We start from the raw sequence: 57,054 nt of genomic DNA, 5'->3' as shown, positions 1-57,054 counted from the left end.
GGCTGGCTGATCATGTTGCCTTTGGGGATCGGCGCATAGTAACCGGAGTTACGCAGGTCGTCGCTGACGATCTGGGCCATGTCGTCCGGCAGCACGCTGCCGCCCTGCCAACCGAAGGGTACGACTGCAATCGGAGTAGCCCGATCGCTGCCGCTGGTTACCAGGATGTTCTTTTCATCCGCCGCCGCTATCCCTGCCATACAGCAAATAACGACAAGCATTCCTCGAAGAAGGTTTCTCACAAGGCTAGATCCTCAGGTGTGAATGTCATCTTGAATGAACGATAGGGAGCGAAGTCACTTGGTTTCATTCCCTGCATCTCGGTCAACCGGCCAATATTCTTGACTGCGGCAACCGCTGAACTGTCGAACGTACCGTCACCACTGGACTTGGCCACGCTGACCGAAGTCACCGTACCGTCCGGCAACATGCCGATCTGCAGCACTACTGTCATGCCTTTGCGTGCCGAAGGTGGACGTGTCCAGCCTTCCGCTGCCCGCGCTCGAATCAGATCGTCGAAACTGCCCGCGACTTCATCACCACGTTCATCGGCCAGGGCTTGCTGACGCTGCGGCGTGTCGGAAAGCAAATCTGCCAGGGCCTGGGCCTTTTTCTCTTCGGCGGATTTGCGTGCTGCTTCCTGGGCCTTTTTCTTGGAGGCGTCGGCGGCAGCTTTCTTCTTCGCTTCGTCGGCGACTTTCTTCTTCGCCTCGTCTGCTTCAGCTTTTTTCTTGGCGTCTTCGGCGGCTTTCTTCTTCGCGTCTTCGACTATCTTTTTCTTGGCTTCTTCAGCGGCCTTTTTCTTGGCCTCTTCCTCGGCAGCCTTCTTGGCTTCTTCTTCAGATTTCTTCTTGGCTATATCAGCCAATTGTTTCTCTTCAGCCTTTTTGGCTTCGGCAGCTTTCTCGGCTTTCTTGGCTTCATCAGCCTTTTTCGCCTCGTCGGCTTTCTTGGCTTCGTCGGCCTTTTTCGATTCCTCGGCCTTTTGAGCCGCCTCTTCTTTCTTTTGTTCCGCAGCAGCCTTCACCGCTTCCTGCTCGACCTTCTTCTGTTCCATCTGCTCGACTTCAGTCTGGCGCGCAGCCGACTTCTGGGCCTCACCTGCAATCTTCTGATTGGTCTGGGTGGTGGCCTGGCTTTTCGATTTCAGCTGATACAGGGTCGCCTGCACGATCGGCTTGGCTGGCGGCAGGTCCGGGGTCATGGCAAAGCTGACAAACAGCATGCCGAACACCAGGACGTGCAGGGCTATCGCCCACACGCCAGGCCAGAAGTAGCTTTCCGAGGCGGACGGCTCTCGCTGTTGCTGCATCAGGGCGCCTCGGTAATCAAGCCAACGTTACCGACGCCGGCTTTCTGCAGCCCGCCCATGGCACCCATGACGGAGCCGTAGTCGACCGATTTGTCGCCGCGGATAAATACCTGAGTGTGCTTGCCGCCTTCGTTGCCGGAGCGAATGATCTTGGTCACCGCATCGGTCATCGCCGGCAAAGTCAGGGCCTTGTCCTGCTGCTTCTGGGTGTCGACTTCGCTGCCAAGGTTCCAGTAATAGGTCTTGTCAGCCTTGATCGAAATGGTCAGGACCTGCGTGTTGTTGTCCTGCGGCAAGGCTTCACTGGAAACCTTGGGCAGATCAACCTTCACGCCCTGGTTGAGCATCGGCGCGGTCACCATGAAGATCACCAGCAGCACCAGCATCACGTCGATGTAGGGCACTACGTTCATCTCGGCGACCGGCTTGCGCTTTTTGCGAGCTCGAGCGATTAAAGCCATTGGGAATTACCTGCTTATTCTTCGCTGGTGTGCACTTTACGGTGCAGGATCGCCTGGAATTCATCGGCGAAGGTGTAGTAACGGCCGATCAAGGTTTCGCTGGTTGCGGCAAAACGGTTGTAGGCGATTACTGCGGGGATAGCGGCAAACAGGCCGATCGCGGTGGCGATCAGGGCTTCGGCAATACCCGGGGCCACGGTGGCCAGCGTGGCTTGCTGGGCCTGGGCCAGGCCGCGGAAGGAGTTCATGATCCCCCATACGGTACCGAACAGGCCGATGTACGGGCTGACGGAACCGACGGTGGCGAGGAACGGCAGGCCCTGCTCGAGTTTCTCTTCTTCGCGGGAGATGGCCACGCGCATGGCACGGGCCACGCCTTCCATCACCGCTTCAGGGTCGACACCCGGCTGCTGGCGCAGGCGCGAGAATTCCTTGAAACCGGCACGGAAGATCTGCTCGACGCCCGAATCCGGGTCCGGGTTGCTGCCGGCCTGGCGGTACAGTTTGGACAGGTCGATACCCGACCAGAAGCGCTCTTCGAAGCTCTCCAGGGCACGTCGACCGGCGCGCAGCATGTTGCTGCGCTGAAAAATCATGACCCAAGAGGTAACCGATGCGGCTACCAGGGTCAGCATGACCAGTTGAACCACGACACTGGCATTGCTGACCAGGCTCCACATGGAGGAATGGTCGACGACGGTAGGTTCCACGCTAAATCTCCTGCTTTGATTGTTTACCCGCGCCGCTCACGGCGGCAAAGGCCGCGCGTAGAGTTTCGGGAATGGCCCGAGGTTTCAAACTGTTGGTGCGTACACATGCCACCAGGAACTGCCCCTCACAGAGCAGCGTTGCATCCGTTGCCCGCCTGACCTGCTGTTTGAATCGCAGGCTGGCACGGTTCAATTCGATGACCTCAGCGCTGACCAGCAATTCATCGTCCAGTCGCGCCGGTGCGTGATAACGCGCCTCGCTGGAATGCACGACGAATAACAGGTCCTCCCCTGCCAGCGTGGATTGGGCAAAGCCCAGCTCCCGTAGCCGCTCGGTTCGAGCCCGCTCCATGAATTTCAGGTAGTTGACGTAATACACGATGCCGCCGGCATCGGTGTCCTCGTAATAAACGCGACAGCGATGTGCGAACGACTGATCCCCGTTTTGCGCGCGCATACTCTAGTGCTTACTCCTCAGGTTGCCAATCCGGCTGGACAACTGTTTTTTCATTCCTGAACGCTTTTGCAGTGACTCAAATGACGACGCCAGACACTGGGACAGCACAAAGCTCAGATAAATCGTCCGGCGTTAGCTTTTTAATCGTCCACTGCATCAAGGAATTCGTCTACCGCAGGCATCTCGCCCAATCGTGACGGAATGTTTAGCCCAAAGTGCAAATAGGCATGGCGCGTCACCACCCGGCCCCTCGGTGTACGCATGATATAGCCTTGCTGGATCAGGTACGGCTCCAGCACATCCTCAATGGTATGGCGCTCTTCACTGATAGCCGCCGCCAGGCTGTCCACGCCGACCGGGCCACCGTCGAACTTCTCGATCATGGTCAAGAGTAGACGTCGATCCTGGTGATCGAAGCCGTGCTCGTCCACGTCCAGCAGGTTCAAGGCCAGGTCCGCGACCGCCTTGGTGATGTGCCCTTTGGCACGCACTTCGGCAAAATCGCGCACGCGGCGCAGCAAACGGTTGGCGATACGTGGCGTGCCGCGGGCGCGCCGGGCGATTTCAAAGGCGCCTTCCGGGTCCAGGGGCAAGCCAAGGATGCTCGCCGAACGGCTGACGATGGTCGCCAGATCAGCGGTGCTATAGAACTCCAGACGTTGAACAATGCCGAAACGGTCTCGCAACGGGTTGGTCAGCATACCCGCACGCGTGGTCGCACCCACCAGGGTGAAAGGTGGCAGGTCGAGCTTGATCGAACGGGCTGCCGGGCCTTCGCCGATCATGATGTCGAGCTGGAAGTCTTCCATCGCCGGGTACAGCACTTCTTCGACAATCGGTGATAACCGATGGATCTCGTCGATAAACAGTACGTCATGAGGTTCAAGATTGGTCAGCAGCGCTGCCAGGTCACCGGGACGCTCCAGCACCGGGCCGGAGGTGGACTTGATCGACACGCCCATTTCCTGGGCGATGATATTGGCCAGGGTAGTCTTGCCCAAACCCGGCGGGCCGAAGATCAGGGTGTGGTCCAGGGACTCACTGCGCCCGCGCGCGGCCTGGATAAACAGCTCCATCTGCTCGCGCACGGTAGGCTGGCCGATGTATTCGGCCAGGCTCAGGGGGCGGATGGCCCGGTCCTGGACTTCTTCACGGTCACGCGGGCCGGTGGCCGCGATCAGACGATCAGCTTCAATCACTTAAATCATTCCCTTCAGGGCTCGGCGGATCATGTCTTCGCTGCTCAGGTTCTTGTCCTTGATGGCCGATACCGCCTTGCTGGCTTCCTGAGGCTTGTAGCCCAGGGAGATCAACGCACTGACGGCATCGCTTTCGGCACTGGCGATCTGGCCTGCCGGCATATCCGGCTGGTTCGGTACCAGGGCGAACATGCTCGGCACCACTTCCCAGGCCTTGAAGCGGTCCTTGAGCTCCACCAACAGGCGCTCGGCGGTTTTCTTGCCCACTCCCGGCACCTTGGTCAGGGCCGAGGTATCCTGGGCGGATACAGCACGCACCAATTCATCCACTTCCAGGCTCGACATCAACGCCAGGGCCAACTTGGGCCCCACGCCATTGAGACGAATCAGCTCGCGGAAGAAATCGCGGTCGCGCTTGCCGATGAAACCATAGAGCAGTTGCGCGTCTTCACGCACCACCAAATGCGTGTGCAAGGTTATCGGCTCGCCGACCGACGGCAAGCGGTACAACGTGGTCATGGGCACTTCCAGCTCATAACCCAACCCATTCACATCCAGAATCAGGTGCGGCGGCTGTTTTTCGGCCAGGGTGCCGCGCAAGCGTCCAATCACGGTTCAGATCCTTAAAGCTTGGGGGTCAGATCAGGGCCTGACCGCAAATAACCAATGCGCTGATGCTATCAGAGACGCAGCCGCCCGCCACGACTACGTGCCGTTCCCAAGCCGTGAGGCAGCAGGCTGGAACGGGTATGTGCATGGCAAATGGCGATGGCCAGGGCGTCGGAGGCGTCGATCTGCGGTTTTGAAGTGAGCTTGAGCATGTGCATGACCATCATCTGCACCTGTTCCTTGTTGGCTGCACCGGTGCCGACCACGGCCTGTTTGACCTGGGTCGCGGTGTATTCGGCGATTTCCATGCCCTCTTCGGCGCCTGCCACGATAGCTGCACCCCGGGCCTGGCCAAGCTTGAGCGCCGAATCGGCGTTCTTGGCCATGAAGACCTTTTCGATGCCCATGGTGATCGGGCCGTAGGTCTGGATGACTTCACGTACGCCGCGATAGACGATCTGCAGCCGCTCGGCCAATTCCCCTGCGCCGGTGCGGATGCAGCCCGAGGCAACATAGATGCAGCCGCGCGGGGTCTGCTGCACCACGCCAAAACCGGTGATGCGCGAACCGGGGTCGATACCTAGGATTAAAGTCATAACGCCTGCGGGTTGGATAAACACATTTTTTGATACACAGAGACTCTAATGTGGGAGGGGGCTTGTGTGGGAGGGGGCTTGCTCCCGATGGCGGTGGGCCAGTCACAAATGTGCTTACTGACACTCCCTCATCGGGAGCAAGCCCCCTCCCACCCAAGCCCCTCCCACATTGGGATCTATATCGTTCTTCAGCCTAGCTGTTCGGCCACCGATTCCGGGATGTCGGCATTCGAATACACATTCTGCACATCATCCAGGTCTTCAAGCATATCCAGCATCTTCAACACCTTCTGCGCCCCCTCCAGGTCCAGCTCGGCACTGGTGGTCGGCAGCATCACGATTTCCGCGTCGGTGCCGCTGAAACCAGCAGCTTGCAGGGCATTACGCACGGCGTAGAAGCTGGCGAACGAGGTAAACACATCGATAGAGCCGTCTTCGTTGGTGACCACATCGTCGGCGTCCGCTTCCATCGCGGCTTCCATCAGCGCGTCTTCATCGGTGCCAGGTGCGAAGGTGATCTGCCCCTTGCGTTCGAACAGGTAAGCCACCGAACCATCCGTGCCGAGGTTGCCACCGCACTTGCTGAACGCGTGGCGCACCGCGGCGGCGGTGCGGTTGCGGTTATCGGTCATGCATTCGACCATCACCGCCACGCCGCCCGGGCCGTAGCCTTCATAGGTCAGTTCGACCATATCGTCGGTGTCGGCCGCACCGGCACCACGAGCCACGGCGCGGTCAATGATGTCGCGGCTCATGTTGGCACCCAGCGCCTTGTCCAGCGCCAGGCGCAGACGCGGGTTAGAGCCCGGGTCACCGCCGCCCTGACGGGCTGCGACGGTCAGTTCGCGAATCCACTTGGTGAAGATCTTGCCCTTCTTGGCATCCTGACGCTCTTTGCGGTGCTTGATGTTCGCCCACTTGGAATGGCCAGCCATAACACAACTCCGAAATTCTCTAGAAACCTTATCAATCCCGCCCTCGGCGGGATTTCCCTCTTTTAAACGCAAAGGCGCATCCGAAGATGCGCCTTTTTGACTGCGTACAACCTTATCGCGCTTTCACGCTGCAGCCTTACTCAGCCTTCGGCGTCTCGCGCAGACGGATGTGCAGTTCGCGCAACGCCTTGGCATCCACCACACCCGGGGCCTGGGTCATGACGTCCGCAGCGCTCTGGGTTTTCGGGAAGGCGATCACTTCACGGATCGACTGGGCGCCGGTCATCAGCATCACCAGACGGTCCAGGCCGAACGCCAAACCACCGTGCGGTGGCGCGCCGTATTTCAGGGCGTCGAGCAGGAAGCCGAACTTCTCTTCCTGTTCCGCTTCGTTGATGCCCAGCAGGCGGAACACCGCTTGTTGCATCTCTTTGCGGTGGATACGGATCGAACCGCCACCCAGCTCAGTACCGTTGAGCACCATGTCGTAGGCACGGGACAGTGCGCCTGCCGGGTTGGCTTCCAACTCCTGCGGGGAGCACTTCGGCGCGGTGAACGGGTGGTGCAACGCGCTGAAGCTGCCGTCGTCGTTCTCTTCGAACATCGGGAAGTCGACGACCCACATCGGTGCCCATTCGCAGGTCAGCAGGTTCAGGTCGTGACCGAGCTTGATACGCAGCGCGCCCAGGGCTTCGCTGACGATCTTGGCCTTGTCGGCGCCGAAGAACACGATGTCGCCGTCAACGGCACCGACGCGATCGAGGATCGTGTTCAGGTTGGCTTCAGGGATGTTTTTCACGATCGGCGATTGCAGGCCGTCAACGCCGTTAGCGCGCTCGTTGACCTTGATGTACGCCAGGCCCTTGGCACCATAGATGCCGACAAACTTGGTGTAGTCGTCGATCTGCTTGCGCGGCATGCTCGCGCCGCCAGGTACGCGCAGGGCAGCAATGCGGCATTTAGGGTCGTTGGCCGGGCCGCTGAACACCTTGAAGTCGACATCCTTGAGCTGGTCGGCCACGTCCACCAGTTCCAGCGGGTTACGCAGGTCTGGCTTGTCGGAACCGTAGCGGCGCATGGCTTCTTCGAAGGTCATGTGCGGGAATTCGCCGAACTCCAGGTCCAGCACTTCCTTGAACAGGTTGCGGATCATCTGCTCGGTCAGGCCCATGATCTCTTTTTCATCGAGGAAGCTGGTCTCGATGTCGATCTGGGTGAATTCCGGCTGGCGGTCAGCGCGCAGGTCTTCGTCACGGAAGCACTTGGCGATCTGGTAGTAACGGTCGAAGCCGGCCACCATCAGCAGTTGCTTGAACAGCTGCGGCGATTGCGGCAAGGCGAAGAAGCTGCCGGCGTGGGTACGGCTAGGCACCAGGTAGTCGCGCGCGCCTTCCGGGGTAGCCCGGGTGAGGATCGGCGTTTCGACGTCGAGGAAGCCGTTTTCGTCGAGGAAACGACGGATGCTGGTGGTCATGCGCGAACGCAGGCGCAGCTTCTCGGCCATTTCCGGACGACGCAGGTCCAGGAAGCGGTAGCGCAGGCGGGTTTCTTCGCCAACGTCGGAGTATTCGTTGAGTGGGAACGGCGGGGTTTCCGACTCGTTCAGCACTTCCAGCTCATAGCCCAGCACTTCAATGCCGCCGGACGCCATGTTCTTGTTCACGGCACCGGCAGGACGCAGGCGAACCTTGCCGGTGATCTTGACGACGTATTCGCTGCGCACGCGGTCGGCGGCGGCGAAGCTCTCGGCGCGGTCCGGGTCGAACACTACCTGGGCCAGACCATCGCGATCACGGATATCGAGGAAGATCACCCCGCCGTGGTCGCGGCGACGGTGAACCCATCCGCAAAGGGTGATTTCCTGACCTTCCAGGGTCTCGTTCAGTTGGCCGCAATAGTGGCTGCGCATCATGGTCGTGGTTTCACTTCTCGTAATTCGAAATTCGGTGGCAGGCCCGCCTCGTCACCGTACATTAAAGCAGGGGACGGATAATGCAGGAGCCTGCGCGTAGAGTTCAACTCAGTCTGCTTTGTCGCCGCCGGCCAGGTTCTTCTTGGCACCGGTCTTGAAATCAGTCTCGTACCAGCCGCTGCCGCTCAGGCGGAAGCCCGGCATGGACAACATCTTCTTCAACTCAGGTGCCTGGCAGGCAGGGCAATCGACCAGCGGCGCTGCGCTGATCTTCTGAATGGCTTCCAACTGGTGACCACAGGAAGCGCATTGATAGTCGTACATGGGCATGGAGATGTCTCGGCGATCAGATCGTTACAGCGCCACGCCCTGCCCTGTGCATAAAGCCCCGGCATGCGCAGCAAAGCGCGGGATTATATCTGGTAAATCGACACAGCGCAGCCGGCTTTCTGCCCCGGGGCCGGCCCACAAGGATGAAGGCCGGGCCCAGGGCCGCCGGGCTACGACGCGAAGGTGCCCTCAGCGGCGGGAGCAACCCGGCCCTTGAGCACGTGAACCACGCACACCACCCTCACCAGCCCACTGAAGTTCTTCACGCCTCCGTAACGCAAATGCACTTCCCGATCGACATAGGACAACAAGGCACTGACCGAACAGGCATTGATCCTGGCGATCTCCGTCAGGATGTTCCAGTAGATCTGCTCAAGCCGCAGGCAGGTCGAAAACCCATTGAGCCTGACCGACCGCGACAACGGCTTGGCCAGTCCCATATCGAACCCTTTTGCAAAAGGGTCGACCTTTATCTTGTGAAAACCACAGGTTTCCATCACTCCTTTACCCATTCCACGTGACATACACCCGACACTCCATTGCCAAACAGCAGCCAATGGGCTTCTCCCATTGAACGATGGGCCTATAAAACAGCACCCAGCGTGCAGCAGCCAGAAGACGGGGAGTCGTTAGTCGTAGGACAACGCCAGGAAGCGCAGGGAAACAAGCAGGCAGCGCTGAAACAGCGCCGCCCGGGTTTGACGGTTACTGGTTTTCGAGCAGCGAACGCAGCATCCACGCGGTTTTCTCGTGTACCTGCATACGCTGGGTCAACAGGTCGGCCGTCGGCTCATCGCTGACCTTGTCCAGCAGCGGGAAGATGCCTCGGGCGGTACGCGTAACCGCTTCCTGACCGGCCACCAGTTGCTTGATCATCTCTTCGGCGCTCGGCACACCCTCCTCTTCCTTGATCGAAGACAGGCGGGCGTAGATCGAATAGGCGCCCGGTGCCGGGAAGCCCAGGGCACGGATGCGCTCGGCAATGGAGTCCACCGCCAGCGCCAATTCGTTGTACTGCTCCTCGAACATCAAGTGCAGCGTACGAAACATGGGGCCTGTGACGTTCCAATGGAAGTTGTGGGTCTTCAGATACAGAACATAGGTATCGGACAGCAGTCGTGAAAGTCCGTCGACGATGGACTTACGGTCTTCTTCACTGATACCAATATCGATTGCCATGTTTTTCCCCTTCAATTGACGAGTATTCATTGATCAGGTGCAGGACCACTCTAGCAAGAGAGCGAGCCGCATGCAGCCCGTCACACCCAGGCGACCTGCGGCAAATCGCCCCGCATCGCTTGCAACTCGCGAATTGGCAAGCCTTTTTAGCCGTAGGAACGGTCTCGCAACGCCCGCCAAAAAATCCTGCACCTGTCTAGGACAAGCGTTTGCTGCACAAATGCCGTTGCCGTCGCAACACCCCGAAATGCTTGATTTGAGTAGGCACAGCCTTTGCTGTTAAATAGACGCCGTGTGGCTGCCGTTTATTCCTGCGGCACTTCACATAGGCTGATACCCGCGCACGTGCTCAACGCCTCCCATTGTTCAGAAGCGAACCGTGCCAGTCAGCTCTTCCTTGTGATCCGTCTTAACGTGAGTTAATCAAAATGTTGAAAATCGTCCACCTGCTAACGGGCGTTGCAGCTTTGCTGCTGTCCTTTATCCCGAGCCTGCAGCCTGAAAGCCTGCCCTACCTGCAACAACATGACGCTCTGTACCTGGCCTTGTTCGGCCTTCTTAACCTGACGCTCGCACCGGTAATCCCTTACTGGAACAAAGGCACGCGTCATCAACTGCAAAACCTGGTCAGTGCGCTGCTGGTGCTGACTGTTGTTGTTCAAACCCTCACCCTTTTGGCGCCTATGCCTGAAGTGGGTGGCCATCCGGCTATCCTGCTCAGCCTGGTGATTGCTGTGGTTGCCATTGTTCTTCACCTGGCCATCAGCTTCTACCGTTCGTCTCCGGCGGCCGCGTCGCAAAACTACGACATGACCAACCGGGATACCGGTACCGTCAAGTGGTTCAACACCTCCAAAGGCTTCGGCTTCATTTCCCGCGATTCGGGCGACGATATCTTCGTCCACTTCCGGGCTATCCGTGGCGAAGGCCACCGCGTCCTGGTCGAAGGCCAGCGCGTGGAGTTCTCGGTGATGAACCGCGACAAGGGCCTGCAAGCCGAAGATGTAATCGCTGCCCTGCCGCGTCGCTGACCCTAGCCTTCGCAGCAAAAAAAACCGCGATCCAGCGTTGGCTGGATCGCGGTTTTTTATTGCCTGCACATTCAATAGTGCGGCGGCGGCGCTTCTTCTTCGGATGACTCGAACTGGCCGCCCATTTCTTCCTGGCGCTTGAGCAAGGCCGTCATTTGCAATTGCAGGCGTTCAACCGCCCGCTGCTGTGTGACCAGGATGTCGTTGAGGGTCTCGATGGTGTCGTCCTGGAAAGCCAGGCGGCTTTCCAGGTCGGTAACGCGCTCTTGCAGGTCCATGATTCAGTCCTGGGTAAAGATGAAGTCGGCAGGCAACAGCGCACGCAATCGAGCGCGAATCGCCGCCACTTGCTCTTGGGTATAGGGCCGGGCCGGGTGCTTGCCCCACACCGGTGCCGGCCAGGCGGCGTCATCGCGTTTGCGCACAATCACATGCACATGCAATTGGCTGACGACGTTACCCAGCGCACCGATGTTCATCTTGTCAGCGGCCAGCCCCTCGTTAAGCAGTTGCGCCAGGGCCGTCGTTTCTTGCCACAAGGTTTGTTGATCTGCGACATCCAGTTGAAACACTTCGCTGATACCGTCGATGCGTGGCACCAGAATGAACCAGGGGTAATTGGCGTCATTGGACAGCAGCAGGCGACAGAGCGGGAAGTCCCCAATGGCCAAGGTGTCTTGTTGCAGGCGTTGATCTAAGGCGAACACGTGGGCACTCCGTTCGGCAGGTCGGGACAGGCGCCCAGCATACCTTTGAACGTCTGAGGCTTCACGGCCAATCCTGGCACTGTTGAGGCAGGCGGGTAAAAATGCACCTTTTGGAGGCAGAAAAACAGTTGATCTACGCTAGACCGGGCCTCAACAGCACGCACCAAAATGACCCACTGGTGCGTCAAAGGGATCCGCCAATTACCCACTGAGAGGGGTGAACCGGTAACGTTTTACCCAAGCGCAGGTTTTGCGTAGCACCAAAGAGTGGTAGCACCCTGGGCGCCGAGCCCAAACCAAACGGCGTAAAAGGCCCGTGCTTATGCGGTTTTTACATTCCCATCACGCTTTTCACGAAAAAATGACATTCGGTCGCCGGTTTGAGCACGCTTGTTGCATTCACCCCCGTATCGTCGGCAACGGCACCCGTCTGGAAGCAGGTGTTTCGCGATAAAAGTAGTGGCGTTTCAGTGTGTATCAAGGAAGTGTTCAAACTTTGAAAGAAGTCTGAAAACAGCATTGAAGTTGTCAGCCTGGATACATTTCTGGCTGTGAATTTGCGACATGGATCTAGCGATTTACGACAGCCTCGTAAAGAAGCTGAAAGGATAATTGAGTAAGTATCGTCAATAGAGCCTGCGTGAGATAACTTTGCGCCGGCAAAAAAAGAAAGAGCCGCCCAGATAAAAATACAGGTGGGACGGCAGTACTCTTCCTAAAACCAAAGGAGCAAATCACGATGCGCGTGATGAAGTGGAGCATGATCGCCCTGGCTGTTTCAGCAGGCACCTCGCAGTTCGCAATGGCGTCCGCCCAGGACGATTCCAAGGGCTTTGTTGAAGACAGTACTTTCAGCATCAATACTCGCGCTCTGTACTTCAGCCGCGACTTCCGTAATGAGCCAGGGGGCGGTTACAGCACCGTCAACGGCAAGCGTAAAAGCCGCGCCGAAGAAACCGGCCTGGGCTTCAATGCCCTGTACGAATCGGGCTTCACCCAGGGCACCATTGGCGTCGGTGTGGACGTTATCGGCCTGATGGGCCTCAAGCTCGACAGCGGCAAGGGTCGCGCCGGCACAGGTCTGTTCCCTACCGGTTCCGACGGTCGCTCCCAGGACGACTACTCCAAAGGCGGCGGCGCAGTTAAGTTCCGCATCTCCAATACCGTGTTGAAAGTGGGTGACCAATACACCACCGCACCGGTGTTCGCCTCTGATGACAGCCGTCTGTTGCCGGAGCTGCCACAAGGTATCTCGATCACCAGCAACGAGATCAAGGGCCTGAAGCTTGAGGGCGGCCACTTCACCTCAAGCGTCGCGCAAAACCAGACCTACCATGACAGCCTGGGCCTGACCAAAACCGACTTTGTCGGCGGCGTCTATGCCTTCACTCCAGAAGTCACCGGTAGCCTGTACTACGCGAAAACCGAAGATTACTTCCGCAAGTACTACAGCAACCTGAACTGGACCCACGCCCTGAGCGATGACCAGTCGTTCGCGCTGGACTTCAACATCTACGATACCAAGAGCGATGGCGCCGGCCTGCAACGTGCAGAGAAGGATGGCGTGACCAAGCTCGACAACCGCGCGTTCAGCTTGCAGGGTGCCTATACCATCGGCGCGCACACCTTCACCCTGGCAGCCCAGAAGGTTACCGGTGACGGCGACTACGGCTACGGCGTAGACGGCGGCGGCACGGTGTTCCTGGCCAACTCCATCGCCCGTTCCGACTTCAACGCCGAAGGCGAGAAGTCCTACCAGGCGCGCTATGACATCAACATGGCAACCTTCGGCATTCCTGGCCTGAGCTTCATGACGCGTTACGTTACCGGTAGCGGCGCCAACACCGGCACTACCAGCAACGGCAAAGAATGGGAACGCGACATCGAAGCCAAGTACGTGATCCAGAGCGGCCCGGCAAAAAACCTGAGCCTGCGCCTGCGTCAAGCGACTTATCGTTCCGGGGATGGCGTTTACTACGGTTCGCCTTCGATCGACGAACTGCGCCTGATCGCGAACTACCCGCTGAACATCTTGTAATTGCCGGTTTAATTACAACGATGGCTTGAGGCTTCGGCCTTAAACAAAAAGCCGCTCCTGCGTTTAACAGGGAGCGGCTTTTTTATTGCAGTTTTGTTTCAAACAACAAAACAACTAGCAAGCTAAGTAACTAGTTTATCAAAGCTGACCTTTCGGCCAACTTCGACAGCAGTACGCCAAGTTATTTCGGCGCACTTTCCTGCATCACTCGAATAACCCGTTGTGGAAACGGAATATCAATCCCTGCCGCTTTCAAACGGTCACGTGCCAGTTCATTAAACATAAACACCACGTCCCAATAATCCGGGGTGTTGGTCCAGCAGCGCAGCGAAACGGTGATGGAGCTGTCGCCCAGGGTCGATACCACCGCTACAGGCGCAGGATCAGCCAGCACGCGGGGATCTTTGGCCAGCTCCAGCAACACTTCACGGGCTTTTTGCAGGTCGGCCTCGTAGTCCACGCCCACATCAAAAACCACCTTGCGGGTCGGCTGGCGGTTGGTATTGGTGATGATGCCGTTGGACAGGATGCCGTTCGGCACGATCACTGTCTTGTTGTCACCGGTACGGATCACGGTGTGGAAGATCTGGATGCTATCGACGGTACCCGAGGTGCCCTGCGCTTCGATCCAGTCACCGATGCGGAACGGACGAAACAGCAGAATCAGCACACCACCAGCGAAGTTCGCCAGGCTGCCCTGCAATGCCAGGCCGATCGCCAGGGTTGCCGCACCGATGGCAGCGACGAACGAGGTGGTTGCCACACCGATCATCGAGGCCACGCTGACGATCAGCATGACTTTCAGCGCGATGTTCGCCAGGCTGGTGACGAAGTGCTGCAGCGCCAGGTCGGCGTTGCGCACGGCCAGCAAACGGCCTACACGATGGGTAAAGACATTGATCAGCCACCAGCCAATGGCGAGGGTGATCACTGCCAGTAATACCCGGCTGCCATATTCCATGATCATGGGGATCCAAGACTGAGAGGTCTTGATCAGGTGATCCATTTCAGCGTTCAAATCCATCTACTTTCTCCTGTGGTGCGGCGATAGGGCTCTATTGACTGCCTGAAAACGCAATTGAGCCCCGAAGGGCTCAATTGTAGGCACTGATTCTGGGGCGTGGGACGTCAAAAACACCCACAGGTTCCCCAAAGTGCCATCAGTCGCGGAAGTTATTGAACTGCAGCGGCATATCGAAAGTCTTGGCACGCAGGGCCGCAATAGCCTCTTGCAGATCATCGCGCTTCTTGCCGGTGACGCGAACCTGCTCGCCCTGAATGGCGGCCTGGACCTTGAGCTTGGCGTCCTTGATGTGGGCGACGATCTTCTTCGCCAGCTCCTTATCGATGCCTTCCTTGAGCACGGCTTCCTGCTTCATCAGCTTGCCGGAAGCATAGGCGTCCTTGACTTCAAGGCACTGCACGTCGATCTTGCGCTTGACCAGGGCCAGCTTGAGGATCTCGATCATCGCTTCCAGCTGGAAATCGGCTTCAGCGGTCAGGTTGACGGTCAGTTCCTTTTCCTTGAATTCGAAGCTGCCCTTGCCTTTCAGGTCATAGCGACGGTCCAGTTCCTTGACGGCGTTCTCGACGGCGTTGGTGACTTCGTGTTTGTCCAGTTCAGATACCACGTCGAACGAAGGCATGTGATTTCTCCAATATAAGGGGCGGGCTCAGTAGAGATGGAGCGCGCCCGAGCTAAAATGCCGAGGCATTATAGCGGTTCTTTCACGCCGTTCACCGCTGGCGACCTTATGGAGTACACACTGATGTCGACCCCCTGGCATATTCTTGGCGCCGGCAGCCTGGGCACCCTGTGGGCCACGCGGCTGGCGCGCGCGGGGGTGCCCGTCAGGCTGATCCTGCGCAATGAGGCACGCCTTGCCGACTATCGAGCTGGCCAAGGGCTGACCCTGGTCGAGCACGGTGTGGAACAGACTTACCCGGTAGTCGGCGAAGCGCCTGACAGCCTGGAGCCGATTCATCGCCTGCTGGTCGCATGCAAAGCCTACGACGCCCAAAGCGCTATCGCCCAGTTGCAACATCGACTGGCGCCCGACGCCGAACTGATCCTGCTGCAAAATGGCCTCGGCAGCCAGGACGCAGTGGCTGCACAAGTGCCGTCGGCCCGCTGTATCTTTGCCTCGAGTACTGAAGGTGCGTTTCGCGAAGGCGACTGGCGGGTGGTGTTTGCCGGGCATGGCTACACCTGGCTGGGGGATGCGAGCCACCCCACGCCACCGCTGTGGCTGGACGACCTGCAAGCAGCCGGCATTCCCCACGATTGGGCCAGCGATATCCTCACGCGCCTGTGGCGCAAGCTGGCGCTCAATTGCGCCATCAACCCACTGACCGTGCTGTATCACTGCCGCAACGGCGGTTTGAGCGCCCACCACTGCGAGGTCGCCACGCTCTGCGCCGAGCTGGCCGAACTGCTGGAGCGCTGCGGCCAGCCTGCGGCTGCACAGGACTTGCACAGCGAAGTCGAGCGAGTGATCCAGGCCACCGCCGCCAACTATTCCTCCATGTACCAGGACGTCGCCAACGCCCGACGTACCGAGATCAGCTACCTGCTGGGCTACGCTTGCCAGGCCGCGGCCCGCCATCAGTTGGCAGTGCCGCATCTGCAACAGGTGCACACGCGCCTGGTGACGCATTTGCTCGCACGCGGATTGGCCAGCGACTGAGGCACGCGCTACCCTGCCTACCTGTCTATCACCTGGGAAAACCCTGATGCCATTGCGCCAGCGTCTTGAAAATCTACCGGTAGGACAGAAACTGCTGGCGGCCCTGCTAGTACTGTTGACCACCGTATTGCTGGTGGCCAACCTGACGTTTATCAGCGCTGCTTACTGGATCTCCCAGGAAAGCATGGCCCCCCAGGCCTTGCAGGCCATCGGTCGGCTGGTGTCCAACCCGTCGCTTGCCGCACAGGCGCTTGAATCCCCGGCCAAGGCCGAGGCACTGCTCAACGAACTGACCAGCTATTCACCGTTGCGCGCCGCCGCCCTGTATGACGGCGAAGGCAACCGCCTGGCGCAGATGCAACACGGCGACCGCCTGCACCTGCCGGACCACTACCGGCATATTGAAGCGTGGCGTGTTACCGAGTTTCGCAGCAACCAGGTCATCACCCTGCCCCGTGGCAACCAGCCTTCCGGGCATTTGTTGCTGGTGGCCACAAGTGAGCTGCCGATGGCCTTCTATACCGGCACGCTGACCGCGAGCCTGGGCATCCTGATCTTCAGTGTGTTGCTGTGGCTGGTCATCGCCCGGCAGATCAAACGCCTGATTACCCGCCCCATCCATGAACTGGAAGAGCTTTCGCGCCAGGTCACCCGCGAAGAGAACTACGCCCTGCGCGCAGGGCCCGGCAACCATGATGAAATCGGCAGCCTGGCCGAAGCCTTCAACACCATGCTGTCGCGTATCGAAGCCCGCGAGCAGCAACTCAAGCGCGCCCGCGACGACTCCCAGGCCGCCTACGACCAGGCCCAGGGTTTGGCCGAAGAAACCCGGCATACCAACCGCAAGCTCGAACTGGAAGTTCAGGTGCGCAGCAAGATCGAGAAAAAACTCACCGGTTTCCAGAACTACCTCAACAGCATCATCGACTCGATGCCCTCGGCGCTGATCGCCCTGGATGAACAGCTCTACGTCACTCAGTGGAACCAGGAAGCCACTGCTCTCTCCGGCACGCGCCTGGACGAAGCCCTGAACCAGCCGATCTTTCTGGCCTTCCAGCCCCTCAAGCCGTACCTGCCACAAATCAAGGCAACGGTGGAGCAACACTCGGTGGAGCGGATAGAACGGGTCACCTGGATCAAGGACGACGAGCCCAAGCATTACGCCCTGACGTTCTATCCATTGATGGGCGGTGCCGGGCGCGGCGTGGTGATCCGGATCGACGACATCACCCAGCGCCTGTCCCTGGAAGAAATGATGGTGCAATCTGAGAAGATGCTCTCGGTCGGCGGCCTCGCAGCCGGTATGGCCCATGAGATCAACAACCCTCTGGGCGCCATCCTGCATAACGTGCAGAACATTCGCCGCCGCCTGTCCCCCGACCTGCCCAAGAACCTGGAGCTCGCCGAACAAGTGGGGATTGAACTGGACACGGTCAATCGCTACCTGCAAGGCCGCGAAGTCCCGCAGTTGCTCGACGGCATCCAGCAAGCTGGCGCCCGCGCCGCGAAAATCGTCACCCACATGCTCAGCTTCAGCCGGCGCAGTAATCGCCAGATGGCCCCCTGCGACTTGCCGGCCTTGATCGACCAGGCCGTGGAAATTGCCGGCAACGATTTCGACCTCACCATCGGCTTCGACTTCAAGGGCCAAGCGATCATCCGCCAGTTCGACCCGCAACTGGGCCCCGTGCCCGGCACCGCCAACGAGCTGGAACAAGTGCTGCTCAATTTGCTGAAGAACGCCGCCCAGGCCATTCACCTGCGTGAAGACGACAGCGAACCGGGGCGCATTATCCTGCGCACCCGCCTCAACCCGCCGTGGGCAGAAATCCAGGTGGAAGACAACGGCATCGGCATGAGCGAAAACGTGCGCAAACGCACGTTCGAGCCGTTCTTCACCACCAAGGAAATCGGCCAGGGCACCGGGCTTGGGCTGTCGGTGTCGTATTTCATCATTACCAACAACCACAAGGGCCAGATGGAAGTGCATTCCACCCTGGGCCAGGGCACGTGCTTTACCTTGCGCCTGCCGCTTGCCGGCAGCCAATTGCCCCCCACTGAACTTACCCAACTGGAGCACTGACCATGGGCTTTCGCCTGTCGAAGATCTACACCCGTACCGGCGACAAGGGCGAGACCGGCCTCGGCGACGGCCGCCGCGTGCCCAAGGACCACCCACGCGTGGAGGCGATTGGCGAGGTGGATACGCTGAACAGCCAGTTGGGCTTGCTGCTGGCCAACCTTGAAGAGCAAAGCGGCAAGCATCCGGCGCTAATGGATGTGATTGAGGTGCTCACACCTTGCCAACATCGCCTTTTCGACCTGGGCGGCGAGCTGGCGATGCCGGTGTACAAGGCATTGAATGCGGCGGAAGTGGATCGGCTGGAAGCGGCGATTGATCGCTGGAATGAGGAGGTTGGGCCGCTGGAGAACTTCATCCTGCCTGGCGGCTCGGCGTTGATCGCCCAAGCCCATGTGTGTCGTAGCCTGGCGCGCAGTGCGGAGCGGCGGTGTCAGCACCTGAATGCGCTGGAGCCGCTGGAGGGGGTGGGATTGGCGTATGTCAATCGGTTGTCGGACTTGCTGTTTGTGGCGGCCAGGGTGATTGCCCGGCGCCAAGGTGTTGCTGAAGTGTTGTGGCAGGCGGCTGCCAAGCCACACTGAGACTTATCGGTTGATTGGCAAGACCTCATCGGGAGCAAGCCCCCTCCCACATTTTGAATTGTGAATACATTCAAGTGTGGGAGGGGGCTTGCTCCCGATAGGGCCCGTCAGCGCAACATCAAACCTGCGGCCAGAACGCCCGAATCCCAGCCACGCCTTGCGCCCCGGCTTCCCAGGCCTGCTCCCGCTGCGCAGGCCCAACCCCGCCCAGCAGAAACACCGGCTTACTGAACCCGGCGATCAACTGCGCCGCCTGCTCCCAACCTAAAGGCTGCGCATCCGGATGCGTCTGGGTCGGCTGTACCGGCGACAGCGTGACAAAGTCCACGTCCATCATCTCTGCCAGTGCCAGCTCTTCGGCGTTGTGGCAAGAAGCCGCCAACCAGCGATCCTTCGGCAGCGGTCGGCCTTTGCTCGCATACTTACGCAGTTGCGCCGAGGTCATGTGCCAGCCGGCGGCAGGGAAATCCCCCAGCCATTCGAACGGCCCTTTAAGCATCAGTTGTGCCTTGCCGGCACACAGGCCAACCGCATCCACCGCCAGATCGCGGTATTTGGGGTCATAACCGTTGGGCGCACGCAGTTGAACCAGCTTGATGCCACCAGCGATGGCCTGCTGGATACCGCGCAACAACATCGGGGTTTCCAGCTCACCGGGGGTGATCAGGTACTCGGCCGGCAGGCGCGCAGCAGCAACAATCGGCGCATTCGCCGCCGGGAACTCGTAGTTGAGCAAGTCCCGCGGCGACACCCATTCCAACGGCTGCCCTTCGGCCCCATGAGGCTCGCCGGTAAACGCCGAGACTTCCCAGACATCCAGCAATACCTGCTTGTCCGGGTAGTCGTGCTGCACCTTGATCAGCGGCCGCGCCGTGGTGACCTGGATGCCCAGCTCTTCCTGCAATTCACGGGACAAGGCCGTGGCGACCGACTCATCGGCCTCCACCTTGCCGCCGGGAAATTCCCAGAGGCCGCCTTGATGCTGGGTATCGGCACGGCGCGCCAACAGGATCCTGCCGTCGACACCGCGGATCACCGCTGCTGCTACATGCACTCGTTTCACCACCAGTTTCCTCTTGGTATCAGGTACGGTATTCCGCGTTGATCTTCACGTATTCGTGGGACAGGTCGGTAGTCCAGATGGTTTCGCTGCACTCGCCGCGGCCCAGTTCGATGCGGATGGTGATTTCTTCCTGCTGCATCACCGCCGAGCCCTGGGCTTCGGTGTAGGTTTCGGCACGGGCACCGCGGCTGGCGATGCATACGTCGCCCAGGAACACGTCGATCTTGCTCACGTCCAGGTCCGGCACGCCGGCACGGCCAACGGCGGCCAGGATACGCCCCCAGTTAGGGTCCGATGCAAACAGTGCGGTCTTGATCAGCGGCGAGTGAGCCACGGTGTAACCCACATCCAGGCATTCCTGATGGTTGCCGCCGCCATTGACTTCAACCGTGACGAACTTGGTCGCGCCCTCGCCGTCGCGCACGATGGCCTGGGCCACCTCCATGCACACTTCAAACACGGCCTGTTTCAACGCCGCGAACAGCGGGCCTTCGGTGGACGTGATTTCCGGCAAGTTGGCCTGGCCAGTGGCGATCAGCATGCAGCAGTCGTTGGTGGAAGTGTCGCCGTCGATGGTGATGCGGTTGAACGACTTGTTGGCGCCATCGAGCATCAGGCGCTGCAGCACATCGCGGGAGACTTTGGCGTCGGTGGCGATATAACCGAGCATGGTGGCCATGTTCGGACGGATCATGCCTGCGCCCTTGCTGATACCGGTCACGGTGACGGTCACGCCGTCATGCACGAACTGGCGGCTCGCGCCTTTTGGCAAGGTGTCCGTGGTCATGATGCCGGTGGCCGCAGCCGCCCAGTTATCCACAGACAGGTCATCCAGCGCAGCCTGAAGGGCGCCTTCGATTTTTTCCACTGGCAGCGGCTCACCGATCACGCCGGTGGAGTACGGCAGCACTTGGCTGGCGTCCACGCCGGCCAGTTGCGCCAGCTTGGCGCAGGTGCGCGCAGCCGCCACCAGGCCAGGCTCGCCGGTGCCGGCGTTGGCGTTACCGGTATTGGTCAGCAGGTAGCGAATCGACCCGGCCACCCGTTGCTTGGCCAGGATCACTGGCGCGGCGCAAAAAGCGTTGAGGGTGAATACACCTGCCACGGTCGAGCCTTCGGCACAGCGCATCACTACCACATCCTTGCGCCCCGGGCGCTTGATGCCGGCCGAAGCGATACCGAGTTCAAAACCGGCGACCGGGTGCAATGTGGGCAAAGGACCAAGACCAACAGCCATGTATGCGCTCCTTGAAATAGATGATGTCTGTGCCGTCGCTATCGACGGTGGGAATTAATGGCAAAACGCCGCGACGGCTGGTGCCGGTCGCGGCGCAGGGGTGTTGCAGCGTCAGGCGAAAATCTTATTCGATCTGGCCGTGGCAGTGTTTGTATTTCTTGCCCGAACCGCAGAAGCACAGCTCGTTGCGGCCCAGTTTCTGATCATTGCGAACCGGGCTTTGAGCCAGGGCCACGTCGACTTCTTCGCCCAACGCTTCAGGCGCGTCCAGGCCCGGAGCCTCGTCATGCTGGAACTGCATGCGCGCAGCCAGCGCCTCGGCTTCCTGACGCAGGCGTGCCTCTTCCTCGATCGGGTCTTCGCGACGCACCTGAACGTGGGACAGCACGCGAATCGAATCGCGCTTGATCGAATCCAGCAGCTCGGAGAACAGCGTGAACGACTCGCGCTTGTACTCCTGCTTCGGGTTCTTCTGGGCGTAACCGCGCAGGTGGATGCCGTGACGCAGGTGGTCCATGGTCGACAGGTGGTCTTTCCACAGGTCGTCCAGCACGCGCAGCACGATTTGCTTCTCGAAGGTGCGCAGTGCTTCGGCACTCGCCTGCTCTTCTTTCTCGTTGTACGCGGCCAGCAGTTCGGCCATCAGTTTTTCGCGCAGGGTTTCTTCGTACAGGTGGTCGTCTTCGTCCAGCCATTGCTGAACCGGCAAGTCGACACCGAAGTCGCTCTTCAACGCGGCTTCCAGGCCGGCAACATCCCACTGTTCAGGCAGGGACTGTGGCGGGATATGGGCGCTGACGGTAGCGTTGAGCACGTCCTGACGGAAGTCAGCGATGGTCTCGCCAATATTGTCGGCGGCCAGCAACGTGTTACGCATGTGATAGATCACTTTACGCTGTTCGTTGTTGACGTCATCGAACTCGAGCAGTTGCTTGCGAATGTCGAAGTTGCGGCCTTCGACCTTGCGCTGGGCTTTCTCGATGGCGTTGGTCACCATGCGGTGCTCGATCGCTTCACCGGACTGCATGCCCAGGGCCTTCATGAAGTTCTTCACCCGATCAGAGGCGAAGATGCGCATCAGGCTGTCTTCCAGCGACAGGTAGAAACGGCTGGAACCGGCGTCCCCCTGACGGCCGGCACGGCCACGCAGCTGGTTGTCGATACGGCGCGATTCGTGACGCTCGGAGGCGATCACCTGCAAGCCACCGGATTCCAGCACGGCCTGGTGGCGCTTCTGCCAGTCAGCCTTGATCTGGGCGATCTGCTCAGGGGTCGGGTTGTCGAGCGAGGCCACTTCCACTTCCCAGTTGCCGCCCAACAGGATGTCGGTACCACGACCGGCCATGTTGGTAGCGATGGTCAGCGCGCCAGGGCGACCGGCCTGGGCAATGATCTCGGCTTCCTTTTCGTGGAACTTGGCGTTGAGTACCTTGTGCTCGATGCCTTCCTTGTTAAGCAGGTTGGACACGTGCTCGGAAGTTTCGATAGTGGCGGTACCCACCAGGATCGGGCGGCCCTTGGCCATACCGTCCTTGATGTCGTTGATGATCGCCGCGTATTTCTCTTCGGCAGTCAGGAACACCAGGTCGTTGTAGTCTTTACGCGCCAACGGTTTGTTCGGCGGAATGACCATCACGGCCAGGTTGTAGATCTGGTGGAACTCGAACGCTTCAGTGTCGGCCGTACCGGTCATGCCGGACAGTTTGTTGTACAGACGGAAGTAGTTCTGGAAGGTGGTGGACGCCAACGTCTGGCTTTCGGCCTGGATGTTGAGGTGTTCCTTCGCTTCGATGGCCTGGTGCAGGCCTTCGGACAGACGGCGACCGGGCATGGTACGACCGGTGTGTTCGTCAACCAGCACGACCTGGCCGTCCTGCACGATGTATTCGACGTTGCGATGGAACAGCTTGTGGGCGCGCAGGCCGGCGTACACGTGGGTCAACAGGCCCAGGTTGTGCGCGGAGTACAGGCTTTCACCCTCGGCCAGCTCGCCGATCTGGGTCAGCATCTCTTCGACGAACTGGTGACCGGCTTCGTTGAGCTCGACCTGGCGGGTCTTCTCGTCGATGGTGAAGTGACCTTCTTTGGTCACCACGCCTTCGACTTCCTCGATGTGCTGCTCCAGGCGCGGGATCAACTTGTTGATCTCGGTGTACAGGCGCGAGCTGTCTTCGGCCTGGCCGGAGATGATCAGCGGCGTACGGGCTTCGTCGATGAGGATGGAGTCGACTTCGTCGATCACGGCAAAGTTGAGTTCACGCTGGAATTTCTCATCCATGCTGAACGCCATGTTGTCGCGCAGGTAGTCGAAACCGAATTCGTTGTTGGTACCGTAGGTGATGTCGCAGGCGTACGCGGCACGCTTCTCTTCCGGCGGCTGGAACGGCGTTACCACACCGACGGTCAGGCCGAGGAACTCATACAGCGGGCGCATCCAGTTGGCGTCCCGGCGGGCCAGGTAGTCGTTCACCGTCACAACGTGCACGCCCTTGCCGGACAGTGCGTTGAGGTAAACGCCCAGGGTTGCCACCAGGGTCTTGCCTTCACCGGTACGCATTTCGGCAATCATGCCTTCATGCAAGGTCATGCCGCCGATCAACTGGACGTCGAAGTGGCGCATGCCCATGACGCGCTTACCGGCTTCGCGGGCGACCGCGAAGGCTTCGGGCAGCAGCTTGTCGAGGGTTTCACCTTTGGCTATGCGGGCCTTGAACTCTTGGGTCTTGGCGCGCAATTGCTCGTCCGACAGAGCAACCATCTGCTCCTCGAAGGCATTGACCAGCTGCACCGTCTTGAGCATGCGTTTGACTTCGCGCTCATTCTTGCTTCCAAAAAGTTTCTTTAACAAAGGCGCAAACATATCGGCAGGTTCTTCCACACATAGGGATGGAGGGCGCACCGTGAGTGGCCCGAGCAGCCCTCACGGCCGCATTGCGAACGCGCATTCTACCCGGAATCGTGGGTGAGGAAAGTAACGTTGTTTCCCGATGCAGGCGCGGCGCTATGAGAGGGCTTGTTTAAAATAAGGGCTTTTGCGCGAACTTCAACCCATAGAGCGCAGAAGTTACTTATTGATTTCATGGGTAAAGCCCAGCCAAGGCATGGCCGCGGGGCGTACCGGCGCTTTCTGGTAAGATAACCGCTCTGTTACCTAAGGTGTCTAAACATGGCATTTCGCCCTCTTACAGCCCGCGCTCCCGGCGTGTTGCTTCGCGAAGCCAAGCCGTTGAAAGCCATCTTTGGCCATGCGCAACGCTTGGGCCGTTTGCAGCGCCTGCTTGAAAGCCAGTTGCAACCGGCCGCACGTGAGCATTGTCATGTGGCGTCCTGGCGAGAAGGCAATCTGCTATTAATTGTCACTGATGGCCATTGGGCCACACGCTTGCGCTATCAGCAAAAACGCTTGCAGCGCCAGTTGATGGTCTTTGACGAGTTCGCCGGTTTGACGCGCATTCAGTTCAAGGTACAGCCGCCCACCGTGCCGCAAGGCGCAGTGGGGCATACGATGGACCTGTCGGAAAATGCGGCCGAAACCCTGCAGGCAACGGCCGAAGGGATCAGCGACCCAGGCTTGCGCGCAGCCCTGGAACGGCTGGCCGCCCATGCCCGGCCCAAAGCCTGAACACTACTTGCGTTTGCTGCCGCCCAGCAACGAGCCCAACAGGCCACGCACCAACTGGCGCCCCATTTGATTGGCCGCCTGCTGCATGGCTGACTTCAGCGCCTTGCCGGCAGTAGTCCCCAGGAATGCACCGGCCTTGTCGGTAAAGCTCGGTTCTTCGGCGGTCGGTGCGGTTTCCTCGGTGGGCCCAAGTTCCTTGCGAGCCATCAGCACTTCATAGGCCGACTCCCGGTCAACCGGCTTGTCATAGCGGCCCAACAGCGGCGAACTGGCGACCAACGCCGCACGCTCTGCTGCGCTGAGCGGCCCGATCCGCGATTGCGGGGGAGCAACCAGTACGCGCTGGACGACTTCCGGGGTGCCCTTTTCCTGCAAGGTTCCCACCAACGCCTCACCCGTCCCCAACTCTGTGAGCACCGACAAGGTATCGAAGGTCGGGTTGGGCCGGAAACCGTCGGCCACCGCCCGCAGGGATTTCTGCTCTTTGGCGGTGAACGCACGCAAACCATGCTGAATGCGCAAACCCAGTTGCGCCAGCACCGTATCCGGCAAGTCGCCCGGCGATTGGGTGACAAAGTACACGCCGACGCCTTTGGAGCGGATCAAGCGTACGACTTGCTCCAGACGTTCCTGCAAGGCTTTTGGCGTATCCGCGAACAGCAAATGCGCCTCGTCGAAAAACAGCGCCAGCAGCGGTTTGTCGGCATCGCCACGCTCCGGCAATTGCTCGAACAACTCTGCCAGCAGCCACAACAGGAAGGTCGCGTAGACCTTCGGCGCTTCATGCACCAGCCGGCTGGCATCGAGCAGATGAATGCGCCCGCGGCCATCGCTGGCCGGTTGCAGAATATCTTCCAGTTGCAGGGCCGGCTCGCCAAACAAGGCTTCGGCGCCCTGCTGCTCCAGCACCGCCAGGCGCCGCAACAGCGCCTGGCTGGAACCGGTGGTCATCAACGCCGCGTCGTCACCCAGCAGCTCCGGGTGATAGCGCAGGTGATTGAGCAGTGCCTTGAGATCCTTGAGATCCAGCAGCAACAGACCTTCGCGGTCGGCCACCTTGAAGGTCGCATAGAGCGCCGATTGCTGGCTGTCAGTCAGCTCCAACAAGCTGCCGAGCAACAACGGGCCCATTTCGCTGATGGTGGTGCGCAGCGGATGGCCGGACTGCCCGTGGATATCCCACAGGGTGACCGGATACGCCTGGGCCGTGTAATCCAGGAACGGCATACCGGCAATGCGCTCGGCCACTTTGCCCTGAGGGTTGGCGGCGGCGCCCAGGCCACAGAGGTCGCCCTTGATGTCAGCGGCGAACACCGCCACGCCCGCATCACTGAAGGCTTCGGCCAGGCGCTGCAAGGTGACGGTCTTGCCGGTGCCGGTGGCGCCGGCGATCAACCCGTGACGGTTGGCCAGGCGCATGGACTGGGCGATGGGCTGGCCGTCAAGGCCGGCACCGATAAGCAGTTGTGTGGAGTCAGGCATTTCGTCACCTATGGTTAATCTTTAGTGCCGCGAGGTCGATATAGACGGATGTAAGCCCGACAAAGACTAAAAAATGGTCAGATAATTCCGATATGGACCAACGGAGCTATCACCAGAAATACCACACCTTTTTTAACGCTGCCATTTTGCGCCTCCCCTATAGGACGCGCCTCGGATATTAAGACCTTAGCGGACCCTACAAGCCATGAATAAAAATCTGCGCTTCAGCCACAAGATCCTGCTTGCAGCCTCCCTTATCGTCATCGCCGCCTTCGCGTTGTTTACCCTTTACAACGACTACCTGCAGCGCAATGCGATTCGTGACGACCTCAATAACTACCTGCACGAAATGGGCGACGTTACCGCCAGCAATATCCAGACCTGGCTCACCGGGCGTATCGCCCTGGTGGAAAACGCTGCGCAAAACATTGCCATCAATCCTGAACCGTCCGTGGTTGCCAGCCTGCTGGAACAGAAAGCGCTGACGTCTTCGTTCATGGCGACCTACGTGGGTGACAGCCAGGGCACCTTCACCATTCGCCCTGACACCAAGATGCCCGACGGCTTCGACCCGCGTGTTCGCCCCTGGTACAAGGGCGCCCAGGCCAGCAATGGCTCAACCCTGACCGAACCTTATATAGACGCGGCCACCGGGCAACTGATCATCTCCGTGGCCACCCCCAGCGCCAAGGGCGGCCAAAGTATCGGTGTGGTAGGCGGCGACCTGAGCCTGCAAACCCTGGTGGATAACATTGGCGCGCTGGATTTCGGCGGCATGGGTTATGCCTTCCTGGTCAGTGCCGACGGCAAGGTGCTGGTGCACCCGGACAAAACCCTGGTGATGAAGACCCTGGCTGACGTGTATCCAAAGGACACGCCGAAGATCAGCAGCGACTTCAGCGAAGTACAAGCCAACGGCAAAACCAACATCGTGACCTTCACCCCGATCAAGGGCCTGCCATCGGTGAACTGGTACCTGGGTGTGTCGGTGGATAAAGCCAAATCGTTCGCCATGCTCAGTGAGTTCCGTACATCAGCCGTGATCGCCACGATCATCGCGGTGGTGATCATCATCGCCTTGCTGGGCATGTTGATCCGCGTGCTGCTGCAACCGCTGCACCTGATGACCCGGGCCATGCAGGACATCGCCGACGGCGAGGGTGACCTGACACGGCGCCTGATCATCCAGAACAACGATGAGTTCGGCACCCTGGGTACGGCCTTCAACCGCTTCGTCGAGCGCATCCACACCTCGATTCGCGAAGTCTCGTCAGCCACCGAGCAGGTCAATGAAGTGGCGCTGCGCGTGGTCAGCGCCTCCAATTCGTCGATGGTCAACTCCGACGAACAAGCCAACCGCACCAACAGCGTCGCCGCCGCCATCAACCAACTGGGTGCCGCCGCCCAAGAGATCGCGCGCAACGCTGCGCAAGCCTCCAATCAGGCCAGCGACGCCCGGCATTTGGCTGAAGACGGCCAGCAAGTGGTTGAGCGCAATATCAAGGCAATGACGCAGTTATCGAGCATGATCAGCGCCTCCAGCAGCAATATCGAAGCACTTAACAACAAAACAGTGAATATCGGCCAGATCCTGGAAGTGATCACCAGCATTTCCCAGCAAACCAACCTGCTGGCGCTCAACGCCGCCATCGAAGCGGCGCGCGCCGGGGAAGCCGGGCGTGGCTTTGCGGTGGTGGCCGATGAAGTGCGCAACCTGGCCCATCGCACTCAGGAATCGGCGCAACAGGTGCAAACGATGATCGAGGAGCTACAAGTGGGCGCGCGCGATTCGGTCAGTACCATGAGTGAAAGCCAGCGTCACAGCCTGGACAGCGTTGAAATCGCCAACCTGGCCGGTGAGCGCTTGAACAGCGTGACCCAGCGCATTGGCGAGATCGACGGCATGAACCAGTCGGTCGCCACCGCCACTGAAGAACAGACCTCGGTAGTGGAGTCGATCAACATGGACATCACCGAGATCAACACCCTCAATCAGGAAGGGGTGGAAAACCTGCAATCGACGCTGCGCGCCTGCTCGGACCTGGAACAACAGGCCTCGCGCCTGAAGCAATTGGTGGGTAGCTTCCGGATCTGAGGTCCCCCACCTTAATCCACCTGTAGGAGCGAGCAAGCTCGCTCCTACACAGTGCATTTTTCCGCTCCCGCCACCTTCATCCTGCGAATCTAAACCGAACATCTATCCTTACCTCAGGTCCATCTAGGGAGAGCAATGGATAGGAGGGATGTTCATCGTGCATATCGCTGACATAACCATGTTCTACGCCCCGGCAAGCGGTGGCGTACGCACTTACCTCGATGCCAAGCATCGACGTCTGGCGCTCAAGCCCGGGATTCGCCATAGCCTGTTGATCCCCGGCGCGCACTTGAGCGAACAGGACGGGGTCTTCAAAGTACCGGCCCCTGCCCTGCCCTTTGGCAAGGGTTACCGCTTCCCCCTTCGCCTGGCGCCCTGGCGAAATGTCCTGCACGATTTACAGCCCGATCTGATCGAAGTCGGCGATCCATACCTGACTGCCTGGGCAGCGCTGGATGCCCGGCGTCAGTTGGATGTGCCGATCATCGGCTTCTACCACTCCGACCTGCCGCTGCTGGTGAGCAACCGCATGGGGCCCTGGTTTACTCCCAACGTTGAAGCCTATGTCAGCAAACTCTATGGGAATTTTGACCGGGTGCTCGCCCCCAGCCAGGTAATGGCCGACAAACTCAGTGGACTCGGGGTAAAAAACGTCTTCGTCCAACCTCTGGGGGTTGACCTGCACACCTTCACCCCGGATGCGCGCGACCCCGGCCTGCGTGCCGAACTGGGAATTGGCCAAGATACACGGCTGTTGATCTTCGCCGGACGCGGTTCCAAGGAGAAGAACCTGCCGGTACTGCTCAACTGCATGAAGCGCCTGGGCGAGGGCTACCACTTGTTGCTGGTGGGCTCCGGTATGCCAGCCAGCGTGCCGGACAATGTCACTGTGATAGATGGTTTCCGCCCCGCTCACCATGTCGCCCGGCTGATGGCCAGCGCCGACGCCTTGTTGCATGGCGGCGACCAGGAAACCTTCGGCCTGGTGATTCTGGAAGCCATGGCCAGTGGCATCCCGGTCGTCGCCGTCGCGGCCGGGGCCTTTACCGAGATTGTCGATGAGCGCTGTGGCCTGCTGTGTGCCCCCAACGATCCCAAGGCGATGGCCGATTCGGTGCGCGAATTGTTCAGCACCGACAGCCGGCGTTTGGGCGCCCAGGCTCGGCGCCATGTCGAGCAGCATTACGCGTGGGACACGGTGGTCGACAGCCTGCTGGGGCATTACCACTCGGTGCTGGGCAGTCATAAGCCGATGCTCGCCCATGGCTGAACCTGCGCTGATGCTGGTGCTGCACGACGTGGCACCGAGCACCTGGGCCGACTACCGGCCCTTTGTCGAGGCCGTCGATGCCTTGGGCAACGTGCCCATCACCTGGCTGGTGGTGCCGGACTTCCATCACCATGATGCCCTGGCAGCCCACCGCGATTTTCGCCAGCTGCTCGACAGCCGCGTCGCCAAGGGCGACGAACTCGCCTTGCACGGCTATTACCACTGCGACGACCAACCTGCGCCGCGTTCGCCGAAAGAGTGGTTCATGCGGCGCATCTACACCCATGAAGGCGAGTTTTACCAGTTGTCCGAGGCCGAGGCGTTGCGGCGTCTTACTGCCGGCATCGAAATATTCCAGCGCAATGACTGGCCGTTGCACGGCTTTGTCGCCCCGGCCTGGTTGATGAGCGAAGGCACCCGCCAGGCGTTGCGCCAGTTACCGCTTTGCTACACCAGCGACCCGCAGCATCTTTATCGCCTGCCTGACTTCACCCCTATCGATGCCCCGGGTCTGGTCTGGAGTGCCCGCAGCGCCTGGCGCCGCAGGCTGTCCAAAGTGCTCAGCGACCGGCGCGAACAGCGCTGGCGCGAGGCCCCGCTGATCCGATTGGGATTGCACCCGGTGGACATGCGCCACGAGTTTTCCCGTCGTTACTGGCTGCAAACCCTGCAACGCCTGCTCAACGCGGGTCGTCGCCCCCACACCAAGGCCGCCTGGCTGAAGACGCAGTCATGGGCCGATTGATCTGGCTGCTGTTGGCCCTCTTGGTCGCACTGTTGATACCCGTATGGCTGGGCGGCGGCGAAACGGTTGCGCGCCTGCGGCAGTTTCCCTTGCCCCAACTAGTGGGGATGTTTGCCATGATTATCGGCTGCTGGCTGATCAACAGCCTGCGTCTGCGCCTGTTGCTGGGCGAGCAAGGCAGCCAACTGGGACGGCTCAAAAGCCTGGGGGCAGTGATATCGACCGAGTTCGCCATGTGCGCCACGCCCGGCGGCAGCGGCGGACCGCTGACCCTGATGGCGTTGCTGGCGCGCAATGGCATACGCCCTGCCCGTGCGAGCGCGGTATTCGCCATGGACCAGTTGAGCGATTTGCTGTTTTTTCTGTGCGCCTTGGCGGGAATCGTTTTGTATGCGCTGTTCCATAGCCTCAACCCGCGCCTGGAATGGTTGCTGGGGCTCAGTGTCATATCGATGATCGGCGGGATCATCAGTGGCCTGGCGGTGGTGCGTTTTCATCGTCGGCTGATTCGCCTGGCCGGCGCGATGCTCAAGGCCATTAGGGTAAGGGCCCCCACCCGTCGGCGCTGGGCTCGCAGGTTGCTGCGTTTTCTCGCGGCGTTCACTGCCACACTGAAATTACCCTGGCCCTTGTTGCTCGGAGTGTTCGCGCTGACCAGCCTGCATTGGTTGTTGCGCTACAGCGTGTTGTACCTGGCGCTGCGCGGTTTGGGCGGGGATGTGCAGTGGGCCTTGAGCTTCCTGATCCAGATGCTGTCCCTGACGGCGGGGCAGTTCAGTCTGTTGCCGGGCGGGGCGGGAGCAGCAGAGCTGACATCAGCGGCCTTACTGGCCCCCATGGTCGGCAAGTCCACTGCGGCAGCGGCAATCCTGATCTGGCGGGCGGTCACCTATTACTTCTATCTGCTGGCCGGCGCCCCGGTCTTTGTGCTGATGGTCGGCAAACCGCTGTTCAAGCGTCTTTTACAGGGTCGACAGGCGGCTCGTCCTGCGCCTGCAGCTGTTCCCACAAACGGGCCGCATCGGGAAACTCAGTACCATCCTCGGCGCCCAGTGCCTGCGGGTCGTAGCGACTCAGACAACCCTCGCCCACCGTAGCGGGCGCCCTGGAGGTGGCTTTATCGAGTGGATCGGTCATAGAGGCCTCCTTGATAGCAGGAATAAAAAAGGGCCTGAGGAGTTTTACTCCCAGGCCCCTGCTTATTCAACCAAACCCGAACGATCAGAACACCACGGTCTTGTTGCCGTGTACCAATACCCGATCTTCCAGGTGGTAACGCAGGCCACGGGCCAGCACCATCTTCTCGACGTCCCGGCCAAACCGCACCATGTCTTCGATGCTGTCACTGTGGCTGACACGCACCACGTCCTGTTCGATGATCGGGCCGGCGTCCAGCTCTTCGGTGACGTAGTGGCACGTCGCGCCAATCAATTTCACGCCGCGCAGGGAAGCCTGGTGATACGGCTTGGCCCCAACAAACGATGGCAAGAAACTGTGATGGATATTGATCACCTTGCCGGCGTATTCGCGGCACAGTTCAGGTGGCAGGATCTGCATATAGCGCGCCAGCACCACCACATCCGCTTCGTGCTGCTTGACCAGGCGCGACACCTCGGCGAATGCCGGCTCCTTGTCTTGCGGGTTGACCGGTACGTGGTAATACGGGATGCCATGCCACTCGACCATGCTGCGCAGGTCGTCATGGTTGGAGATCACGCAGGCGATCTCGCAGTCCAGCTCGTCGCTGTGCCAGCGGTGCAGTAGATCTGCCAGGCAGTGGGATTCGCGGCTGGCCATCAGCACCACGCGTTTTTTCTGTTCCGTGTCGGTGATGTGCCAGGTCATCGAAAACTCTTCAGCGATGGGCGCAAACGCCTCGCGGAAAGCTTCCAGGCCAAAGGGCAGCGTATCGGCACGAATTTCGTGACGCATGAAAAACCAACCGCTGAGATCGTCCGAGTGATGGCTCGCCTCGGTGATCCAACCATTGTGGGAAGCCAGAAAGTTACTGACCTTGGCAACGATGCCAACCCGGTCCGGGCAAGCAATCACCAGCCGAAAAGTGCGCATTAGGGGGAAACTCCAGAACTTCGCAAAGGCCGCTATTCTAGCGATTGCGCAGAAAAACTGCAGTATTCCTTGCGCCTTATTCTGCAGCCGCCTGGTGGCAACAGCCCTTAATAGCGTAAGGCTTTACCATCGCTATATGACCGTACAACGGCACGCCCAGACAGTTAGCGAAAATTTAAGGTATTTATCTTTCGGCGTAACGGCTGCCAATTAACACTTTTGCATCGCTTTGCCACAAACATTCAATCTGCTTCACATAAATATTTTCTTAAATGTTTACTTGGTGAAATTGCCTGACTATTATTAGGCCACTCACCCTGTCAATCAGCGTTCTACATAAGGTAGTCCACATGTCCCTGATCAACGAATACCGCGCCACCGAAGAAGCAATCAAAGAGCTGCAAGCCCGTTTGAAGAACCTGTCCCAAGACGACAAGCTGCAAACCGAGCTGGAATTCGAAGGCAAACTGCGCACCCTGATGGGTGAATACTCCAAATCCCTGCGTGACATCATCGCGCTGCTGGATCCAGAGTCGAAAGTTAAAGCGCCGCGCGGCGCTGTAAAAACTACCGGCACCAAGCGTGCTCGCAAAGTCAAGCAATACAAAAACCCGCACAACGGCGAAGTGATTGAAACCAAAGGTGGCAACCACAAAACTCTGAAAGAGTGGAAAGCCAAGTGGGGCGGTGACGTAGTTGAAGGTTGGGCGACTCTGCTGGGCTAAGCCTGGTCGGACGTTCACCCGATACGCTACACATTAAAAACGCCAGCTTGCTGGCGTTTTTTATTGTCTGAATACTCAGCAATTACCGGCCTACAGGCTCAGGCGGGCCGCTAAAGAATCGGCATACTCCTGCCATTGATCCAGCACCTGGCACTGAAATGAGGTGGCACTAAGCGCCAACTCCTCGCGCGCCTGCTTAAATGCCATCAGGGTATTCGGTGCTCCCCACTGCGGATCTGACAAACGTTGCTGACAGAAAAGTCTCCAGCGTTGTTGTTCCTCTGTATTCAAGGTTTCAGGGAAGTTACGTGCGCGATAGCGAAATAATAATTCCGGCAAACGATGATCATCGAACGGCCACGATTGATGTGCTAATTGGGCGGGCTCTGCCATGCGAACTTGTTCACATAACCGGCGATCCCGATCGCCAATAAAACCATCGTAGAGCTGCTGCTCCGGGTCTGCATTCGAGGCAAAGTCTTCCTCGGCGTAAATGGCCGCCAACTTGTCGCGCCAAACTTCCTGTGCGTCAGTTAGCCGCAGCGCCCGCGCCTGATAGGTGTTCATATCCAGTTGCAGACGCTCGCGGTCTTGCGCACGCAACACCTTCAACGGTGCTACCACCGGGCAGCGGTTGATATGCAACAACTTGAGGGGCACCGGCAGTTCACCGTCCGCCAACTCATCACGGCGCGTATAGAGGCGCTCGCGCAAGGTCTGTGCATCCAGGTCCAGCAACCCCTGTGGGTCGAGCCCAAGGTCGCAGACGATCAACGCATTGCGGTTGCGCGGGTGCCAGGCCAGGGGCAAGACCACGCCCAGGTAATGGCGCTCGGCGGAAAAATGCCCGGAGATATGCACCATTGGTTGCAACAACCGCACCTCATCCATAACTCGCTGCTTGCTGCGCAGTTGAAATAACCACTCGTACAGCCTGGGCTGCTTTTGCCGAACCAATCGCGCCAGGGCGATGGTTGCACGCACATCAGATAACGCATCGTGTGCCTGACCATGGTCGATACCATTGGCGTGGGTCAGCCGCTCCAGCTTGAGCGTCACGCGCCCGTCCTGCTCAGGCCAGATAATGCCCTCCGGCCGCAGCGCATAGGCAGTGCGCATCACGTCGATCAAATCCCAACGGCTGTTACCGCCCTGCCACTCGCGCGCGTAAGGGTCGAAAAAATTGCGGTACAGGCTGTAGCGCGTCATTTCATCGTCAAACCGCAGCGTGTTGTAACCGGCGCCGCAGGTGCCTGGCGCGGCCAACTCGGCGTGCACCCGGGTCATGAAGTCGGCTTCGGCAAGGCCCTTCTGTGCCAGGACGCCTGGCGTGATACCGGTGATCGCGCACGCAGCCGGATGGGGCAGAATATCGTCGCCGGGCTGACAATAAAGATTGATCGGCGCACCGACCTCGTTGAGTTCGAGATCGGTGCGAATACCGGCTACCTGGAGCGGGCGATCGTTGCGCGGGTTGATACCGGTGGTTTCATAGTCGTACCAGAAAATCGAGGTCACGGGCTATTCCTGTGCTGAAGACCGACAAAGTCTAGGCGCTGCAAGGTGCCTGGGGCCAGCGATACCTTTACTGTATAAATATCCAGCAAAACCTTGAGTGGTTGCTTCCAGCGTCGACACTGCTAGCATCCGTGTCTCCTAACCACTTTGCACTGCCAGGGATCGCAATGCCGCCAGCTCCTTTGGATACCCATTACCAAATCGAGACCCCGGAGGGGATCGACCTGCCCTTGCGCCCTGCCGGCCTGCCATCCCGGGCATTGGCTTTTGCATTCGACCTGGGTGTGCGTGGCATCATCATGGGCATCCTGCTGGTGCCCCTGGCGCTGCTGGGCAATATTGGCATCGGGCTGGGGTCGCTGCTGCTGTTCCTGGTGAGCTGGTGGTACATGGTGCTGTTTGAAGTGCTCAACCAGGGCTGCTCGCCGGGCAAGCAGGTCATGGGCCTGCGGGTGGTGCAGGATGACGGCACCCCGATTGGCTGGTCGGCGTCGCTGATCCGCAACCTGCTGCGCTTTGTCGACATGCTGCCTTTTGGTTATTTCCTCGGTGCGATCAGCTGCCTGCAACACCCGCACTTCAAGCGTCTGGGCGATCTGGCCGCCGGCACACTGGTGGTCTACCGCGAACTACCGCTGGTGCGCCCGCGTATCCCTCAAGCCGCCGCGCTGCGGCTGCCCTTTGCACTGGAGTTGAGCGAACAGCGGGCCATCCTCGGTTTTGCCGAGCGCCAGGCGGAGCTGTCTGCCGAACGCGTTCATGAACTGGCGGCGATCCTCGCCACGCCCCTGCAAGTGCCTCCGGCACGCGCCGTGGAGCAACTCAACGGTGTGGCCCGTGGCTTATTGGGGCCGACATGAAGCAGAGTCTTTTTGAAAGCCGCCACCAGCAGCAATGGCAAACCTTCGCGCAGCAACTTGAGCAGTTGGAGCAAGGCAAAGCCAAGGCTGGCGGAGTGGCTGACTTCCCTCACCAGTATCGACGCCTGTGCCAACACCTGGCCCTGGCCCAACAGCGTGGCTACAGCAGCTACCTGGTAGACCGGCTGCAGCAACTGGCGCTGCGCGGCCATCAACAATTGTATCGCCATCGCAGCCAACTGGCGGCCAAGATGCTGGCGTTCCTGCTCGCCGATTTCCCATGCCTGGTACGTGAACAGTGGCGCTTCGTACTGATCGCCGGTCTGCTGTTCTTCGGCAGCCTGGTGGGCATTGCACTGCTGGTCTACCTGTTCCCCGACCTGATCTACAGCATCGTCAGCGCCCAACAGGTGGCCGAGATGCAGGGCATGTACGACCCCGCCGCCAGTCGTCTGGGGCGCGCTGCCGAGCGTGCAGCCAGCGAGGACTGGATGATGTTTGGCTATTACGTGATGCACAACATCGGCATCGCCTTCCAGACGTTTGCCGCCGGCCTGTTGTTTGGCCTGGGCAGCGTGTTCTTCCTGATTTTCAACGGCTTGGTCATCGGCGCTGTCTCAGGGCACCTGACCGACATTGGCTATGGTCAAACCTTCTGGTCATTCGTCATCGGTCATGGCGCATTCGAATTGAGCGCCATTGCGCTGGCCGGTGCCGCGGGTTTGCAATTGGGTTGGTCACTGATCGCTCCCGGGCGGCTGGCACGTAGCGAGGCCTTGCGCCTGGCAGCCCACAAAAGTGTGCGGATACTCTGCGGCGTCATGGTGTTTCTGCTGATCGCGGCGTTCATCGAAGCCTATTGGTCCTCCACCACCCACATCGAGCCCTGGCTCAAATACCTGGTAGGCACCGCGCTCTGGCTGCTGGTGGCCATTTACCTGATCTTCGCCGGACGGACTCGCCATGCGCCTGACTGACGCCAGCGTGGTGATCCGCCCGCGCACTTCCTGGGAAGCCATGGACCTGGGCGTACTGATGGCCAGGGAACATCGTTTGCTGCTGATGGGCAGTTGGGCAATGGTGAGCCTGCCGGTGTTTATCTCGCTGACCGTGCTGCTGTGGAATTACCCGTCGCTGGCCATGTTTCTGTTCTGGTGGCTCAAGCCGGCCTTTGACCGCTTGCCGCTGTACATTCTTTCCAAAGCCCTGTTTGGCGAGCCCCCCCGTCTCAAACAGGCAGTTCGCCAGTGGCCGCAACTGCTCAAGGGGCAACTGTTCGCCAGCCTGACCTGGCGACGCCTGAGCATGAGCCGCAGCTTTACGTTGCCGGTAAGTCAACTTGAAGGCCTCGAGGGTCAGGCGCGGCAACAGCGCCTGGGGATATTGCTGCAACGTAACGCTGGTGCCGCCCGCTGGCTGACCATTATCGGCGTACACCTGGAAATCGGCCTGTGGTTCGGCGCCATGGCGCTGTTCTATTTATTCATCCCGCAGCAGCTGGAAATGGATTGGGACTGGCAACGCCTGGCACTGGCAACCAGCCCGAACGTGCTGTGGCTGGAGCACCTGGGCAATGCCTTTTACGCGCTGATCCTGGTGTTCTGGGAACCCATCTACGTTGCCTGTGGTTTCAGCCTGTACCTCAATCGGCGTACGGCTCTGGAAGCCTGGGACCTGGAGTTGGTATTGCGCCGTTTGCGTCAGCGCCTGAGCAGTGCTGCGTCGCTGTTGTTGCTGGTCGTCGGGCTGACGCTCATACCGTTCAGCCCACCCGCCATGGCCGATGAATCAACGGGCCATAAGCCACTCAATACCCAGGCTGCCAGTCAGTCCATCAAGGCACTGCTGGACAAGCCGCCCTTCAAGAATCCGGAAACCGTCACCCGTTATCGGTTTGGTGAAGAAAAAACACCGGTTAAAAGCACAGCCCGTGGCGACGGTAAATTACCCGGTTGGCTCCAGGCCTTACTCGACAACCTCAACAGCGATACCTTCAAGCCCCTCGCCAAAACCCTGGAAATACTATTGTGGAGCCTGGTGATTGGTGGGCTGGCCCTGGTGGTGTGGCGTTACCGTGAGTGGCTACGCACCTTTGTCAGCCGCAGCCGGCGCGCCCGCCCTGCGACCGCCACACCTACCCCCGCTCAGTTGTTCGGGCTTGAGCTGGGGCTCGATACATTGCCGCAAGACATCGCCAGCGCCGCCGAACAACTATGGCCCACTCAGCCAAGGCAAGCCCTTGGCCTGCTGTATCGCGGCCTGCTCAGCCGGCTGCTGCATGAATTCGACCTGCCGCTCAAAAGCGCCGACACCGAAGGCCAGGTGCTGGAGCGCGTTCGACACTTGCAACAACCGCAGTTGCTGGCGTTCAGTGACGAACTGACGCGTCACTGGCAAAACCTCGCCTATGGTCATCGCCTGCCGCCCTCCTCGACCCAACAAAAGCTGTGCAGCGATTGGCGCGCTCTGTTCAATGACGGAGCCAGCCAATGAACCGGCCATTATTGTGGGTGGCGCTGCTGCTGGTGTGCCTGCTGGGCATGGGTGGCTTGTACGCCTGGCACAAGGCAATCCCCTATGACGAAGTGGTGGATCGCGGCCCATCGCCGGATGCACTCGCCAATCCTTATCTGGCCGCCGAGCATTTCCTGCACCAGCAAGGCCTGGTGGTGGAACGCGCCAACGGCCTTGAACGGCTCGCGGACCTACCCGCCAAAGGTCATAGCCTGTTGCTGCTGGGGGAACGCAGCAACATGACCCCGCGCCAGGTCGAGCAACTGCTGGGTTGGACAAACGCCGGCGGGCACTTGCTGCTGGTCGCCGAGGCATTGTGGGACGAGGAGACCAGCAAGAGCGGCGACCTGCTGCTTGATCGCCTTGATATCCACCAGGCTTTGAGCGAAACCTTCGACGAACCGGCGCCTGCCCGTAAAAAGCCTGCGGCAGACTTGACCAGGCTTTATGTCGACAACGAAACCGCCCCGGCGTATTTCATTTTTGACACCGACTTCAACCTCATCGACCCCAAACACCTGGCGCAGTTTTCCGCCAACAGCGCCCATTCAAGCCACCTGATGCAACTCAACCTGGGGCACGGCCGCGTCACTGTGATTACCGATAGCGACCTGTGGAAAACCCCAAGCATCGGCCAACACGATAACGCCTGGTTACTGTGGTACCTGACCCAGGAGACTGACGTCACCTTGCTGTTCAACAGTGAAACGGACGATCTGTTTACCCTGTTGATTCGATATTTCCCACAGGCCCTCGTCGCCCTTGCGGCACTGCTTGCCCTGGCGCTATGGCAGGCCGCCATGCGCCAGGGCCCGATCCAGGCACCGACGCCCAAGGCACGTCGGCAGCTCCAGGAACATTTGAAGGCCAGCGCCGATTTCCTGCTGCGCCGCAGCGGCCAGGGCACCTTGCTGCAAGCCTTGCAGCACGACATCCTGCGCGCCGCCCGGCGACGCCATCCAGGCTTTGAGCATCTCGATACAGCAGAGCAGTGGCAGGTGCTGGAACACCTGACGCGACAACCCCCTCACATCATCAGCCAGGCGCTCGAACCACTGACGCAGAAACGGCTCTCCAGCGCCGACTTCAGCCGACAGGTTGCGTGCCTGCAAACCCTCAGGAATGCCTTATGAGCGACTCTCCAATGGCCACCGCCCTGACCGCCGAGAACCTGCAACGTGCCAGCCAGCAAGCCCAGGCCCTGCGTGTGGAATTGCGCAAGGCAGTGATTGGCCAGGATCAGGTGATTGACGATGTGCTCACCGCCTTGATCGCAGGCGGCCATGTACTGCTCGAAGGCGTACCCGGGCTCGGCAAGACCTTGCTGGTACGTGCCCTGTCCCGATGCTTTGGCGGTGATTTCGCCCGTATCCAGTTCACCCCGGACCTGATGCCCAGCGATGTCACCGGCCACGCCGTGTACGACCTGCAGACCGAACAGTTCAAACTGCGCAAGGGGCCATTGTTTACCCACCTGTTGCTGGCCGACGAAATCAATCGCGCCCCGGCCAAGACCCAGGCAGCGTTGCTCGAAGCCATGCAGGAACGCCAAGTCACCCTTGAGGGCGAGGCATTGCCCATCGGCGAGCCGTTCATGGTGCTGGCGACCCAGAACCCCATCGAGCAAGAAGGCACCTACCCGTTGCCCGAGGCCGAGTTGGACCGGTTCATGCTCAAGGTCCGCATGGACTACCCCGACGCCCAACAAGAACTGGACATGGTCCGCGAAGTGACGCGCTCATCCAGGGCAGACATGCTGGATGTGCAGCCGTTGCGCACTGTGCTGCAGGCCGAGGATGTGGTGCTGATGCAGCAGATCGCCAGTGACGTGCCCCTGGATGAACAGGTGCTCGATTACGCTGTGCGCCTGGCGCGCGCCACACGCAGTTGGCCAGGACTGACCATCGGTGCCGGGCCCAGGGCCTCTATCGCCCTGGTACGCGGCGGCCGTGCCCGGGCGCTGTTGCGTGGTGCAGAATTCGTCACACCCGATGACATCAAGGGCTGTGCCCTGGCAGTGCTGCGACATCGGGTACGCATCGCGCCGGAACTGGACATCGACGGCCTGGAGGTGGATCAGGTGCTCAAGCAGTTGCTGGATCAAGTAGCGGCGCCAAGGCAATGACACGCCCATGAAACCGACCCGTCTGCTCCTGATCTGGCTGGGTGTGCTGCTTGGCCTGAACACCTTGTTGGGCGCTTCCGTCGCGTTGCAGCTCAAGGTACCTGAAACCTTGCATTCAGTGGCCTGGGGCCTGCTGCTGGCTTTGCTGCTGCTGGCGCTGCTGGATGCCGTACGCTTGCACCGTCGCCCCACGGCACGCGTCCACAGGAAACTGCCCGGCAGCCTGGCGCTGGGGCGCTGGGAAGAAGTGCGCCTGTGCCTGGAGCACGACTTTCCTCAGCCACTGACCGTGCAGGTATTCGATCACGTGCCCGATGGCCTGAGTGTGGATAACCTGCCTCAATCCATTGAATTGCGCCCCGGCGAGCGCGGCGAGTTGGGCTATCGCGTTCGCCCCTTGCGACGCGGACATTTCAGTTTCAGTCGCTGCGAACTTTGGCTGCCCAGCCCATTGGGGCTGTGGTCGGCACGGCGATGCATCGAAACCCACGACGCCACCCGGGTCTACCCGGATTTCGCCCGCTTGTATGGCGCGCAGTTGCTGGGTGTGGATAACTGGCTGAGCCAGTTGGGCGTGCGCCAACATCAACGCCGGGGATTAGGCCTGGAGTTTCATCAACTGCGCGAGTTTCGTGAAGGCGACAGCCTGCGCCAGATCGACTGGAAAGCCACCGCCCGTCAACGCACACCGATCGCCCGGGAATACCAGGACGAGCGCGACCAGCAAATCGTATTCATGCTCGATTGCGGCCAGCGCATGCGCAGCCAGGATGCCGAGCTATCTCATTTCGACCACGCCCTCAACGCCTGCCTGCTCTTGAGCTACGTCGCCCTGAGACAGGGCGACGCCGTGGGGTTGTGCACCTTTGCCAGCGACCAACCGCGCTACCTGAAGCCGGTCAAGGGCAGTGGCCAGTTGAACACTTTGCTCAATGCTGTCTACGATCTGGAGGCCACCCGAAACACCGCCGACTATGAGGCTGCCGCCCATCAATTGCTGGCACGCCAAAAACGCCGGGCACTGGTGATCATCATTACCAACCTGCGGGACGAGGATGATGAAGCGCTGATGAGCGCCGTCAGACGAATCGGTAGGCAACACCGCGTACTGGTAGCCAGCCTGCGAGAGGAAATCCTCGATCAACTGCGCCAGGCCCCTGTGCAAACATTGCCCGAAGCACTGGCCTACAGTGGCACCGTCGATTACCTCAACAGCCGAAACCAACTCCATGATCGCTTGAGCGCTCATGGGCTTTCAGTATTGGACACGTTGCCTTCAGAAATGGGCGCCACGCTGGTGACGCGCTACCTGGGATGGAAAAAAGCCGGGGTTTTCTAACTGCTGTGTTCAGACGGAAGCCTGTTGAGGATCAAAGCTGAAGTACTGCAACAGGGCATCAATCAATTGCCTGTACTCTTCGGATGCATTCTGCACCCGGAACCCGGAGTCATAGTGCTGAGGATTGACATCCTCATGACTCCATAAACAGGTCGCTGTGAGATCAATCGTCTGAAATTCGCCTTGTGCCGTTGGTACTTTCAGGCACAGCTCAAAATCCACATTGATCATCATGGGTAATTGGCTGATCAACATCAGCCCGTTTTCAGACACATTGCCCAAAAAACCGATTGGTTTGTCGGTGATACGGTTGAACACCTGCAAAAAGTAAGGCAATTGATGCCGTTCGATCCGTCGCGCAGTAAACATGATGAAAGTCGCCATCCAATAGCCAAAAGTCTGACTGTGCCAGTGATTCGGAGCGAGCAACCGCTCGCTCTCCCTGGATCCCGGTTTGACAACAGGTACCGCTCGTCACCAGACAGCTGCCAAATCCGGGCCTTGCATCCGTTCGAATGAAAACTTATACAAACAGACCTTCAAAAAATAGCCCAAGACTGGCAACGGGCCAGCCATGAAATGACAAATTTCATTACAACGACGCTGGCCGTGGTTTTGCGACGCCACCGCCCTGGTAATGCCCCAACTGCTGCAAGGTATCGAGCCGGGCGCGAGCGCGGTAGGCATACTCGCTCGACGGGTATTGGCTGATGATGAACTGATAGGTTTGTGCGGCATCGACAAACAGTTTCTGCCGCTCCAGGCACTGCCCGCGCAACATCGAAACCTCCGGTTGCACATAGCGACGGGTACGGCTTTCGCGATCGACCTGGGACAACTCCAGGGTGACACGTGCGCAGTCGCCCACCCCATAGGCACGGTAGGCGTTGTTCAAATGGTGGTCCATCGACCAGCGGGTACAGCCGACAACACTGACGGCCAGGGCAGCAACAAGCAAAATTCGCATGGGGGTTCTCCTGTCTTGTGCAGTGTATCGACCCCCGGGCGAAAATCTTCAAGGCTGTTTGCCCATCCAACTGCAGCAAAAACAAAGGCAATCGTCGATAAGTAGTGCAAACGAACAATGACTACAACGAAAGAGCATAGTAGCCTTCCCCAGCGCTTGAACTCAGGAGTCTGTGCATGTCCGTCCGTCGTACCAAAATCGTCGCCACCCTTGGCCCGGCCAGCAACTCGCCGGAAGTCCTCGAACAGCTGATTCTGGCTGGTTTGGACGTCGCCCGTCTGAACTTCTCCCACGGCACCCCGGACGAGCACAAGGCTCGCGCCAAGCTGGTGCGTGACCTTGCCGCCAAGCATGGCCGCTTCGTCGCATTGCTGGGTGACCTGCAAGGCCCGAAAATCCGTATCGCCAAATTCGCCAACAAGCGGATCGAGCTGAAGATCGGTGACAAGTTCACCTTCTCCACCAGCCACCCGCTGACCGAAGGCACCCAGGACGTTGTCGGTATCGACTACCCCGACCTGGTCAAGGATTGCGGCGTCGGTGACGAACTGCTGCTGGACGACGGTCGCGTGGTCATGCGCGTCGACACTGCGACCCCGACCGAGTTGCACTGCACCGTGATCATCGGTGGCCCGCTGTCCGACCATAAAGGCATCAACCGCCGCGGTGGCGGCCTGACAGCGCCGGCCCTGACTGAAAAAGACAAGGCCGACATCAAGCTCGCCGCCGAAATGGAAGTCGACTACCTCGCGGTGTCCTTCCCTCGCGACGCCGCCGACATGGAATACGCCCGTAAACTGCGCGACGAAGCCGGCGGTACCGCCTGGCTGGTAGCGAAGATCGAACGTGCCGAAGCCGTGGCCGACGACGAAACCCTCGACGGTCTGATCAAGGCTTCCGACGCCGTGATGGTTGCCCGTGGCGACCTGGGTGTGGAAATCGGTGACGCCGAGCTGATCGGTATCCAGAAGAAGATCATCCTGCACGCACGCCGCCACAACAAGGCGGTGATCGTCGCGACCCAGATGATGGAGTCGATGATCCAGAACCCGATGCCGACCCGCGCCGAAGTGTCCGACGTGGCCAACGCCGTGCTCGACTACACCGACGCCGTGATGCTCTCGGCTGAAAGTGCCGCCGGCCCGTACCCGCTGGAAGCCGTCCAGGCCATGGCACGCATCTGCGTCGGCGCGGAAAAGCACCCGACCAGCAAGACCTCCAGCCACCGCATTGGCAAGGTCTTCGAAAGCTGCGACCAGAGCATCGCCCTGGCAGCCATGTACACCGCCAACCACTTCCCGGGCGTTAAAGCGATCATCGCCTTGACCGAAAGTGGCTACACGCCGTTGATCATGTCGCGCATTCGCTCCTCGGTGCCAATCTACGCGTTCACCCCGCACCGCGAAGCCCAGGCCCGCGCGGCCATGTTCCGTGGCGTATACACCATCCCGTTCGACCCGGCATCGCTGGCACCGAACGAAGTCAGCCAGAAGGCTATCGACGAATTGGTCAAGCGCGGCGTCGTGGAGAAAGGCGACTGGGTCATCCTGACCAAGGGCGACAGCTACCACACCACCGGTGGCACCAATGGCATGAAGATCCTGCATGTGGGCGACCCACAGGTCTGAGTGACAGGCTGAAAAAACAAAAGCCCCGCCATGAGAATGGCGGGGCTTTTTGCATTTCAAATGCCGGCTGAGGTGTTGAACCGTCGGGCCTCATCGGGAGCAAGCCCCCTCTCACAGTTAACCGCGTACACCCGCAAAGCCTGTACTCGACAGTCAGCACTCAACCACGGGGCAGGAACACATCGGCCAACAGTTGATTACGCGGCAGCCCCGCCAGAAACAAGCGCTTGGAAAAGGCTTCGACGCTGGCAGGATGCCCGCAGACCAAGGCCAGGGTTTGTCGCGAAGCAAGCCGCAGTTGCCCCAATGCCTGGGCCAACTCATCTGCAGTCCATAACTCCACCACAAGGTTCTGATGCTGCGCGGTCAGCGCCGCCAGGGGTTCGGCCAGGTAGTGAGCCTGGGCATCATGGGCCAGGTGAATGACGCGGATGGCACCCTGGTGATCCTGGCGCAGCGCTTCGCGCAATACCCCCCACAACGGACCCAGCCCAGTGCCGGAGGCCAGCAGCCACAAGGGCCGGGCTTGCCAGTCAGGGTCGTAGTGCAACGCCCCGCCGCGCAACTCGCCCAAGCGTAACGGCTCACCGACCTTGAAGTGGCGAGCAGCATCGCTGAATTCCCCGGGTTGACGGCAATCGATATGAAACTCCAGGTACGGGTCCTGCTGGGGCACGCTCGCCAGGGAATAGGGGCGTGCCACCTGCCCTGCCCACAACACCAGATGCTGCCCGGCGCGGTACCGCAGGCCACGCTCGGGTTGAAGGCGCAGGCGCAGCACCGTCGGACTCAGCCAATCGGCACCCTCCAACCGCGCAGGCAGGCCATCACGCAACGGATCAAACGCCTCGACCCTCAGATCAGCGCTGATCCGGCACTGACACGCCAGGCGCCACCCGTCCTGGCGTTGCGCCGAGCTCAGCGCGTCAGGCTGCTGGTCGTCGACTTCGCCCTGGCAACGCACCAGGCACGCATGGCAACTGCCGGCCCGGCAACTGTAGGGCACGGCCACACCTGCCTGATTCAAGGCATCCAGCAGGTTGCTGCCGGTGGTGACCGGCCAGTGGCGTTCGCCGACGTACAGTTCAGGCATATCAGGGTCTCAAGCATAAGGAGCGCGCACAGGGAATCATGCCTGCGACAGTTTGACCATAGTCGGGTGTATCGGCCACCGTGCCGGGTTATACTGCCGCGCCTTTTTAGCGTCGCGCCTGCACCACTTTGGCGTGCCTTGGAAAGGTGGGCTCAGCCGACCGATGCAGCACTGAACCCACCTTTATTGAATGTTCCCTTATAGAGGAGCGCGACTCATGACCGTGATCAAGCAAGACGACCTGATTCAGAGCGTTGCCGACGCCCTGCAATTCATTTCCTACTACCACCCCGTTGATTTCATCCAGGCCATGCACGAAGCCTACCTGCGCGAAGAATCGCCGGCGGCCCGTGACTCCATCGCCCAGATCCTGATCAACTCGCGCATGTGTGCCACCGGCCATCGCCCGATCTGCCAGGACACCGGTATCGTCACCGTGTTCGTGCGCGTAGGCATGGATGTGCGCTGGGACGGCGCCACCATGGGCCTGGACGACATGATCAACGAAGGCGTGCGTCGCGCCTACAACCTGCCGGAAAACGTTCTGCGTGCCTCGATCCTCGCCGACCCGGCAGGCGCGCGCAAGAACACCAAGGACAACACCCCTGCGGTGATCCACTACTCCATCGTCCCGGGTAACACCGTGGAAGTGGACGTGGCGGCCAAGGGCGGCGGTTCCGAGAACAAGTCGAAAATGGCTATGCTCAACCCGTCCGACTCGATCGTCGACTGGGTGCTCAAGACCGTTCCGACCATGGGTGCCGGCTGGTGCCCACCAGGTATGCTCGGCATCGGCATCGGCGGCACTGCCGAGAAAGCCGCGGTAATGGCCAAGGAAGTGTTGATGGAATCCATCGACATCCACGAGCTGAAAAAGCGCGGCCCGCAGAACCGTATCGAAGAGATGCGCCTGGAGCTGTTCGAGAAGGTCAACCAACTGGGCATCGGCGCCCAGGGCCTGGGTGGCCTGACCACCGTGCTCGACGTGAAGATCATGGACTACCCGACTCACGCCGCGTCCCTGCCGGTGTGCATGATCCCCAACTGCGCCGCCACCCGTCACGCGCATTTCGTGCTCGACGGTTCGGGCCCGGCGTCGCTGGAGGCGCCATCGTTGGACGCCTACCCGGAAATCGTCTGGGAAGCCGGCCCATCGGCCCGCCGCGTCAACCTCGACACCCTGACCCCGGAAGAAGTGCAGAGCTGGAAGCCGGGCGAAACCGTATTGCTCAACGGCAAGATGCTCACCGGTCGCGACGCGGCGCACAAGCGCATGGTCGAGATGCTGAACAAGGGCGAAACCCTGCCGGTGGACCTCAAGGGCCGCTTTATCTACTACGTCGGCCCGGTTGATCCGGTGCGCGAGGAAGTGGTTGGCCCAGCGGGCCCGACCACCGCGACGCGGATGGACAAGTTCACCCGTCAGATCCTCGAGCAGACCGGCCTGTTGGGCATGATCGGCAAGTCCGAGCGCGGCCCTACCGCTATCGAAGCGATCAAGGACCATAAGGCCGTGTACCTGATGGCCGTGGGCGGCGCCGCCTACCTGGTGGCCCAAGCGATCAAGAAGTCCCGCGTGGTGGCGTTCGCCGAGCTGGGCATGGAAGCCATCTACGAGTTCGACGTGAAAGACATGCCGGTCACCGTTGCAGTCGATAGCAACGGCGAATCGGTACACATCACCGGTCCTGCCATCTGGCAGAAAAAGATCAGTGAGAGCCTGGCGGTGGAAGTGCAGTAAGCGCTTTCTCCACAAGCATAAAGGCGACTGCGGCCCATGGCCCAGTCGCCTTTTTTATACCTGAAGCGATTGCCATGGCGAACTCTGTCAAATGTGGGAGCTGGCTTGCCTGCGATGACATCAATTCGGTGTGACTGAAGCACCGAGGTGTCTGCATCGCAGGCAAGCCAGCTCCCACACAAGCTCGTTCGCCACAAGATCCAGACAGCTCATGCTATGGTGCTCGCCCCTCACTGTGCCTGCTCATCATCGTATGATCGTGATCCCTCGCCCTCTGCGTCTGACGTTTTACTCGTTGCTGATCATCGCCGGCGCAGTGCTGGCCGCCGCCTTGGCCACCCGCCATGCCGAGCGCCAGGCCCTGGTGGATGAAGCCGCTCGAGCCAATCAACAGCTGGCGTTGTATGCCAACTCGCTGCATACCTTGATCGAACGCTACCGCGCCCTCCCCGCCGTGCTGGCGCTGGATTCGGAAATGATCAGCGCGCTGAAGGGCCCACTCGATAGCGCCACCCAGGATGTACTCAATCGCAAGCTCGAACGCATCAACGGCGCCGCCCAGTCCTCCACCCTGGAGCTGATGGACCGCACCGGCCTGGCGGTGGCCGCCAGCAACTGGAATTTGCCCAGCAGCTATGTCGGCCACAATTACGCGTTCCGTCCGTATTTCAGCCAGACCTTGAGCCAAGGCACCGGGCGCTTTTACGCGGTGGGGGTGACGACTGGCATTCCGGGGTATTTCCTGTCCAGCGCGGTGGTCGATGAGCGCGAGCAATTCCTCGGCGCCATGGTGGTCAAGCTGGAGTTTCCCGAACTGGAACGCGAATGGGCTCAGGGCAATGACTTGCTGCTGGTCAGCGATGCACGCGGTATTGTGTTTATCGCCAACCAGCCGGGCTGGCGTTATCGCAACCTGCGGCCGCTATCAGAGAGTGACCTGGCGGAACTCAAGGCCACTCGCCAATACGACAAGAAGCAGCTGCAACCCTTGGAGACCCAGACCCTGCAGCGCTTCGACGACAACAGCCACCTGATGCGCGTCAACGGCCCGGACGGCAGCGCCAACTACATCTGGGAATCCCTGCCGCTGAAAGCCGAAGGCTGGACCCTGCACCTGCTGCGCAAACCGCAGTTCCCGTTTGAAGACCAACGCAATGCCGGCCTCGCCGCCGCCGGGTCCTGGCTGGCGCTGGTGTTTCTTGTGCTGTTCCTGAGTCAACGCTGGCGCCTGGCTCGCCTTCGCCAACGCAGCCGCGAAGAACTCGAACACTTGGTAGAAGAACGCACCCAGGCCCTGCGCACCGCCCAGGATGGCCTGGTTCAATCAGCCAAACTGGCGGCGCTGGGGCAGATGTCCGCCGCCCTTGCCCATGAGATCAATCAACCGCTGACCACCCAACGGATGCAGCTGGCCACCCTGCGGCTGTTGCTCGACCATGGCCGTGTGGACGACGCCTACAAGGCGCTCACGCCGTTGGATGACATGCTGACGCGCATGGCCGCGCTGACCGGCCACCTCAAGACCTTCGCGCGCAAAAGCCCCAGCGGCCTGCGCGAACGCCTGGATCTGGCCACCGTGGTCGACCAGTCCCTGCACCTGCTTGACGCGCGCCTACGCGATGAGGCCATCGGCGTGGTGCTGGACCTGGCCCGCCCGGCCTGGGTACGCGGCGATGCGATTCGCTTGGAACAGGTGCTGATCAACCTGCTGCGCAACGCCCTGGACGCCATGGCCGACAAGCCGCACAAACGCCTGGAAATCCGTCTGCACGCCGATCAGCAGCTGTGGCAGTTGAGCGTCAGCGACAGCGGTGGCGGGATTGCCGAAGAACATTTGAACAACGTATTCGACCCGTTCTTCACCACCAAACCGGTGGGTGACGGGCTCGGCTTGGGCCTGGCGGTGTCCTACGCTATCGTGCATGAATTGGGCGGGCGCCTGATCGCCGGCAATCGTGGCGACGGCGCAGTCTTTACCCTGACCCTGCCCGTCGCGCTGGAGACACCTGACCTATGTTGAACGCAGTGATTGTGGTGGATGACGAAGCCAGCATTCGTACGGCCGTCGAGCAGTGGCTGAGCCTGTCGGGGTTTGACGTTCAGTTGTACAGCCGTGCCGAGGAGTGCCTGGCGCACCTGCCGAAGGACTTCCCCGGGGTGATCTTGAGCGATGTGCGTATGCCCGGGCTCAGTGGCCTTGAATTGCTGGCCGAGGTACAGCGGCGCGATGCTGACTTGCCGGTGATTTTGCTCACCGGCCATGGTGACGTGCCGATGGCCGTCGAAGCCATGCGCGACGGCGCCTACGACTTCCTGGAAAAACCCTTCAGCCCGGATGCCCTGCTCAACAGCCTGCGTCGGGCGCTGGACAAGCGCGGCCTGATCCTGGAAAACCGTCGCCTGCACCAACAGGCCGATCACCGTGCACAACTGGAATCCAGCCTGTTGGGGGTGTCCAAGGGCCTGCAAACCCTGCGTCGCCAGGTGCTGGACCTGGCGACACTGCCGGTCAATGTGTTGATCCGTGGCGAGACCGGCAGCGGTAAAGAACTGGTTGCCCGCTGCCTGCATGATTTCGGCCCACGAGCCAAAAAGCCGTTTGTGGCGCTCAATTGCGCGGCTATCCCCGAGCAATTATTTGAAGCCGAGCTGTTCGGCCACGAAAGCGGCGCCTTCACCGGCGCCCAGGGCAAGCGTATCGGCAAGCTGGAGTACGCCCATGGCGGCACCGTGTTCCTCGACGAAATTGAAAGCATGCCCCTGGCGCAACAGGTAAAACTGCTGCGCGTGTTGCAAGAGCAGAAGTTGGAGCGATTGGGTTCCAACCAGAGCATCAATGTCGACCTGCGCATCATCGCCGCTACCAAGCCGGACCTGCTCGAAGAAGCACGCGCCGGGCGTTTTCGCGAGGACCTGGCTTATCGCCTGAACGTCGCACAACTGCGCCTGCCGCCCCTGCGCGAGCGTCGCGAAGACATTCCGTTGTTGTATGAGCATTTCGCCCAAAGCGCTGCCGAACGTTTGGGCCGCCATCTTGAGCCATTGAGTGGGCCGCAGCTGAGTCGCCTGCTCAGCCATGACTGGCCGGGCAACGTACGTGAACTGGCCAACGTCGCCGAGCGCCAGGTGCTGGGGCTTGGAGAGCCTGAACCTGAAGGTATTGAACCTGGGCAATCGCTGGCCGCGCAGCAGGAGGCTTTCGAGGCGCATTGCCTGAAAGCCGCGCTGACCCGGCATAAAGGCGATATCAAAGCGGTGCTGGCCGAGCTGCAACTGCCGCGTCGGACCTTTAATGAAAAGATGCAGCGGCATGGGTTGGTGCGGGAAATGTTCCTCTGATCCTGCTTATGTAGCTCGCGAAGGGTCCAGCAGCCATAAGCGGATTTCCGCTCATCCCGCAAAAATCATCGGCGACTTTCCGCTCAAAAAAACCTCGCAACCCTTCTATTCCGGGCCTTCATCCACTTGGCACAGCTTCTGCTATAGCCCAAGCCAGGCAGTGCTCAAGCACGCTCCATAAAAACAACTAGATGAAGGATCCTTCAATGGATAACTCCAACTCCCTGCCTCTGGGATCGGCGTCTGCGCCGGCAAAAGAACGCACCACTTCCAGCCGCATCAAGTCGATCTTCAGTGGATCGGTCGGCAACATGGTCGAGTGGTACGACTGGTACGTCTACGCCGCCTTCTCGCTGTACTTCGCCAAGACGTTCTTCCCCAAAGGCGACACCACCGCCCAACTGCTCAACACCGCCGCGATCTTCGCCGTGGGCTTCCTGATGCGCCCTATCGGTGGTTGGCTGATGGGCCTGTATGCCGACAAGGTCGGGCGTAAAAAAGCCCTGATGGCCTCGGTCTACCTGATGTGCTTCGGCTCGCTGCTGATTGCCCTGAGCCCTGGCTATGAACTCATCGGTATCGGTGCGCCGATCCTGCTGGTGTTTGCCCGTTTGCTGCAGGGCCTGTCGGTCGGTGGCGAATACGGCACTTCCGCCACTTACCTCAGCGAGATGGCGACCAAGGAACGTCGTGGTTTCTACTCCAGCTTCCAATACGTGACCCTGATCTCCGGCCAACTCATCGCGCTGGCGGTGCTGATCGTGCTGCAACAACTGCTGACTACCGAACAGTTGTACGCATGGGGCTGGCGTATCCCGTTCGCCATCGGCGCCTTGTGTGCAGTGGTCGCGCTCTATCTGCGTCGTGGCATGGAAGAAACCGAGTCGTTCACCAAGAAGGAAAAGGCCAAGGAAAGCGCAATGCGCACCTTGATGCGCCACCCCAAGGAACTGATGACAGTGGTCGGCCTGACCATGGGCGGCACCCTGGCGTTCTACACCTACACCACCTATATGCAGAAATACCTGGTGAACACGGTCGGCATGAGCATCTCCGACTCCACCACCATTTCGGCAGCCACGCTGTTTCTGTTCATGTGCCTGCAGCCGATCATCGGCGGGCTTTCGGATAAAGTCGGTCGTCGCCCGATCCTGATTGCCTTCGGTGTCCTGGGTACCCTGTTCACCGTGCCGATCCTCACCACCCTGCACACCATCCAGAGCTGGTGGGGCGCGTTCTTCCTGATCATGGCAGCGCTGATCATCGTCAGCGGCTATACCTCGATCAACGCCGTGGTGAAAGCCGAACTGTTCCCCACCGAAATCCGCGCCCTGGGCGTGGGCCTGCCGTATGCGCTGACGGTGTCGATCTTCGGCGGTACCGCTGAATACATCGCGCTGTGGTTCAAGAGCATCGGTATGGAAACTGGCTACTACTGGTACGTGACCGCATGTATCGCAGTGTCGCTGATGGTCTACGTGACCATGAAAGACACCCGCAAGCACTCGCGGATTACCACGGACTAAAAAATGTGGGAGGGGACAACCCCCCTCCCACATTGGATATGATGTGGGCCCCAGAATCGAGAGCAGAACAGGTCATGTCCGACGATATCCACTTCTACGAACCCGCCAACGGCCACGGCCTGCCCCATGACCCGTTCAATGCCATCGTCGGCCCACGCCCGATTGGCTGGATCTCCTCGCACGACAGCGAAGGCCGCCTGAACCTGGCGCCTTACAGCTTCTTCAATGCATTCAACTACATCCCACCGATCATTGGGTTTTCCAGTGTGGGGCGCAAAGACAGCTTGAATAACATTGAGCAGACCGGCGAGTTTGTGTGGAACCTGGCCACTCGCCCGTTGGCCGAGCAGATGAACCAGAGTTGCGCGGCGGTCTCACCGGATGTGAATGAATTCGAGTTGTCCGGCCTGACGCCGGTGGCTTCGAAAGTCGTCGCTGTACCCCGCGTCGGCGAGAGCCCGGTGTCGTTTGAATGCAAAGTGACGCAGATCATCCAACTGCAACGCGCCGACAAGGAGCTGGTGCCGAGTTGGCTGGTACTGGGCGAAGTGGTTGCGGTGCACATCGCCAAGTGGTTGCTAAAGGATGGGATCTACGACACTGCTGCCGCCGAGCCGATTTTGCGCGGCGGCGGCCCGGCGGATTACTTCCAGTTGGGGCCGCAAGCGCTGTTCAAGATGTACCGCCCAGGCGCCACAAAACCCTGACTGACATACAGTCAAATTGTGGGAGGGGGCTTGCTCCCGATGGCTATGTATCAGCTAAAAATTTGCTGGCTGATACACCGCTATCGGGAGCAAGCCCCCTCCCACATTTGATCGGCAGCGTTCGTTAGTTGGAAGCCGTTGCCCAAGTCAGTTGACCTTCCGCGTCCACGTCGACCAGGTCCTCTAGCTGCACAGTGGCCGCATCATCGGCATCCGAAGCCGTCTTGAACTTCTGCCCGTCAAGGATCTTGTGGAACTTGGGGGCGCCCATGCCATCCAGTGCCTTGACGGCGATGGCAGCGCTATAGCCACCCTCTTCTTCACGCATCAAGGCGGAAACGGCTTCGTGGTGGGCAAATTGTTTACGTGCCATGTTGCAGGTCCTGGCCAATGGAAAAGTCGGCCATTGTAAACCGGTTCAACCGGCCAGTTGCAGGTACTCGCCGTAGGCGTTGACGGCAGATGCATCGGTGAAGGTCTGGAAGTCCATGCTGCGCACGACCATGTCGTTGAGCAACTCCGTAAAAATCATCAAGGTCGGTGAGCTGAAGTAGGCACTCATGGCCTCCTCGCTGCTCCAAAAACCTGATACCAGCCATATATCAGGATCGACCTGGGAATGCTGCAACGAAAATTGCAGGCAACCTGGGGCTTGGCGGCCCGGTTCGATCAAACTGCTCAAGCGTGCACCGAGTTCGGTGCTGCACCCGCTACGGGCGCGGATAAAGGCCATGTGGCTCGCGGGAATGGGGGTGGACATGTTCGACTCTCCCGTTGAGAAGTGATGCTCGGCAAGCACGGTGAGGGTGTGTTGCCACAGGATCAAAGATAGCGGCCCGGCTGTGGATGCGGTTAGTCGATTCCTGCAGGCTTATTGCACAATCCTGCGAGAAACATAGAGAGGACATTTGGCCCCCGGGATTTATTCCATGCACCGGTCCAGTGTTTCAGGGAGATGACAGGCGGCCTGCTTGCCTGATTCACTACCTATCGCAGGATCAGGCAAGGATCCTGCAGAATCGACGTAACACTTTTTGAAAAGCTGCCGCTAAGCTGAGCCCATCAAAGCAGCGTGTAGAGGACGCCCCATGTCGTCGCCCGAACCAAAGCCCATCCCCGTCGATGCCGAGATGGAGAAACAACGCGCCGAGCTGGCCAGTATCGTGCACCGCCACACCTGGGAAGATGGCTCCTACGGCACGGCGATCACCTCGCTGTATCTGAACCGCCACAACACGCCACGGGATTTCATGCCGGTGCTGGTGGAACCTGCGCTGTGCATCCTCGCCAGCGGCAGCAAGGAAGTGCGCCTGGCCGACGAAATCTTTGCCTACGACCCGCTCAATTATCTGGTGTTCTCGGTCGCCATGCCGGTAGCCGGCAGAATCATCGATGCCACCCCGCAAGACCCCAACCTGTCGGTCCGCATCAATATCGATCCGGCCCAGCTCACCGCGCTGATTGCCGAAGCCGGGCCTATGGGGGTGCCGTCGCGTCCCACCTCTCGCGGCATGTATGTGGACCGCATCGACACCCCGTTGCTCGACGCCGTGCTGCGCCTGGCCCGCCTGCTGGACACGCCCAAAGACATCGCCATGCTCGCGCCGTTGATCAACCGTGAAATCCTCTATCGCTTGCTGCGGGGCCCACAGGGTTATCGCCTGTATGAAATTGCCGTGGCCAACAGCCAGAGCCATCGCGTCAGCCAGGCGATCAAGTGGTTGAACGGCAACTACGAACAACCGCTGCGCATCGACGACCTGGCCAAGGAAGTGAACCTGAGCGTCTCGACCTTGCACCATCGCTTCAAGGCGATTACGGCCATGAGCCCGCTGCAGTACCAGAAGCAGCTGCGCTTGCAGGAAGCCCGGCGCTTGATGATTGCCGAAGGGCTGGAAGCCTCGGCCGCGGGGTATCGGGTGGGGTATGAAAGCCCGTCGCAATTCAGCCGGGAATACAGCCGGTTGTTTGGGGCGCCACCGCTGCGCGACCTGGCCCGGTTGCGCCAAAGCATCTGATGTACGCAGCTCAGGTGTTTGTTAGTCCAAGGTTCTTGGTAGTTGCAGGGTGACGCGCAGGCCGCCTTCGCGCAGGTTCTGCAAACTCACTTCACCGCCATGACTATGGGCAATGTTGCGCGCGATCCCCAGCCCCAGGCCATACCCCTGCTGCTGGCCGGCCAGGCGAAAGTGCGGTTCGAACACCTGCTCCAGACGCTGCTCCGGCACACCGGGGCCTTCGTCATCCACATGCAGGACGAACTGCACACCATCGTCCTCGATATGCAGATGCGCGTTCTGCCCGTACTTCAAGGCGTTGTCGATCAGGTTACCGATGCAACGCTTGAGCGCCAGCGGCTTGCCCGGGTAGGCCGCCAGGGCCGCGCCTTCAAGGGTTACCCGCCCGTTGCCGTTGGGCGCCAGGTACGGCTCCACCAGGCATTCGAGTACGTGATTGAGGTCCACCGGCTGGATGTTTTCGTGGATGTCGGTGTCTTTCACGCATTGCAGCGCGCCTTTGACCAGCAGTTCCAGCTCATCCAGGTCGCGGCCGAATTTGGTTTGCAGGTTCTCGTCTTCGAGCAATTCCACACGCAACCGCAGGCGGGTAATCGGGGTGCGCAAGTCGTGGGAAATTGCGCTGAACAACTGGCTGCGTTCGGTCAGGTAACGGCTGATGCGTTCGCGCATTGCGTTGAATGCGCGGCCCACCTCCACCACTTCACTGCCACCGCCTTCGGCTACCGGTTCTACATCAGCTCCCAGCGACATATCCCGCGCCGCCCGCGCCAGGCGCTTGAGCGGCCGGCTTTGCCAATGCACCAGCAAACCGATAAACAGCAGCAAAAAACCACTGGTCAGCACGATAAACCACACCTGCTGGGACGGCAGGCCCTGTTCTTCAAGGCTGGTGTACGGCTCTGGCAACAGCGAGGCGATGTACAGCCATTCGCCGGGAGCCAGTTGAATCTGGGTGACCAATACCGGTGGGTTAACCGGCTCCAGGGTTAACGCGTAATGGGCCCAGGAGCGTGGCAGTTCGTCGAGCTTGAGGCCGGCATTGAAGATGCGCAGGTCTTCGGCGCTGACGAACTCCACCGAGATATGTACATCGGCGCCCAGGGTTTGGCGTAGCACCTCATCGACCGCCTCCAGCACCGCTTGCTTGCGTGGCGTCTGCGGCAGGATCGCCATATCCAGCGGGCGATCATTGAGGGTCACTACAAAGCGGGTACCGCCCATGCTGCGCAACTGATCAAGAACCAAAGGCCGATAGGCCACCGGCAGCGAACGGAAATAACTCACGCTGGCGGTCATCGAGTGCGCCAGGCTACGGGCGCTGGTCACCAGGCCCTCAAGCTGGGTGGCGCGCAATTGCGACACCCAGATCACGCTGGACAGCGCCTGGGCGAACAGCACGGCGAGCAAGGTCAGAAGTAACATGCGCCCCAGCAGCGAGCGTGGCACCGGAAAGCGGCGGCGGCGCTCGATCAAAGGTTCAGTGGGCATTGCCGGCAACCACGCTGGCTGCCAGTTGATAACCGCTGCCGCGCACGGTGCGGATCAGCCTCGGGGGTTTTTCGGTATCGCGCAGGCGTTGGCGCAGACGGCTGACGGCCATGTCGACGATACGGTCAAGCGGCATCAGGTCACGGCCGCGGGTAGCGTTGCCGATAGTGTCGCGGTCGAGGATCTGTTGCGGGTGATCAAGAAACAACTTGAGCAAGGCAAAGTCAGCGCCGGAAAGGATGACCTCTTCGCCATCAACGTGAAACAAGCGGTGGCTGATCATGTCCAGGCGCCATTCATCGAAGACCAGCACATCACCGCCAGTGCTACGCTCCTGGCCGAATTGGCAACGGCGCAGCAGCGCCTTGATCCGCGCCTGCAACTCGCGAGGGCTGAACGGCTTGCCGATATAGTCGTCAGCGCCCAGTTCCAGGCCGATCACGCGGTCGGCTTCGTCGGAACTGGCGGTGAGCATGATGATCGGTACCTGCGCCTGGCGCGGGTGCTGGCGGATCCAGCGGCACAGACTGAACCCGTCTTCATCCGGCAACATCACATCGAGGATGACCAGGTCGCACGGCGCCTCGTTCATCGCCTGGCGGAACCCCGCACCATCGGCCACGCCACGGACCTGGAAGCCGGCGCGACTGAGGTAGGTTTGCAGCAATTCGCGGATCTCCTGATCGTCGTCGACGAGGAGAATGGATTTACTGATTACGCTCACGGGGGCCTCCTTGTTGTTATGGGGTGTTCTGTAGGGCCTCATCAGGGGCAAGCCCCCTCCCACATTTGCCTGCATTCCAGAGTTGGAACGCGGTCAAATGTGGAAGCGGGCTTGCTCGCTAAGAGGCCATCACAGCCTATGCAAAAGCCTGCTCAAGCGCCACGCCAGCCCCGGTCAGCCCCGAATACGGCGCTGTCACCAACCACACCGGAATACCTTTGAAGTAGTCGCTCATGCAGCCTTTATCCGCAAAACTTTTGGCGAAACCGCTGGCGATAAAGAAGTCGGCAAACCTGGGTATCACCCCACCCACGATGTACACGCCACC

General features: G+C 60.1%; 55 protein-coding genes (2 of these 55 only partly in view). 24 read left to right on the top strand and 31 right to left on the bottom strand.

Annotated elements, in window-relative coordinates; genetic code table 11:
• From tolB to E4P01_RS25240, 13 genes are all read right to left on the bottom strand, one after another.
• A protein-coding gene (tolB, locus tag E4P01_RS25300; RefSeq protein ID WP_032803700.1) for a Tol-Pal system beta propeller repeat protein TolB crosses the window boundary here: on the bottom strand, positions 1–221 show its start. Its footprint begins 1,060 nt before the window's first position; only the first 221 of its 1,281 coding nucleotides appear in the window; its start codon is at positions 219–221; its stop codon lies off the left edge, out of view.
• A gap of 17 nt (positions 222–238) precedes the next feature.
• Positions 239–1,312 carry a cell envelope integrity protein TolA gene (gene tolA, locus E4P01_RS25295; RefSeq protein WP_005790902.1) on the bottom strand — a complete coding sequence of 358 codons (1,074 nt, stop codon included), beginning with the start codon at positions 1,310–1,312 and terminating at the stop codon, positions 239–241.
• Positions 1,312–1,764 carry a protein TolR gene (gene tolR, locus E4P01_RS25290; RefSeq protein ID WP_161793227.1) on the bottom strand — a complete coding sequence of 151 codons (453 nt, stop codon included), beginning with the start codon at positions 1,762–1,764 and terminating at the stop codon, positions 1,312–1,314. The genes tolA and tolR overlap by 1 nt, the downstream gene beginning before the upstream one ends.
• Before the next feature lie 23 nt (positions 1,765–1,787).
• Positions 1,788–2,483, bottom strand: coding sequence for a protein TolQ (gene tolQ, locus E4P01_RS25285; RefSeq protein ID WP_003193865.1), 696 nt, complete (start codon positions 2,481–2,483; stop codon positions 1,788–1,790).
• A gap of 1 nt (position 2,484) precedes the next feature.
• Positions 2,485–2,940 (bottom strand): tol-pal system-associated acyl-CoA thioesterase, encoded by a 456-nt coding sequence (gene ybgC, locus E4P01_RS25280; protein ID WP_003175800.1) that lies wholly within the window; start codon positions 2,938–2,940, stop codon positions 2,485–2,487.
• A 140-nt stretch (positions 2,941–3,080) separates the two neighbouring features.
• A complete protein-coding gene (ruvB, locus tag E4P01_RS25275) occupies positions 3,081–4,139 on the bottom strand; it encodes a Holliday junction branch migration DNA helicase RuvB (protein WP_005790907.1) in 1,059 nt (352 codons plus the stop codon).
• Positions 4,140–4,751, bottom strand: a complete 612-nt coding sequence (ruvA, locus tag E4P01_RS25270) for a Holliday junction branch migration protein RuvA (protein ID WP_005790908.1) — start codon at positions 4,749–4,751, stop codon at positions 4,140–4,142.
• A 68-nt stretch (positions 4,752–4,819) separates the two neighbouring features.
• The gene (gene ruvC, locus E4P01_RS25265; protein WP_076949748.1) at positions 4,820–5,344 is read right to left on the bottom strand and encodes a crossover junction endodeoxyribonuclease RuvC; all 525 of its coding nucleotides are present in this window, start codon (positions 5,342–5,344) and stop codon (positions 4,820–4,822) included.
• Between the two features lie 188 nt (positions 5,345–5,532).
• Positions 5,533–6,279, bottom strand: a complete 747-nt coding sequence (locus E4P01_RS25260) for a YebC/PmpR family DNA-binding transcriptional regulator (RefSeq protein WP_216092042.1) — start codon at positions 6,277–6,279, stop codon at positions 5,533–5,535.
• A gap of 136 nt (positions 6,280–6,415) precedes the next feature.
• The gene (aspS, locus tag E4P01_RS25255; protein WP_005790914.1) at positions 6,416–8,191 is read right to left on the bottom strand and encodes an aspartate--tRNA ligase; all 1,776 of its coding nucleotides are present in this window, start codon (positions 8,189–8,191) and stop codon (positions 6,416–6,418) included.
• 108 nt (positions 8,192–8,299) lie between these two features.
• Positions 8,300–8,521 carry a zinc ribbon domain-containing protein gene (locus E4P01_RS25250; RefSeq protein WP_003193872.1) on the bottom strand — a complete coding sequence of 74 codons (222 nt, stop codon included), beginning with the start codon at positions 8,519–8,521 and terminating at the stop codon, positions 8,300–8,302.
• 170 nt (positions 8,522–8,691) lie between these two features.
• Entirely contained in the window at positions 8,692–9,045 is a 354-nt protein-coding gene (locus tag E4P01_RS25245) for a ribbon-helix-helix domain-containing protein (RefSeq protein ID WP_032803701.1), read from the bottom strand.
• Positions 9,046–9,226: 181 nt separating this feature from the next.
• A complete protein-coding gene (locus E4P01_RS25240) occupies positions 9,227–9,700 on the bottom strand; it encodes a Dps family protein (RefSeq protein WP_003193874.1) in 474 nt (157 codons plus the stop codon).
• Between the two features lie 428 nt (positions 9,701–10,128).
• On the opposite strand from E4P01_RS25240, the gene E4P01_RS28280 reads away from it, so the two are divergent.
• Positions 10,129–10,731 carry a cold-shock protein gene (locus E4P01_RS28280; protein ID WP_005790922.1) on the top strand — a complete coding sequence of 201 codons (603 nt, stop codon included), beginning with the start codon at positions 10,129–10,131 and terminating at the stop codon, positions 10,729–10,731.
• Positions 10,732–10,802: 71 nt separating this feature from the next.
• On the opposite strand, the gene E4P01_RS25230 is transcribed toward E4P01_RS28280, so the two are convergent.
• Positions 10,803–11,009, bottom strand: coding sequence for a SlyX family protein (locus E4P01_RS25230; RefSeq protein WP_005790924.1), 207 nt, complete (start codon positions 11,007–11,009; stop codon positions 10,803–10,805).
• Between the two features lie 3 nt (positions 11,010–11,012).
• Positions 11,013–11,438, bottom strand: a complete 426-nt coding sequence (locus E4P01_RS25225) for an HIT domain-containing protein (RefSeq protein WP_032879698.1) — start codon at positions 11,436–11,438, stop codon at positions 11,013–11,015.
• Between the two features lie 739 nt (positions 11,439–12,177).
• On the opposite strand from E4P01_RS25225, the gene E4P01_RS25220 reads away from it, so the two are divergent.
• Complete coding sequence (locus tag E4P01_RS25220) at positions 12,178–13,476, top strand: OprD family porin (RefSeq protein WP_078822193.1); 1,299 nt, start codon at positions 12,178–12,180, stop codon at positions 13,474–13,476.
• 181 nt (positions 13,477–13,657) lie between these two features.
• Here E4P01_RS25220 and E4P01_RS25215 read toward each other — a convergent pair whose 3' ends face one another.
• Positions 13,658–14,500, bottom strand: a complete 843-nt coding sequence (locus tag E4P01_RS25215) for a mechanosensitive ion channel family protein (protein WP_005790935.1) — start codon at positions 14,498–14,500, stop codon at positions 13,658–13,660.
• A 136-nt stretch (positions 14,501–14,636) separates the two neighbouring features.
• Positions 14,637–15,122, bottom strand: a complete 486-nt coding sequence (locus E4P01_RS25210) for a YajQ family cyclic di-GMP-binding protein (RefSeq protein WP_003193880.1) — start codon at positions 15,120–15,122, stop codon at positions 14,637–14,639.
• A 123-nt stretch (positions 15,123–15,245) separates the two neighbouring features.
• Between E4P01_RS25210 and E4P01_RS25205 the strand changes: the two genes are divergently transcribed.
• The 3 genes from E4P01_RS25205 to E4P01_RS25195 are packed head-to-tail and all read left to right on the top strand — an operon-like array spanning position 15,246 to position 18,827.
• Positions 15,246–16,163 carry a putative 2-dehydropantoate 2-reductase gene (locus E4P01_RS25205; protein WP_216092043.1) on the top strand — a complete coding sequence of 306 codons (918 nt, stop codon included), beginning with the start codon at positions 15,246–15,248 and terminating at the stop codon, positions 16,161–16,163.
• A gap of 46 nt (positions 16,164–16,209) precedes the next feature.
• Positions 16,210–18,246 carry an ATP-binding protein gene (locus E4P01_RS25200; RefSeq protein WP_216092044.1) on the top strand — a complete coding sequence of 679 codons (2,037 nt, stop codon included), beginning with the start codon at positions 16,210–16,212 and terminating at the stop codon, positions 18,244–18,246.
• A gap of 2 nt (positions 18,247–18,248) precedes the next feature.
• Entirely contained in the window at positions 18,249–18,827 is a 579-nt protein-coding gene (locus tag E4P01_RS25195) for a cob(I)yrinic acid a,c-diamide adenosyltransferase (RefSeq protein ID WP_216092045.1), read from the top strand.
• Between the two features lie 118 nt (positions 18,828–18,945).
• Here E4P01_RS25195 and E4P01_RS25190 read toward each other — a convergent pair whose 3' ends face one another.
• From E4P01_RS25190 to secA, 3 genes are all read right to left on the bottom strand, one after another.
• Positions 18,946–19,890: a Nudix family hydrolase gene (locus E4P01_RS25190; RefSeq protein ID WP_148852628.1), complete on the bottom strand. Its 945-nt coding sequence runs from the start codon at positions 19,888–19,890 to the stop codon at positions 18,946–18,948.
• Positions 19,891–19,909: 19 nt separating this feature from the next.
• Positions 19,910–21,127, bottom strand: coding sequence for a bifunctional glutamate N-acetyltransferase/amino-acid acetyltransferase ArgJ (argJ, locus tag E4P01_RS25185; protein WP_005790945.1), 1,218 nt, complete (start codon positions 21,125–21,127; stop codon positions 19,910–19,912).
• A gap of 124 nt (positions 21,128–21,251) precedes the next feature.
• Positions 21,252–23,987 (bottom strand): preprotein translocase subunit SecA, encoded by a 2,736-nt coding sequence (gene secA, locus E4P01_RS25180; RefSeq protein ID WP_078822196.1) that lies wholly within the window; start codon positions 23,985–23,987, stop codon positions 21,252–21,254.
• A gap of 306 nt (positions 23,988–24,293) precedes the next feature.
• Between secA and E4P01_RS25175 the strand changes: the two genes are divergently transcribed.
• Positions 24,294–24,749, top strand: coding sequence for a DciA family protein (locus E4P01_RS25175; RefSeq protein ID WP_005790949.1), 456 nt, complete (start codon positions 24,294–24,296; stop codon positions 24,747–24,749).
• A gap of 3 nt (positions 24,750–24,752) precedes the next feature.
• On the opposite strand, the gene E4P01_RS25170 is transcribed toward E4P01_RS25175, so the two are convergent.
• Positions 24,753–26,231 carry a helicase HerA-like domain-containing protein gene (locus E4P01_RS25170; protein WP_005790951.1) on the bottom strand — a complete coding sequence of 493 codons (1,479 nt, stop codon included), beginning with the start codon at positions 26,229–26,231 and terminating at the stop codon, positions 24,753–24,755.
• 205 nt (positions 26,232–26,436) lie between these two features.
• Between E4P01_RS25170 and E4P01_RS25165 the strand changes: the two genes are divergently transcribed.
• From E4P01_RS25165 to E4P01_RS25150, 4 genes are all read left to right on the top strand, one after another.
• Positions 26,437–28,326 carry a methyl-accepting chemotaxis protein gene (locus E4P01_RS25165; protein WP_103734708.1) on the top strand — a complete coding sequence of 630 codons (1,890 nt, stop codon included), beginning with the start codon at positions 26,437–26,439 and terminating at the stop codon, positions 28,324–28,326.
• 148 nt (positions 28,327–28,474) lie between these two features.
• On the top strand, positions 28,475–29,596 hold the full coding sequence (locus E4P01_RS25160) for a glycosyltransferase family 1 protein (protein ID WP_148852631.1): 1,122 nt from the start codon (positions 28,475–28,477) through the stop codon (positions 29,594–29,596).
• Positions 29,589–30,341, top strand: coding sequence for a polysaccharide deacetylase family protein (locus E4P01_RS25155; RefSeq protein WP_216092046.1), 753 nt, complete (start codon positions 29,589–29,591; stop codon positions 30,339–30,341). Before E4P01_RS25160 ends, E4P01_RS25155 begins: the two co-directional genes overlap by 8 nt.
• A complete protein-coding gene (locus tag E4P01_RS25150; protein ID WP_216092047.1) occupies positions 30,329–31,438 on the top strand; it encodes a lysylphosphatidylglycerol synthase transmembrane domain-containing protein in 1,110 nt (369 codons plus the stop codon). The genes E4P01_RS25155 and E4P01_RS25150 overlap by 13 nt, the downstream gene beginning before the upstream one ends.
• Before the next feature lie 124 nt (positions 31,439–31,562).
• Here E4P01_RS25150 and purU read toward each other — a convergent pair whose 3' ends face one another.
• The gene (purU, locus tag E4P01_RS25145; protein WP_005790961.1) at positions 31,563–32,411 is read right to left on the bottom strand and encodes a formyltetrahydrofolate deformylase; all 849 of its coding nucleotides are present in this window, start codon (positions 32,409–32,411) and stop codon (positions 31,563–31,565) included.
• 350 nt (positions 32,412–32,761) lie between these two features.
• Here purU and mvaT point away from each other — a divergent pair, with 350 nt between their 5' ends.
• Positions 32,762–33,136 carry a histone-like nucleoid-structuring protein MvaT gene (mvaT, locus tag E4P01_RS25140; RefSeq protein ID WP_005790963.1) on the top strand — a complete coding sequence of 125 codons (375 nt, stop codon included), beginning with the start codon at positions 32,762–32,764 and terminating at the stop codon, positions 33,134–33,136.
• Between the two features lie 90 nt (positions 33,137–33,226).
• Here the strand turns inward: mvaT and sbcB are convergent, their stop codons facing one another.
• Positions 33,227–34,654, bottom strand: coding sequence for an exodeoxyribonuclease I (gene sbcB / locus E4P01_RS25135; RefSeq protein ID WP_216092048.1), 1,428 nt, complete (start codon positions 34,652–34,654; stop codon positions 33,227–33,229).
• A gap of 167 nt (positions 34,655–34,821) precedes the next feature.
• On the opposite strand from sbcB, the gene E4P01_RS25130 reads away from it, so the two are divergent.
• From E4P01_RS25130 to E4P01_RS25105, 6 genes are read left to right on the top strand one after another with little or no spacing between them, the layout of a single operon-like run.
• Positions 34,822–35,514, top strand: coding sequence for an RDD family protein (locus E4P01_RS25130; protein WP_032879683.1), 693 nt, complete (start codon positions 34,822–34,824; stop codon positions 35,512–35,514).
• A complete protein-coding gene (locus E4P01_RS25125) occupies positions 35,511–36,491 on the top strand; it encodes a stage II sporulation protein M (RefSeq protein ID WP_216092049.1) in 981 nt (326 codons plus the stop codon). Before E4P01_RS25130 ends, E4P01_RS25125 begins: the two co-directional genes overlap by 4 nt.
• Positions 36,478–38,007 (top strand): DUF4129 domain-containing protein, encoded by a 1,530-nt coding sequence (locus E4P01_RS25120; RefSeq protein WP_216092050.1) that lies wholly within the window; start codon positions 36,478–36,480, stop codon positions 38,005–38,007. The genes E4P01_RS25125 and E4P01_RS25120 overlap by 14 nt, the downstream gene beginning before the upstream one ends.
• Positions 38,004–39,161, top strand: coding sequence for a DUF4350 domain-containing protein (locus E4P01_RS25115; RefSeq protein WP_216092051.1), 1,158 nt, complete (start codon positions 38,004–38,006; stop codon positions 39,159–39,161). Before E4P01_RS25120 ends, E4P01_RS25115 begins: the two co-directional genes overlap by 4 nt.
• Positions 39,158–40,153 carry a MoxR family ATPase gene (locus E4P01_RS25110; RefSeq protein ID WP_078822203.1) on the top strand — a complete coding sequence of 332 codons (996 nt, stop codon included), beginning with the start codon at positions 39,158–39,160 and terminating at the stop codon, positions 40,151–40,153. Before E4P01_RS25115 ends, E4P01_RS25110 begins: the two co-directional genes overlap by 4 nt.
• Before the next feature lie 7 nt (positions 40,154–40,160).
• The gene (locus E4P01_RS25105) at positions 40,161–41,492 is read left to right on the top strand and encodes a DUF58 domain-containing protein (protein ID WP_216092052.1); all 1,332 of its coding nucleotides are present in this window, start codon (positions 40,161–40,163) and stop codon (positions 41,490–41,492) included.
• Between the two features lie 9 nt (positions 41,493–41,501).
• On the opposite strand, the gene E4P01_RS25100 is transcribed toward E4P01_RS25105, so the two are convergent.
• Together E4P01_RS25100 and E4P01_RS25095 are read right to left on the bottom strand one after the other, a co-directional pair.
• The gene (locus E4P01_RS25100; protein ID WP_032881230.1) at positions 41,502–41,861 is read right to left on the bottom strand and encodes a PilZ domain-containing protein; all 360 of its coding nucleotides are present in this window, start codon (positions 41,859–41,861) and stop codon (positions 41,502–41,504) included.
• 223 nt (positions 41,862–42,084) lie between these two features.
• Positions 42,085–42,459, bottom strand: coding sequence for a hypothetical protein (locus E4P01_RS25095; RefSeq protein ID WP_103734699.1), 375 nt, complete (start codon positions 42,457–42,459; stop codon positions 42,085–42,087).
• A 176-nt stretch (positions 42,460–42,635) separates the two neighbouring features.
• Between E4P01_RS25095 and pyk the strand changes: the two genes are divergently transcribed.
• Positions 42,636–44,087, top strand: a complete 1,452-nt coding sequence (gene pyk / locus E4P01_RS25090; RefSeq protein ID WP_005790976.1) for a pyruvate kinase — start codon at positions 42,636–42,638, stop codon at positions 44,085–44,087.
• Between the two features lie 160 nt (positions 44,088–44,247).
• Here pyk and E4P01_RS25085 read toward each other — a convergent pair whose 3' ends face one another.
• Positions 44,248–45,180, bottom strand: coding sequence for an iron-sulfur-binding ferredoxin reductase (locus E4P01_RS25085; RefSeq protein ID WP_216092053.1), 933 nt, complete (start codon positions 45,178–45,180; stop codon positions 44,248–44,250).
• 217 nt (positions 45,181–45,397) lie between these two features.
• On the opposite strand from E4P01_RS25085, the gene E4P01_RS25080 reads away from it, so the two are divergent.
• The 5 genes from E4P01_RS25080 to E4P01_RS25060 all read left to right on the top strand — a co-directional run bounded on the left by E4P01_RS25080 (position 45,398) and on the right by E4P01_RS25060 (position 52,493).
• Positions 45,398–46,921 carry a fumarate hydratase gene (locus E4P01_RS25080; RefSeq protein WP_032879675.1) on the top strand — a complete coding sequence of 508 codons (1,524 nt, stop codon included), beginning with the start codon at positions 45,398–45,400 and terminating at the stop codon, positions 46,919–46,921.
• Positions 46,922–47,174: 253 nt separating this feature from the next.
• Complete coding sequence (locus E4P01_RS25075) at positions 47,175–48,941, top strand: ATP-binding protein (RefSeq protein ID WP_216092054.1); 1,767 nt, start codon at positions 47,175–47,177, stop codon at positions 48,939–48,941.
• Positions 48,935–50,260, top strand: a complete 1,326-nt coding sequence (locus E4P01_RS25070; RefSeq protein WP_032879673.1) for a sigma-54 dependent transcriptional regulator — start codon at positions 48,935–48,937, stop codon at positions 50,258–50,260. The genes E4P01_RS25075 and E4P01_RS25070 overlap by 7 nt, the downstream gene beginning before the upstream one ends.
• A 206-nt stretch (positions 50,261–50,466) precedes the next feature.
• Positions 50,467–51,786, top strand: coding sequence for an MFS transporter (locus E4P01_RS25065; protein ID WP_005790985.1), 1,320 nt, complete (start codon positions 50,467–50,469; stop codon positions 51,784–51,786).
• Between the two features lie 74 nt (positions 51,787–51,860).
• On the top strand, positions 51,861–52,493 hold the full coding sequence (locus E4P01_RS25060; protein WP_032879672.1) for a flavin reductase family protein: 633 nt from the start codon (positions 51,861–51,863) through the stop codon (positions 52,491–52,493).
• Between the two features lie 124 nt (positions 52,494–52,617).
• Here the strand turns inward: E4P01_RS25060 and E4P01_RS25055 are convergent, their stop codons facing one another.
• Positions 52,618–52,866, bottom strand: a complete 249-nt coding sequence (locus E4P01_RS25055) for a hypothetical protein (protein ID WP_078822210.1) — start codon at positions 52,864–52,866, stop codon at positions 52,618–52,620.
• Positions 52,867–52,911: 45 nt separating this feature from the next.
• The gene (locus E4P01_RS25050; RefSeq protein WP_032879670.1) at positions 52,912–53,253 is read right to left on the bottom strand and encodes an antibiotic biosynthesis monooxygenase family protein; all 342 of its coding nucleotides are present in this window, start codon (positions 53,251–53,253) and stop codon (positions 52,912–52,914) included.
• 328 nt (positions 53,254–53,581) lie between these two features.
• On the opposite strand from E4P01_RS25050, the gene E4P01_RS25045 reads away from it, so the two are divergent.
• Positions 53,582–54,511, top strand: coding sequence for an AraC family transcriptional regulator (locus E4P01_RS25045; RefSeq protein WP_032879669.1), 930 nt, complete (start codon positions 53,582–53,584; stop codon positions 54,509–54,511).
• Between the two features lie 21 nt (positions 54,512–54,532).
• Here E4P01_RS25045 and E4P01_RS25040 read toward each other — a convergent pair whose 3' ends face one another.
• From E4P01_RS25040 to E4P01_RS25030, 3 genes are all read right to left on the bottom strand, one after another.
• Positions 54,533–56,002: an ATP-binding protein gene (locus tag E4P01_RS25040; protein ID WP_282443036.1), complete on the bottom strand. Its 1,470-nt coding sequence runs from the start codon at positions 56,000–56,002 to the stop codon at positions 54,533–54,535.
• On the bottom strand, positions 55,992–56,726 hold the full coding sequence (locus tag E4P01_RS25035; RefSeq protein WP_005790997.1) for a response regulator transcription factor: 735 nt from the start codon (positions 56,724–56,726) through the stop codon (positions 55,992–55,994). The genes E4P01_RS25040 and E4P01_RS25035 overlap by 11 nt, the downstream gene beginning before the upstream one ends.
• A gap of 136 nt (positions 56,727–56,862) precedes the next feature.
• A protein-coding gene (locus E4P01_RS25030; RefSeq protein ID WP_078822212.1) for a glucokinase crosses the window boundary here: on the bottom strand, positions 56,863–57,054 show its 3' portion. 765 nt of this gene lie beyond the right edge of the window; only the last 192 of its 957 coding nucleotides appear in the window; the start codon falls outside the window, past its right edge; the stop codon is at positions 56,863–56,865.

The organism is Pseudomonas sp. NCIMB 10586, assembly GCF_023127895.1.
Classification (GTDB): Bacteria; Pseudomonadota; Gammaproteobacteria; order Pseudomonadales; family Pseudomonadaceae; genus Aquipseudomonas; species Aquipseudomonas synxantha_A.
The sequence above is the reverse complement of the archived record's forward strand: the minus strand, read 5'-3'. Positions and strand labels throughout refer to the sequence as shown.

Coding starts and splice junctions, on each gene's coding strand:
- tolA (WP_005790902.1), bottom strand. CDS start 1,312: ATGCAGCAACAGCGAGAGCCGTCCGCCTCGGAAAGCTACTTCTGGCCT.
- ybgC (WP_003175800.1), bottom strand. CDS start 2,940: ATGCGCGCGCAAAACGGGGATCAGTCGTTCGCACATCGCTGTCGCGTT.
- ruvC (WP_076949748.1), bottom strand. CDS start 5,344: ATGACTTTAATCCTAGGTATCGACCCCGGTTCGCGCATCACCGGTTTT.
- E4P01_RS25260 (WP_216092042.1), bottom strand. CDS start 6,279: ATGGCTGGCCATTCCAAGTGGGCGAACATCAAGCACCGCAAAGAGCGT.
- aspS (WP_005790914.1), bottom strand. CDS start 8,191: ATGATGCGCAGCCACTATTGCGGCCAACTGAACGAGACCCTGGAAGGT.
- E4P01_RS25250 (WP_003193872.1), bottom strand. CDS start 8,521: ATGCCCATGTACGACTATCAATGCGCTTCCTGTGGTCACCAGTTGGAA.
- E4P01_RS25245 (WP_032803701.1), bottom strand. CDS start 9,045: ATGTCACGTGGAATGGGTAAAGGAGTGATGGAAACCTGTGGTTTTCAC.
- E4P01_RS25240 (WP_003193874.1), bottom strand. CDS start 9,700: ATGGCAATCGATATTGGTATCAGTGAAGAAGACCGTAAGTCCATCGTC.
- E4P01_RS28280 (WP_005790922.1), top strand. CDS start 10,129: ATGTTGAAAATCGTCCACCTGCTAACGGGCGTTGCAGCTTTGCTGCTG.
- E4P01_RS25230 (WP_005790924.1), bottom strand. CDS start 11,009: ATGGACCTGCAAGAGCGCGTTACCGACCTGGAAAGCCGCCTGGCTTTC.
- E4P01_RS25220 (WP_078822193.1), top strand. CDS start 12,178: ATGCGCGTGATGAAGTGGAGCATGATCGCCCTGGCTGTTTCAGCAGGC.
- E4P01_RS25215 (WP_005790935.1), bottom strand. CDS start 14,500: ATGGATTTGAACGCTGAAATGGATCACCTGATCAAGACCTCTCAGTCT.
- E4P01_RS25210 (WP_003193880.1), bottom strand. CDS start 15,122: ATGCCTTCGTTCGACGTGGTATCTGAACTGGACAAACACGAAGTCACC.
- E4P01_RS25205 (WP_216092043.1), top strand. CDS start 15,246: ATGTCGACCCCCTGGCATATTCTTGGCGCCGGCAGCCTGGGCACCCTG.
- E4P01_RS25200 (WP_216092044.1), top strand. CDS start 16,210: ATGCCATTGCGCCAGCGTCTTGAAAATCTACCGGTAGGACAGAAACTG.
- E4P01_RS25195 (WP_216092045.1), top strand. CDS start 18,249: ATGGGCTTTCGCCTGTCGAAGATCTACACCCGTACCGGCGACAAGGGC.
- argJ (WP_005790945.1), bottom strand. CDS start 21,127: ATGGCTGTTGGTCTTGGTCCTTTGCCCACATTGCACCCGGTCGCCGGT.
- secA (WP_078822196.1), bottom strand. CDS start 23,987: ATGTTTGCGCCTTTGTTAAAGAAACTTTTTGGAAGCAAGAATGAGCGC.
- E4P01_RS25175 (WP_005790949.1), top strand. CDS start 24,294: ATGGCATTTCGCCCTCTTACAGCCCGCGCTCCCGGCGTGTTGCTTCGC.
- E4P01_RS25170 (WP_005790951.1), bottom strand. CDS start 26,231: ATGCCTGACTCCACACAACTGCTTATCGGTGCCGGCCTTGACGGCCAG.
- E4P01_RS25165 (WP_103734708.1), top strand. CDS start 26,437: ATGAATAAAAATCTGCGCTTCAGCCACAAGATCCTGCTTGCAGCCTCC.
- E4P01_RS25160 (WP_148852631.1), top strand. CDS start 28,475: ATGTTCATCGTGCATATCGCTGACATAACCATGTTCTACGCCCCGGCA.
- E4P01_RS25155 (WP_216092046.1), top strand. CDS start 29,589: ATGGCTGAACCTGCGCTGATGCTGGTGCTGCACGACGTGGCACCGAGC.
- E4P01_RS25150 (WP_216092047.1), top strand. CDS start 30,329: ATGGGCCGATTGATCTGGCTGCTGTTGGCCCTCTTGGTCGCACTGTTG.
- purU (WP_005790961.1), bottom strand. CDS start 32,411: ATGCGCACTTTTCGGCTGGTGATTGCTTGCCCGGACCGGGTTGGCATC.
- mvaT (WP_005790963.1), top strand. CDS start 32,762: ATGTCCCTGATCAACGAATACCGCGCCACCGAAGAAGCAATCAAAGAG.
- E4P01_RS25130 (WP_032879683.1), top strand. CDS start 34,822: ATGCCGCCAGCTCCTTTGGATACCCATTACCAAATCGAGACCCCGGAG.
- E4P01_RS25125 (WP_216092049.1), top strand. CDS start 35,511: ATGAAGCAGAGTCTTTTTGAAAGCCGCCACCAGCAGCAATGGCAAACC.
- E4P01_RS25120 (WP_216092050.1), top strand. CDS start 36,478: ATGCGCCTGACTGACGCCAGCGTGGTGATCCGCCCGCGCACTTCCTGG.
- E4P01_RS25115 (WP_216092051.1), top strand. CDS start 38,004: ATGAACCGGCCATTATTGTGGGTGGCGCTGCTGCTGGTGTGCCTGCTG.
- E4P01_RS25110 (WP_078822203.1), top strand. CDS start 39,158: ATGAGCGACTCTCCAATGGCCACCGCCCTGACCGCCGAGAACCTGCAA.
- E4P01_RS25105 (WP_216092052.1), top strand. CDS start 40,161: ATGAAACCGACCCGTCTGCTCCTGATCTGGCTGGGTGTGCTGCTTGGC.
- E4P01_RS25100 (WP_032881230.1), bottom strand. CDS start 41,861: ATGTTTACTGCGCGACGGATCGAACGGCATCAATTGCCTTACTTTTTG.
- E4P01_RS25095 (WP_103734699.1), bottom strand. CDS start 42,459: ATGCGAATTTTGCTTGTTGCTGCCCTGGCCGTCAGTGTTGTCGGCTGT.
- pyk (WP_005790976.1), top strand. CDS start 42,636: ATGTCCGTCCGTCGTACCAAAATCGTCGCCACCCTTGGCCCGGCCAGC.
- E4P01_RS25085 (WP_216092053.1), bottom strand. CDS start 45,180: ATGCCTGAACTGTACGTCGGCGAACGCCACTGGCCGGTCACCACCGGC.
- E4P01_RS25080 (WP_032879675.1), top strand. CDS start 45,398: ATGACCGTGATCAAGCAAGACGACCTGATTCAGAGCGTTGCCGACGCC.
- E4P01_RS25075 (WP_216092054.1), top strand. CDS start 47,175: ATGATCGTGATCCCTCGCCCTCTGCGTCTGACGTTTTACTCGTTGCTG.
- E4P01_RS25070 (WP_032879673.1), top strand. CDS start 48,935: ATGTTGAACGCAGTGATTGTGGTGGATGACGAAGCCAGCATTCGTACG.
- E4P01_RS25065 (WP_005790985.1), top strand. CDS start 50,467: ATGGATAACTCCAACTCCCTGCCTCTGGGATCGGCGTCTGCGCCGGCA.
- E4P01_RS25060 (WP_032879672.1), top strand. CDS start 51,861: ATGTCCGACGATATCCACTTCTACGAACCCGCCAACGGCCACGGCCTG.
- E4P01_RS25055 (WP_078822210.1), bottom strand. CDS start 52,866: ATGGCACGTAAACAATTTGCCCACCACGAAGCCGTTTCCGCCTTGATG.
- E4P01_RS25050 (WP_032879670.1), bottom strand. CDS start 53,253: ATGTCCACCCCCATTCCCGCGAGCCACATGGCCTTTATCCGCGCCCGT.
- E4P01_RS25045 (WP_032879669.1), top strand. CDS start 53,582: ATGTCGTCGCCCGAACCAAAGCCCATCCCCGTCGATGCCGAGATGGAG.
- E4P01_RS25040 (WP_282443036.1), bottom strand. CDS start 56,002: ATGCCCACTGAACCTTTGATCGAGCGCCGCCGCCGCTTTCCGGTGCCA.